Origin of the sequence: Arthrobacter sp. NPDC057013 (genome assembly GCF_042674585.1) — a bacterium.
Taxonomy (GTDB): Bacteria; Actinomycetota; Actinomycetes; order Actinomycetales; family Micrococcaceae; genus Arthrobacter.
The window spans coordinates 1-55,558 of record NZ_JBHUSE010000021.1 but is presented as its reverse complement, the minus strand read 5'-3'; the positions used below and the strand labels follow the sequence as shown (position 1 = coordinate 55,558).

General features: G+C 67.9%; 54 protein-coding genes, 1 pseudogene and 1 riboswitch (1 of these 56 cut by a window edge). Of the genes and pseudogenes, 25 read left to right on the top strand and 30 right to left on the bottom strand.

Translation table 11 applies throughout. From position 1 onward, the window contains the following. On the bottom strand, window positions 1–649 hold the 5' portion of the coding sequence (locus tag ACFTSA_RS20470) for an alpha/beta fold hydrolase (protein WP_377953638.1). Its footprint begins 194 nt before the window's first position; 649 of the gene's 843 nt are visible here — the first part of the coding sequence; it begins with the start codon at window positions 647–649; its stop codon lies beyond the left edge, outside the window. 48 nt (window positions 650–697) lie between these two features. Here ACFTSA_RS20470 and ACFTSA_RS20465 point away from each other — a divergent pair, with 48 nt between their 5' ends. After that, window positions 698–1,141, top strand: a complete 444-nt coding sequence (locus tag ACFTSA_RS20465; RefSeq protein ID WP_377953636.1) for a helix-turn-helix domain-containing protein — start codon at window positions 698–700, stop codon at window positions 1,139–1,141. A gap of 365 nt (window positions 1,142–1,506) precedes the next feature. Beyond that, entirely contained in the window at window positions 1,507–1,818 is a 312-nt protein-coding gene (locus ACFTSA_RS20460) for a hypothetical protein (protein ID WP_377953634.1), read from the top strand. 7 nt (window positions 1,819–1,825) lie between these two features. Here the strand turns inward: ACFTSA_RS20460 and ACFTSA_RS20455 are convergent, their stop codons facing one another. After that, window positions 1,826–3,043: a helix-turn-helix domain-containing protein gene (locus ACFTSA_RS20455; RefSeq protein WP_331573334.1), complete on the bottom strand. Its 1,218-nt coding sequence runs from the start codon at window positions 3,041–3,043 to the stop codon at window positions 1,826–1,828. 234 nt (window positions 3,044–3,277) lie between these two features. On the opposite strand from ACFTSA_RS20455, the gene ald reads away from it, so the two are divergent. Continuing rightward, window positions 3,278–4,396, top strand: coding sequence for an alanine dehydrogenase (gene ald / locus ACFTSA_RS20450; protein ID WP_377953633.1), 1,119 nt, complete (start codon window positions 3,278–3,280; stop codon window positions 4,394–4,396). A gap of 78 nt (window positions 4,397–4,474) precedes the next feature. Here the strand turns inward: ald and ACFTSA_RS20445 are convergent, their stop codons facing one another. Together ACFTSA_RS20445 and ACFTSA_RS20440 are read right to left on the bottom strand one after the other, a co-directional pair. Beyond that, window positions 4,475–5,536, bottom strand: a complete 1,062-nt coding sequence (locus ACFTSA_RS20445) for a Gfo/Idh/MocA family oxidoreductase (RefSeq protein ID WP_377953632.1) — start codon at window positions 5,534–5,536, stop codon at window positions 4,475–4,477. Continuing rightward, window positions 5,533–6,210 (bottom strand): TetR/AcrR family transcriptional regulator, encoded by a 678-nt coding sequence (locus ACFTSA_RS20440; protein ID WP_377953631.1) that lies wholly within the window; start codon window positions 6,208–6,210, stop codon window positions 5,533–5,535. Before ACFTSA_RS20440 ends, ACFTSA_RS20445 begins: the two co-directional genes overlap by 4 nt. Before the next feature lie 124 nt (window positions 6,211–6,334). Between ACFTSA_RS20440 and ACFTSA_RS20435 the strand changes: the two genes are divergently transcribed. Both ACFTSA_RS20435 and ACFTSA_RS20430 read left to right on the top strand, forming a co-directional pair. Continuing rightward, entirely contained in the window at window positions 6,335–6,901 is a 567-nt protein-coding gene (locus tag ACFTSA_RS20435; protein WP_354263144.1) for an NAD(P)H-dependent oxidoreductase, read from the top strand. A 370-nt stretch (window positions 6,902–7,271) separates the two neighbouring features. Then, on the top strand, window positions 7,272–8,072 hold the full coding sequence (locus ACFTSA_RS20430) for a GerMN domain-containing protein (protein WP_377953630.1): 801 nt from the start codon (window positions 7,272–7,274) through the stop codon (window positions 8,070–8,072). Between the two features lie 68 nt (window positions 8,073–8,140). Here ACFTSA_RS20430 and ACFTSA_RS20425 read toward each other — a convergent pair whose 3' ends face one another. Continuing rightward, window positions 8,141–9,061 carry an isocitrate lyase/phosphoenolpyruvate mutase family protein gene (locus ACFTSA_RS20425; protein WP_377953629.1) on the bottom strand — a complete coding sequence of 307 codons (921 nt, stop codon included), beginning with the start codon at window positions 9,059–9,061 and terminating at the stop codon, window positions 8,141–8,143. Window positions 9,062–9,185: 124 nt separating this feature from the next. Between ACFTSA_RS20425 and ACFTSA_RS20420 the strand changes: the two genes are divergently transcribed. From ACFTSA_RS20420 to ACFTSA_RS20410, 3 genes are all read left to right on the top strand, one after another. Continuing rightward, complete coding sequence (locus tag ACFTSA_RS20420; protein WP_377953627.1) at window positions 9,186–10,481, top strand: PLP-dependent aminotransferase family protein; 1,296 nt, start codon at window positions 9,186–9,188, stop codon at window positions 10,479–10,481. A 56-nt stretch (window positions 10,482–10,537) separates the two neighbouring features. Then, window positions 10,538–10,969 (top strand): universal stress protein, encoded by a 432-nt coding sequence (locus tag ACFTSA_RS20415; protein WP_377953626.1) that lies wholly within the window; start codon window positions 10,538–10,540, stop codon window positions 10,967–10,969. Window positions 10,970–11,116: 147 nt separating this feature from the next. Next, window positions 11,117–11,458 carry a hypothetical protein gene (locus ACFTSA_RS20410; protein ID WP_377953625.1) on the top strand — a complete coding sequence of 114 codons (342 nt, stop codon included), beginning with the start codon at window positions 11,117–11,119 and terminating at the stop codon, window positions 11,456–11,458. A 36-nt stretch (window positions 11,459–11,494) separates the two neighbouring features. On the opposite strand, the gene ACFTSA_RS20405 is transcribed toward ACFTSA_RS20410, so the two are convergent. The 5 genes from ACFTSA_RS20405 to hisC form a co-directional block, all read right to left on the bottom strand. Then, entirely contained in the window at window positions 11,495–12,124 is a 630-nt protein-coding gene (locus ACFTSA_RS20405) for a phosphatase PAP2 family protein (protein WP_377953623.1), read from the bottom strand. A gap of 89 nt (window positions 12,125–12,213) precedes the next feature. Next, window positions 12,214–13,740, bottom strand: a complete 1,527-nt coding sequence (locus ACFTSA_RS20400; protein WP_377953621.1) for a 2-oxo acid dehydrogenase subunit E2 — start codon at window positions 13,738–13,740, stop codon at window positions 12,214–12,216. 86 nt (window positions 13,741–13,826) lie between these two features. Continuing rightward, on the bottom strand, window positions 13,827–14,807 hold the full coding sequence (locus ACFTSA_RS20395) for an alpha-ketoacid dehydrogenase subunit beta (protein ID WP_377953620.1): 981 nt from the start codon (window positions 14,805–14,807) through the stop codon (window positions 13,827–13,829). After that, window positions 14,807–16,051, bottom strand: a complete 1,245-nt coding sequence (pdhA, locus tag ACFTSA_RS20390; RefSeq protein ID WP_377953619.1) for a pyruvate dehydrogenase (acetyl-transferring) E1 component subunit alpha — start codon at window positions 16,049–16,051, stop codon at window positions 14,807–14,809. Before pdhA ends, ACFTSA_RS20395 begins: the two co-directional genes overlap by 1 nt. Window positions 16,052–16,199: 148 nt before the next feature. Next, complete coding sequence (hisC, locus tag ACFTSA_RS20385; RefSeq protein WP_377953618.1) at window positions 16,200–17,318, bottom strand: histidinol-phosphate transaminase; 1,119 nt, start codon at window positions 17,316–17,318, stop codon at window positions 16,200–16,202. Window positions 17,319–17,377: 59 nt separating this feature from the next. On the opposite strand from hisC, the gene ACFTSA_RS20380 reads away from it, so the two are divergent. Next, window positions 17,378–17,806: a phage holin family protein gene (locus tag ACFTSA_RS20380; protein ID WP_377953616.1), complete on the top strand. Its 429-nt coding sequence runs from the start codon at window positions 17,378–17,380 to the stop codon at window positions 17,804–17,806. Here the strand turns inward: ACFTSA_RS20380 and ACFTSA_RS20375 are convergent. Beyond that, window positions 17,760–19,307: a hypothetical protein gene (locus ACFTSA_RS20375; protein WP_377953615.1), complete on the bottom strand. Its 1,548-nt coding sequence runs from the start codon at window positions 19,305–19,307 to the stop codon at window positions 17,760–17,762. The genes ACFTSA_RS20380 and ACFTSA_RS20375 overlap by 47 nt on opposite strands. Continuing rightward, window positions 19,307–19,630, bottom strand: a complete 324-nt coding sequence (locus ACFTSA_RS20370; protein ID WP_377953614.1) for a hypothetical protein — start codon at window positions 19,628–19,630, stop codon at window positions 19,307–19,309. The genes ACFTSA_RS20375 and ACFTSA_RS20370 overlap by 1 nt, the downstream gene beginning before the upstream one ends. Before the next feature lie 205 nt (window positions 19,631–19,835). On the opposite strand from ACFTSA_RS20370, the gene purB reads away from it, so the two are divergent. The 4 genes from purB to ACFTSA_RS20350 all read left to right on the top strand — a co-directional run bounded on the left by purB (window position 19,836) and on the right by ACFTSA_RS20350 (window position 23,188). After that, window positions 19,836–21,278, top strand: a complete 1,443-nt coding sequence (gene purB, locus ACFTSA_RS20365; RefSeq protein WP_377953612.1) for an adenylosuccinate lyase — start codon at window positions 19,836–19,838, stop codon at window positions 21,276–21,278. 129 nt (window positions 21,279–21,407) lie between these two features. Continuing rightward, entirely contained in the window at window positions 21,408–22,073 is a 666-nt protein-coding gene (locus ACFTSA_RS20360) for a histidine phosphatase family protein (RefSeq protein WP_377953611.1), read from the top strand. Window positions 22,074–22,182: 109 nt separating this feature from the next. Continuing rightward, a complete protein-coding gene (locus ACFTSA_RS20355) occupies window positions 22,183–22,686 on the top strand; it encodes a GNAT family N-acetyltransferase (protein ID WP_377953609.1) in 504 nt (167 codons plus the stop codon). 67 nt (window positions 22,687–22,753) lie between these two features. After that, entirely contained in the window at window positions 22,754–23,188 is a 435-nt protein-coding gene (locus ACFTSA_RS20350) for an acyl-CoA thioesterase (RefSeq protein ID WP_214852015.1), read from the top strand. Between the two features lie 31 nt (window positions 23,189–23,219). Here ACFTSA_RS20350 and ACFTSA_RS20345 read toward each other — a convergent pair whose 3' ends face one another. From ACFTSA_RS20345 to ACFTSA_RS20335, 3 genes are all read right to left on the bottom strand, one after another. Further along, window positions 23,220–24,251, bottom strand: a complete 1,032-nt coding sequence (locus ACFTSA_RS20345; protein ID WP_377953608.1) for an FAD-dependent monooxygenase — start codon at window positions 24,249–24,251, stop codon at window positions 23,220–23,222. Window positions 24,252–24,416: 165 nt separating this feature from the next. After that, window positions 24,417–25,601, bottom strand: a complete 1,185-nt coding sequence (locus ACFTSA_RS20340) for a 4-hydroxybenzoate 3-monooxygenase (protein WP_377953607.1) — start codon at window positions 25,599–25,601, stop codon at window positions 24,417–24,419. A gap of 131 nt (window positions 25,602–25,732) precedes the next feature. Next, the gene (locus ACFTSA_RS20335) at window positions 25,733–26,482 is read right to left on the bottom strand and encodes an IclR family transcriptional regulator (RefSeq protein WP_377953605.1); all 750 of its coding nucleotides are present in this window, start codon (window positions 26,480–26,482) and stop codon (window positions 25,733–25,735) included. Window positions 26,483–26,627: 145 nt separating this feature from the next. Between ACFTSA_RS20335 and ACFTSA_RS20330 the strand changes: the two genes are divergently transcribed. The 3 genes from ACFTSA_RS20330 to ACFTSA_RS20320 all read left to right on the top strand — a co-directional run bounded on the left by ACFTSA_RS20330 (window position 26,628) and on the right by ACFTSA_RS20320 (window position 30,917). Further along, window positions 26,628–27,929, top strand: a complete 1,302-nt coding sequence (locus tag ACFTSA_RS20330; protein ID WP_377953604.1) for an MFS transporter — start codon at window positions 26,628–26,630, stop codon at window positions 27,927–27,929. A gap of 91 nt (window positions 27,930–28,020) precedes the next feature. Beyond that, entirely contained in the window at window positions 28,021–30,459 is a 2,439-nt protein-coding gene (locus ACFTSA_RS20325; protein WP_377953603.1) for a molybdopterin oxidoreductase family protein, read from the top strand. Continuing rightward, the gene (locus tag ACFTSA_RS20320) at window positions 30,456–30,917 is read left to right on the top strand and encodes a hypothetical protein (protein ID WP_377953602.1); all 462 of its coding nucleotides are present in this window, start codon (window positions 30,456–30,458) and stop codon (window positions 30,915–30,917) included. The genes ACFTSA_RS20325 and ACFTSA_RS20320 overlap by 4 nt, the downstream gene beginning before the upstream one ends. Before the next feature lie 4 nt (window positions 30,918–30,921). Here ACFTSA_RS20320 and ACFTSA_RS20315 read toward each other — a convergent pair whose 3' ends face one another. Both ACFTSA_RS20315 and ACFTSA_RS20310 read right to left on the bottom strand, forming a co-directional pair. After that, entirely contained in the window at window positions 30,922–31,998 is a 1,077-nt protein-coding gene (locus ACFTSA_RS20315; protein WP_377953600.1) for an FUSC family protein, read from the bottom strand. A 170-nt stretch (window positions 31,999–32,168) separates the two neighbouring features. Beyond that, on the bottom strand, window positions 32,169–33,146 hold the full coding sequence (locus ACFTSA_RS20310; protein ID WP_377953599.1) for a hypothetical protein: 978 nt from the start codon (window positions 33,144–33,146) through the stop codon (window positions 32,169–32,171). Between the two features lie 247 nt (window positions 33,147–33,393). On the opposite strand from ACFTSA_RS20310, the gene ACFTSA_RS20305 reads away from it, so the two are divergent. Further along, on the top strand, window positions 33,394–34,341 hold the full coding sequence (locus ACFTSA_RS20305; RefSeq protein ID WP_377953597.1) for an amino acid-binding protein: 948 nt from the start codon (window positions 33,394–33,396) through the stop codon (window positions 34,339–34,341). Here ACFTSA_RS20305 and ACFTSA_RS20300 read toward each other — a convergent pair. Next, window positions 34,289–34,822 (bottom strand): HPP family protein, encoded by a 534-nt coding sequence (locus ACFTSA_RS20300; RefSeq protein ID WP_377953596.1) that lies wholly within the window; start codon window positions 34,820–34,822, stop codon window positions 34,289–34,291. The two genes, ACFTSA_RS20305 and ACFTSA_RS20300, sit on opposite strands and share 53 nt — an antisense overlap. A 102-nt stretch (window positions 34,823–34,924) precedes the next feature. Then, a complete protein-coding gene (locus tag ACFTSA_RS20295; protein ID WP_377953594.1) occupies window positions 34,925–35,908 on the bottom strand; it encodes an aldo/keto reductase in 984 nt (327 codons plus the stop codon). Between the two features lie 289 nt (window positions 35,909–36,197). Between ACFTSA_RS20295 and ACFTSA_RS20290 the strand changes: the two genes are divergently transcribed. The 5 genes from ACFTSA_RS20290 to ACFTSA_RS20270 all read left to right on the top strand — a co-directional run bounded on the left by ACFTSA_RS20290 (window position 36,198) and on the right by ACFTSA_RS20270 (window position 41,250). After that, entirely contained in the window at window positions 36,198–37,532 is a 1,335-nt protein-coding gene (locus ACFTSA_RS20290) for an MFS transporter (protein ID WP_377953592.1), read from the top strand. A 68-nt stretch (window positions 37,533–37,600) separates the two neighbouring features. Next, on the top strand, window positions 37,601–38,284 hold the full coding sequence (locus tag ACFTSA_RS20285; protein ID WP_377953590.1) for a GntR family transcriptional regulator: 684 nt from the start codon (window positions 37,601–37,603) through the stop codon (window positions 38,282–38,284). Further along, entirely contained in the window at window positions 38,281–39,054 is a 774-nt protein-coding gene (locus ACFTSA_RS20280; RefSeq protein ID WP_377953588.1) for an aspartate/glutamate racemase family protein, read from the top strand. Before ACFTSA_RS20285 ends, ACFTSA_RS20280 begins: the two co-directional genes overlap by 4 nt. A 36-nt stretch (window positions 39,055–39,090) precedes the next feature. Next, the gene (locus ACFTSA_RS20275; RefSeq protein WP_377953586.1) at window positions 39,091–40,512 is read left to right on the top strand and encodes an amidohydrolase family protein; all 1,422 of its coding nucleotides are present in this window, start codon (window positions 39,091–39,093) and stop codon (window positions 40,510–40,512) included. A 9-nt stretch (window positions 40,513–40,521) separates the two neighbouring features. Beyond that, complete coding sequence (locus ACFTSA_RS20270; protein WP_377953585.1) at window positions 40,522–41,250, top strand: aspartate/glutamate racemase family protein; 729 nt, start codon at window positions 40,522–40,524, stop codon at window positions 41,248–41,250. 81 nt (window positions 41,251–41,331) lie between these two features. On the opposite strand, the gene ACFTSA_RS20265 is transcribed toward ACFTSA_RS20270, so the two are convergent. The 3 genes from ACFTSA_RS20265 to ACFTSA_RS20255 all read right to left on the bottom strand — a co-directional run bounded on the left by ACFTSA_RS20265 (window position 41,332) and on the right by ACFTSA_RS20255 (window position 44,548). Continuing rightward, the gene (locus ACFTSA_RS20265; protein WP_377953583.1) at window positions 41,332–42,249 is read right to left on the bottom strand and encodes a diacylglycerol/lipid kinase family protein; all 918 of its coding nucleotides are present in this window, start codon (window positions 42,247–42,249) and stop codon (window positions 41,332–41,334) included. Between the two features lie 110 nt (window positions 42,250–42,359). Further along, window positions 42,360–43,631 carry an MFS transporter gene (locus tag ACFTSA_RS20260; protein ID WP_377953581.1) on the bottom strand — a complete coding sequence of 424 codons (1,272 nt, stop codon included), beginning with the start codon at window positions 43,629–43,631 and terminating at the stop codon, window positions 42,360–42,362. Between the two features lie 11 nt (window positions 43,632–43,642). Further along, window positions 43,643–44,548, bottom strand: coding sequence for a dihydrodipicolinate synthase family protein (locus ACFTSA_RS20255; protein ID WP_377953579.1), 906 nt, complete (start codon window positions 44,546–44,548; stop codon window positions 43,643–43,645). A 100-nt stretch (window positions 44,549–44,648) separates the two neighbouring features. On the opposite strand from ACFTSA_RS20255, the gene ACFTSA_RS20250 reads away from it, so the two are divergent. Continuing rightward, the gene (locus ACFTSA_RS20250; RefSeq protein WP_377953680.1) at window positions 44,649–46,058 is read left to right on the top strand and encodes a PLP-dependent aminotransferase family protein; all 1,410 of its coding nucleotides are present in this window, start codon (window positions 44,649–44,651) and stop codon (window positions 46,056–46,058) included. A gap of 54 nt (window positions 46,059–46,112) precedes the next feature. Here ACFTSA_RS20250 and ACFTSA_RS20245 read toward each other — a convergent pair whose 3' ends face one another. Next, window positions 46,113–46,718 (bottom strand): LysE/ArgO family amino acid transporter, encoded by a 606-nt coding sequence (locus tag ACFTSA_RS20245; RefSeq protein ID WP_377953578.1) that lies wholly within the window; start codon window positions 46,716–46,718, stop codon window positions 46,113–46,115. 69 nt (window positions 46,719–46,787) lie between these two features. On the opposite strand from ACFTSA_RS20245, the gene ACFTSA_RS20240 reads away from it, so the two are divergent. Further along, window positions 46,788–47,693: an ArgP/LysG family DNA-binding transcriptional regulator gene (locus tag ACFTSA_RS20240; RefSeq protein ID WP_377953576.1), complete on the top strand. Its 906-nt coding sequence runs from the start codon at window positions 46,788–46,790 to the stop codon at window positions 47,691–47,693. A gap of 20 nt (window positions 47,694–47,713) precedes the next feature. On the opposite strand, the gene ACFTSA_RS20235 is transcribed toward ACFTSA_RS20240, so the two are convergent. The 7 genes from ACFTSA_RS20235 to ACFTSA_RS20205 form a co-directional block, all read right to left on the bottom strand. Continuing rightward, window positions 47,714–49,261 (bottom strand): purine-cytosine permease family protein, encoded by a 1,548-nt coding sequence (locus tag ACFTSA_RS20235; protein WP_377953575.1) that lies wholly within the window; start codon window positions 49,259–49,261, stop codon window positions 47,714–47,716. Continuing rightward, on the bottom strand, window positions 49,258–49,683 hold the full coding sequence (locus tag ACFTSA_RS20230; protein WP_377953573.1) for a YybH family protein: 426 nt from the start codon (window positions 49,681–49,683) through the stop codon (window positions 49,258–49,260). Before ACFTSA_RS20230 ends, ACFTSA_RS20235 begins: the two co-directional genes overlap by 4 nt. Before the next feature lie 236 nt (window positions 49,684–49,919). Beyond that, window positions 49,920–50,891, bottom strand: a complete 972-nt coding sequence (locus ACFTSA_RS20225; protein ID WP_377953572.1) for a LysM peptidoglycan-binding domain-containing protein — start codon at window positions 50,889–50,891, stop codon at window positions 49,920–49,922. 3 nt (window positions 50,892–50,894) lie between these two features. Further along, a riboswitch (cyclic di-AMP (ydaO/yuaA leader) is annotated at window positions 50,895–51,094 on the bottom strand. A gap of 108 nt (window positions 51,095–51,202) precedes the next feature. Beyond that, window positions 51,203–52,576, bottom strand: a complete 1,374-nt coding sequence (locus ACFTSA_RS20220) for an NAD(P)(+) transhydrogenase (Re/Si-specific) subunit beta (RefSeq protein WP_377953571.1) — start codon at window positions 52,574–52,576, stop codon at window positions 51,203–51,205. After that, window positions 52,573–52,923 (bottom strand): NAD(P) transhydrogenase subunit alpha, encoded by a 351-nt coding sequence (locus ACFTSA_RS20215; protein ID WP_377953569.1) that lies wholly within the window; start codon window positions 52,921–52,923, stop codon window positions 52,573–52,575. The genes ACFTSA_RS20220 and ACFTSA_RS20215 overlap by 4 nt, the downstream gene beginning before the upstream one ends. Continuing rightward, a complete protein-coding gene (locus ACFTSA_RS20210; protein WP_377953567.1) occupies window positions 52,923–54,194 on the bottom strand; it encodes a Re/Si-specific NAD(P)(+) transhydrogenase subunit alpha in 1,272 nt (423 codons plus the stop codon). The genes ACFTSA_RS20215 and ACFTSA_RS20210 overlap by 1 nt, the downstream gene beginning before the upstream one ends. A 161-nt stretch (window positions 54,195–54,355) precedes the next feature. Next, complete coding sequence (locus tag ACFTSA_RS20205; protein WP_377953566.1) at window positions 54,356–54,529, bottom strand: hypothetical protein; 174 nt, start codon at window positions 54,527–54,529, stop codon at window positions 54,356–54,358. On the opposite strand from ACFTSA_RS20205, the pseudogene ACFTSA_RS20200 reads away from it, so the two are divergent. Then, window positions 54,498–55,427: pseudogene (locus ACFTSA_RS20200) on the top strand (ArgE/DapE family deacylase); the annotation flags it as partial. The gene ACFTSA_RS20205 and the pseudogene ACFTSA_RS20200 sit on opposite strands and share 32 nt — an antisense overlap. Window positions 55,428–55,558: the final 131 nt, after the last annotated feature.

The following is a 55,558-nucleotide window of genomic DNA, read 5'->3' as shown; positions in this document are numbered from 1 at the left end:
CGCCGCGGAGCACGAGCACCGGCTGTGCCACGCCCCGGATCCGGGTGTCGAGCGGGTAGTCCATCATCACGGGAAGTTCGGTCAGATACCACCGCATGCCGGTCCGGAAGTAGTCGGTAAAAACCACGGCGTTGGCGCTGGGCGGCTCGCTGAACAGGGCATCCCGGGTGAGCGCCAGCGCGTGCCAGGCGGCACTCCTGCGGGCGGGATCCACCACAGGACCCATAAGCACTGTCCGGGTCACCAGCCCGGGCGCCTGAAGTGCCAGCTCCACCGCAAACTGCGCGCCCATGGAATGGCCCACCACAATGCAGGACGCCACGCCACGCTCCGCCAGTACCGCGGCGACGAAGGCTGCATATTCGCCGACGGTCACCTGACGCCGCGGCCGCGGCGTGCCGCCGAAACCCGGCAGGTCGAAGGAGTAGACCGCAGCGCCCTCCGCCTGCCGGTACTGTTCTTCCGGCGGCTGGTTCTGTCCTTCCGGGCGGGCCAGCTCCAGGTGCAATCGGGCGAGGTAGCGGTGGGAGACACCGATGCCGTGGAGCAGCACGTAGGCCTGCTGCCCCGTGGCCGAGGGCGCGTTTGAGGAATACAGGCGCCCCGTCAGGCCGTTCGCCGTCACTTCTGTTCCACCGGCAAGTCTCATCCGCCGAGCATATCCAACCCAGCGTTCTGCAGCGGTTAGGCTTCTGCCATGGCTCTGATTGCTCCCAGGGTGGCGCCCGCCCTTCCTGCCGACGACGCGCTGGCGCTGCAGCGTGCGCTCGACGGCGGCACTGACATCACCGTCTTCGTGGACGGCACCGTCCACCGCCTCCCGCCCCAGGCGAGGGACGCCGTCGTCGACCTTCTGGCACGGTTCAGCCGCGGCGAGGCGGTGACCGTAAGCAGCGTGGAGGAAATGCTGACCACCTCGCAGGCGGCCGAACTGGCCGGGATCTCCCACACCTACCTGCGGAACATGACGGACCGGGGCGAGATCCCCGTGGAGTACCGTGGCACGCATCGCCGCATCCGGCTGGCTGCCATCATGAGCTGGCTGGAAGGGCAGAAAAAGAAGCAGGCGGCTGCTGACGCGGCCGGCGGAGTTGCCGGAACTTCCGACGGCGGGACCCCCGACGGCGAAAACCGAAAATAACGCCGGGTCCGGCACTGGCCCAAAACGTCAACCGGCCCGGGGGCCGCCATCGCATCAATGTCCGCGCGGCTTGCCGCGGCCGTGCCGCCCCAAAAAATGTGGAGCACCTTGAAGATCTGGCCCGCCGCCACCGGGATTCGGCCGACGACCGGGACCTGGCCCTCGCGAACCTGGAGGCAATCTTCCTCCGCGCCCTTCAGCTCCGCGGGCCGGTGACGTTTCGCCGGCCAACCCCACCCGCCTGCCCTGGAAGCTGATGACCCTCCGGTATTAGTCTTCCCGCGAAAATGACGGGGTGATAAGGATCAAGCAACGATCCACGGGAACCCGGGCTTCCCGCTGGCGCACAGGGTTACTCTTTATTCGTGGTGAGATTCAGGGGGTTGCACATCGTGGCGGGCATCGTCGCAATGGCTGTGGCGGCTGCCCTCGGAACCGTCATGGGCCTGAACAACACCGCCGTCTTTACCTCCAGCTGTGTGGTCTTCGTAGCCGTAGCCCTGTGGGTCCAGAGCCGCCTGGCCAAGTTCCGCACCCAGCTCCAGGGGCTCCCGCAGCACCTTCCCGAGGGTGTCACGCTGGAACGGGCCGCAGAGCGGACCTCCGAGCGGCCTGCCGGGCGGGCCTCCGAACTGGCTGCCGACCAGCTGCCCAGCGGCGAGGGCACCGCCGCGTAGCCGCTTACTAAATTCTTGGCCTTGATGCCCAGCGCCGCGCTTTCAGGGCAGCATGCAGCTCCAGCCGCACCATCCCCTTGAGCGGATCGACGCCCAGCAGCTGGCGGATGCGGCCCAGCCGGTTGTAGATGCTGCTGCGGTGCAAGTGCAGTTTTTCGGCAACGTCCTGGACGGAACCGTCATTGTCGTACAGAAGTTCCAGTACGGGCAGCAGCTCCCCGTTCCGGTCATGGTCCTCAAGGGCCCGGAAATTCACCGAACTTGCATCGCTCCAGACCCCCGCGCCGCCGCCGGCCGATGCCAGGAGCTGGTAAACGCCTGTGGCGCGGCAGTCCACGAGCTCGCCGAGCCGCGGATCAACCGCAGCTGCCAGGGCCGCAACCTTGGACTGCCGGTACGCCTCGGCCAGGTCTTTGATCCGGCCGAATCCCTCGCTGGTCCCCAGGATGATCCGCTCCACGGACCTGCCGGAACGCTTGGCGAGCTCCAGCTGGTAGTGCACCAGGACCTGGGCCTGGCTGGCACGCCCCGTGGACTCCCGGAAGAGAACCACCGAATGGGTCTCCGCGCCCGCGCTGAACAGGACAGCGTCCACGCCGATCGTGGCCTGCAGTGCCGCGGCGCGGTGAATGAGCGTCGAGGCGATCGGATCCGGACCGGCCATCCAGCCATCAGCGTCGAGGACCGTCACCAGCTGCCAGGGTCCGCGGTCCTGCACTTCCTTCCAACCCGCCACGGCGGCCACCGCGTTGGCTTCCCCTGCACAGGCTGCCAGGAACTCCCGTTCGCGGCTGCGCCGGAACTCGGACTCTGCCGTGTTGGAGTCCAGCAGCAGCCCGGAGAGCACATCCAGATCGTCCCGAACGCCGGGCAGTTCGGCGAGGATCGCCGTCGCACTTTGGTCCTCGACGTCCAGTTGCACCCAAAGGTAGCCCACCCGGAACCCCCGGACCAGCAGCGGGACGCAGACGCGCCCGAGCATCCCCAGTTCATCGTTGGCGGGCACCACCACGGGCCGCACCGCGGTGGCGATGCCGTGCGAGAGCTGCCAGTTTTTGACGTCCAGCGGCACCCGCTTGCTCAGCAGGAAGTTCACCCGGACCCGGTCCGCGTGCGACTGGTTGGAGCTGTAGGCGAGCAAAAGGCCGTCAAGGTCTTCCAGCGAAAGGCCGCGGCCCAGCTTGAGCGCCACCCGTTCCACGAGCTGTTCCACATCCTGCTGCATGCTGCCAGACTACGTCCCCCCGGGCGCCTTGGGCGAACGGACAGCAGGCGACACCTGACGCCCCGGCGGTCGACATCAGTCGAGTCGATGCGTCGAAAAACCGCGGAAACAGGCGGTTTCACTCCGGCAGAGGCGGCCTATTGCTGTAGTGCGCCTCACAGCCGGATCTATTCTGGAATCACAACTTCCCCCACACATTCCGGCCTTGCAGCCATCGAATCTGGAGCCCAAAAAATGATCATCGGTGTCCCCAAAGAGATCAAGAACAACGAATTCCGCGTCGCCATCACGGCCGCCGGCGTTCACGAATTCCGCACCCACGGCCACACCGTCCTGGTGGAGCGCGGCGCGGGCCTGGGTTCCGGCATCACCGACGAGGAATACGCCATCGCGGGGGCCGAGATCGTCGCCGACACCGATGAGGTCTGGTCCCGCGCGGACATGGTGATGAAGGTCAAGGAACCCATCAAGGCCGAGTACCACCGCTTCCGCAAGGGCCTGATCCTCTTCACCTACCTGCACCTGGCCGCCGAGCCCGAACTGACCCAGGAGCTCATCAACTCCGGCGTCACCGCCATCGCCTACGAAACCGTGCAGGAAGGCCGCACCCTGCCCCTGCTCGCCCCCATGTCCGAGGTGGCCGGCCGGCTCTCCGTCCAGGTCGGTGCGACCTCGCTGATGGCGCCCGCCGGCGGCAAGGGCGTACTGCTCGGCGGCGTTCCCGGCGTCCGCCCCGCCAAGGTTGTGGTCCTGGGCGCAGGCGTCGCGGGCACCAACGCCGCCGCCATGGCCCTGGGCCTCGGCGCCGACGTCACCATCCTTGACATCAACATCAACCGGCTGCGCGAACTCGACGCCCAGTACCAGGGCCGGCTCAAGACCGTGGCGTCCAACAAGTACGAGATCGAGAAGTCCGTGGTGGACGCCGACCTCGTGATCGGCTCCGTCCTGATCCCCGGCGCCAAGGCCCCCAAGCTGGTGACCAACGAACTCGTGGCCCGCATGAAGCCCGGTTCGGTGCTCGTGGACATCGCCGTGGACCAGGGCGGCTGCTTCGAGGACACCCATCCCACCACGCACCAGGAACCCACGTACAAGGTCCACAACACGATCTTCTACTGCGTGGCCAACATGCCCGGCGCGGTCCCCAACACCTCCACCTATGCGCTGACCAACGTCACGCTCCGCTACGGCGTTGCCCTGGCCAACCTTGGCGTCAAGGCCGCCTTCGAGAAGTTCCCCGCACTCGCCGCCGGCCTGAACATCGCCGCCGGCCACGTGGCGCACCACTCCGTCTCCGAGGCACACGACCTGCCCCTCGTGGCGGACTGGCACGAACTGGTTTCGGCGTAAGGTTTTTCCACCGTCGGCTGCTCCGTAACCGCCGTTTTGGACCCCCAACACGGCAGTTACGGAGCAGTCGATTGGTGTTTAAAGCGCCCGCGCCTGCTCGATCAACTTCAGCACTTCGACGGGGCCGGCCGGGTCCACCGGGACTGGCAGACCCGAAGCGGTGCCGCCGTCGGAGATCTTGGCGGCGAGGATGCGGTAGAACTCCGGGTAGTTGCCACGTTCGGTCGGCAGCCTGTCAAGGTGCCCGTCGCGGCCCAGCTGCCCGGCCCATTCGGCGGCCTCCACGCCGTACTCCGCATCCAGCGGACTCCCGCCGGCGACGATGTACGGCTCCTGCGGGTCCACGCCGTGCTTGGTGTAGCCTCCCCCGGAGCCGAGAACCCGGTACCGCGGTCCCTGCTGAGCGCAGAGCATATTCATCCAGTGGTGGCTGAGCACGCCGTTCTCATGCCGCAGGACCACGAAGCAGTCGTCGTCTGTCTTTTCGCCCGGGCGCCGGGCCCGGAGCTCGGCGTGCACCACCGTTGCCGCGCCGAAGAGCTGCAGCGCCTGGTCCAGGAGGTGGGTGCCGAGGTCGAACAGGACACCGCCGCCGTCGGCCGCCGTGGCCTCCGCCTTCCAGGCCTTGGAAACCTCGGGCGACCAGCGTTCAAAGCGTGACTCGAACCGTGTCACCTCCCCCAGCACCCCGCCGTCCAGCAGGGCCTTGACGGTGAGGTAGTCCCCGTCCCAGCGGCGGTTCTGGAACACCGTCAGGACCCGGCCCAGCCGCTCTGCGAGCGCGATCAGCTCCTGCCCCTGGCCGCTGGTGACGGCGAACGGCTTGTCGACGACGACGTCTAGCCCGGCCTCCAGCGCGGCTTTGGCCAGCGGATAATGGGTGGCCGGCGGAGTCCCCAGCACCACAAGGTCAAGGTCAGCGGCCAGCGCAAGGACGGCGTCGCCGTCGGGCACTGTTTTCACACCCGGGTACTGCTCAAGGGCGGCAGCCTGCCGCCCGGTGTTCTTGGTGGCGATGACGTCCAGCGAGTAGCTGGGGTCCGCCGCGATCAGCGGCGCATGGAAAACCCGGCCGGACAGGCCGAAGCCCACCACGGCGGTGCGGATGGGAGTAGAGGGAGTGGAGGAATCGGTGCTCATGGTGCCACGCTACCTCCTGGTCCGGCGCCACTGCCCGGAACACCCCCGACGACCCGGCTGACCAGCTCCCGCCAGGATTCCTCCAGCCGTTCCGGCGAAACGTGCTGCACGCGGACGGCGTGCAGCAGCCGTTCGGGATCGAGGGTTGCGCTGAGGGACATGGCCATCAGCCAGGGGTCCGCGTCGAACCCGGCAGAGCGCAACAGGTGCTCAATGTGCCGGTGCCACAGCACCGCCGGGGGCGCCTCGAACCTGTTGTGCAGCGACGCCTGGGCGGCCCTGGCGAGCTCGCCGTATTCCAGGACGTAGCGGATGCGTTCGGCACCGAAGGCGATCAGCCGTTCCCCCGGGGGCGCCCCTGGACCAAGCGGCGGCGGCCCGAACATGAAGCGGCCCTGGAATTCGGCCTCGGCGTCGCTGAGCAGGGTCATCATGAGCCCGGCGCGGCTGCCGAATCGGCGGAACACCGTCCCCTTTCCCACGCCCGCGCGCTCCGCCAGCTTATCCATGGTCAAGCCGTCGGCCCCGCACTCCTCCACGAGCTGCCGGGCAGCACACAGGAGCAGCTCCCGGTTCCGGGCAGCATCGCTGCGTTCCGCTCCGGCGCTGGCGGAGGACCCCGGCGGGGAGCCGGAGCCAGACGATGAACCGGAGCGGATTGGGATGAGGCTCACACCAAGCATTCTAGACCCGGGAATAATATCCGGACCGTAGTCCGTTTACTCTGGATGAAGGCACCAAACGCCTCCAAGAACCACTCGCCACGGAGCGTTCCGCGGCAAGACCTAAGGAGTTCACATGTCCAAGAGCACCGTACTCGCCCTAGTGGGAAGCCTGCGCGCCGACTCCCACAACCGCAAGCTTGCCGAAGCCATCCAGCTGAACGCCCCCGAAGGCATCGAGATCGTGATCCACGAGAGCCTGGGCAACATCCCGTTCTACAACGAGGACATCGACGTCGAAGGCCAGGTCCCGGCAGCCGCCACCGCCCTGCGCGAAGCCGCCGGCCAGGCTGACGCCCTGCTGCTGGTCACCCCGGAGCACAACGGCACCATGCCCGCCTCGCTGAAGAACGCCATCGACTGGCTGTCCCGCCCGTTCGGCGCCGGCGCCCTCGCCGGAAAGCCCACCGCCGTCGTCGGCACCGCCTTTGGCCAGTTCGGCGGCGTCTGGGCCCAGGACGAGGCCCGCAAGGCTGCCGGCATCGCCGGCGCCCGCGTCCTGGAGGACGCCAAGCTCGCCGTCCCCGGCTCCATGGTCCGCTTCGCCGAGACCCACCCGAAGGACGACGCCGAGGTCGTTGAGCAGATCAAGGAACTTTTCGGCGCCCTTGCCGCCGTCGAGCCCGCTGGCGCAGCCGCCTAAGCGGCTCCTCCCCCCTCGCACGCCCCCGGCCCTCCAGCGGCCGGGGGCGTGCGCCATTTCCAGGCTCTCCGCCCCGCCGGACGGTCGGGAAAGGCTGCAACCAATCCGTGACTGAGCTGCGGCCAAACTGACACCCGGGCGCCGTTCCGCGGCCCGCCGCCCCGCCGTAACGTTGATGTACCGGACGTGCCGGGGCAGGGAGTGCGGTGCAGTCATGAAGTCGAGCTGGGGAGCCAGACCGCTGACGACGGCGGTCGCCGCGTTCTGCCTGGCGCTCCCCTTGTGGCTCACATCCTGCACTCCCGTCCAAAATGCTTACGACGCCGGGCCCGCGCCTGCGGCGGCGCCCGAACCCCGACCGGCACCTCCCGTGAGCCCGCCCGAGGAGGCGGGCGCGCCCGCCTCCTCCGGATCCGGCCTGGGTTCCTCCGGCCAGGGCCCCACAGGTACGGGAGCCACTGGCACGGGCACAGCAGGCGGGGTTTCCGAACCCGCTCCTGCCACCGGTCCGGCGCTTCCGTCCGCAGGCGCAGGCAACAACGGCCCGGCCACCGGCATCTGGGCCACCGGCGGACCCGGCCCCGGCGTTGCCGGCCCGGACACCCAGGCACAGCTGCCGGGCGGGACCGTGCAGCAGCCAGCGACCGCTTCGGGAGCCGCGGCGGGCCGGGCTTCGGCCGCCCCTAGACCGGGTTACACGGCACCGGGTTCCACGGGAGCCGGCTCCGCGTTGCCGGGCGCAGGTACAGGCGGAGCGTCCGGCGCTGCCAGCGCCGGCACCGCGGTTTATTACGTGGCGATCGACGACGGCGGCCGGTCCGGCGTGCGCTTCGGGTGCAACGACAGCCTGGTGGCCGTGCACAATACCGACTCCAGCATCACTGAGCCGCTGCAGGCCGCGATGAGCAGGCTGCTGTCAGGTCCGGGCGCACCGCCCGCGAGCGGCCTCTACAACGCGCTGGCAGCTTCCTCACTGCAGTACGTGTCCGGCTACCTGGACGGCACTACCGTGGTGGTGAACCTGGCAGGCGCAGTCCAGCCGGGTGGCGTCTGCGATCTTCCGCGGATCGAGGCCCAACTCACTCATACAGCCGTCACGGCCGCGAATGCCGTCCGGGCGGAAATCTACGTCAGCGGCGTGCCGCTGGACGAGGTTCTCAGCCTCCGCTAGCGCGCTTGTGAAGGCCGGCCCTCAGGAACGTGAAGACCAGCCCTCAGGAGCGTTGGGCGCCATGACCCTCAGGCGCCCGCACGCCCGGGAGAACCCGCCTCGCGGGAGAATAGCGCGTCCATCTCGGCATGGCTCGGCGAACCGGCAAGTTCCGACCAGTTGCCGTCGCCCAGGACTTCGGCGGCGACGCGGGAAACCGTTGCGTACGCCGCCTTTGCCGCATTACCGCCGATGCTAACCCGCCGCACACCGGCGTCGTGCAGTTCGCCCACTGACGGCGATCCGATGCCGGCAAGGGCGTTCAACGGCGCCTCTATCCGCCTGCTCAGCTCATGGAGGATGTGGAGGTCCGTCACGCCGGGCACGAAAATCCCGTCGGCCCCCGCGGCGAGATAGCCCTCGGCCCGAGCCAGCGTCTCATCAAAGGCGGAGTTCCCGAGCTGCCCGGAAAGGTACGTGTCCGTCCGGGCATTGATGAAAAGGTGCACCCCCGCCTCCGCGGCGATGCTGCGGACCAGGCTGATCCTGCGGGCCTGCTCGTCCATGGCCGTGAGGGACGCGCCGCCTGAGTCCTCGATATTGACGCCCACGGCGCCGGCCGCCAGCACCGCCGCCACAGCCTGCCGGAGCAGGCCGTCGTCGAAAGTGCCGTCCGCGCCCGCATACCCGGCTTCGATATCCGCCGTGACCGGGACACTCGTGGCCGCGGCAATCCTGCCGAGCGCGTCAAACGCCAGGCCCGGGGGAACGTGGCTGCCGTCCGGAAATCCGAGGCTCCACGAGATGGCCGAACTCGAGGTGGCAATGGCCCGCGCCCCGGCCTTCTCCACCAACCGGGCCGATGCGGCATCCCACACGTTCACCAGCACCAGCGGAACAGGGCCGCCAGCGTGCATCTGGCGGAAGGCGTCGGCCTGGGCAGACTGGGACTCCGCGGACTGGTACTCCGCGAGTTGGGACAGTGCGGGGGTAGGCTCGAGTGACGTCATGGCTCCATTCCATGCCTTGCCCTGCCGAAGGTAAAGGCGTCCGGAGCCATCAGTTCAGAATCGGGATCACCATTTGGTCAACAAGTGTTGCCTGATCAGCAACCTATGGCTGTACTCTGGGACTGTGACCCACGAGACACTCGACGCCGCCGCAGCCGTCCTCCCCGCCGAAGCCATCGACGCCATCGAGCGGGCCGCGACCTCAGCCCACCGCCACGACGAACTCTTCTCCGAACGCGCCGCGAACATCAAGCAGTCGGCGGTCCGGGACGTTTTCGACATCTCCATGAGGCCCGGCCTGGTCTCGCTGGCCGGCGGCAGCCCCTATCTCCAGTCGCTGCCCCTCGACAAGCTCGCCCAGACGGCCGCCCGGATCATCGCCGAGGACGGCCTCACCGCGCTCCAGTACGGCGGCGGCCAGGGCACGGAGGAACTGCGCACCCAGATCTGCGAAGTCATGGCCACCGAGGGGATCCTGGACGCCCGGCCCGAGAACGTGGTGATCACGGCAGGCTCGCAGTCCGCGCAGGATGTGGCCACCAAGGTGTTCTGCAACCCAGGCGACGTGGTGCTGGTGGAGGAGCCCACCTACGTGGGCGCGCTGAACACGTTCGAGGCCTACCAGGTCCAGGTGGAGGCAGTTCCCCTGGACGACGACGGGCTGGTGCCGGAGCTTCTCGAAGCCCGGATCGCGGCGCTCCAGACCGTCGGGAAAAACATCAAGTTCCTCTACACGATCCCCAACTTCAACAACCCGTCCGGCATCACGCTGGCACAGGAGCGGCGGCAGCAGGTCGTGGACATCTGCCGCCGCGCCAACATTCTGGTGCTGGAGGACAACCCGTACGGCCTGCTGCGGTTCGACGGCGAGCCGCTGGCGCCGCTGCGCACAGGCAACCCCGACGACGTCATCTACATGGGCTCGTTCTCGAAGATCTTTGCACCGGGCCTGCGCATCGGCTGGGCCCTGGTTCCGGCCCACCTGCAGCGCCGCTACTACCTGGCCTCGGAGGCGGTGACACTCTGCCCGCCCACGCTGAATCAGATGCTCGTCTCCGCCTATCTCCGGGACTACGACTGGAAGGGCCAGATCGAGACGTACCGCGGGCTGTATGCCGAACGCTGCCACGCGATGCTGGCGGCGCTGGAGGAGCACATGCCGGAGGGGCTTAGCTGGACGAGGCCGCAGGGCGGGTTCTTCGTCTGGGTGACGCTGCCCAAGGGCGTGGACACGTATCCCCTGCTCCAAAAGGCGATTGATGCCGGCGTCGTCTTCATTCCCGGTGCCGCGTTCACGCATTCGAACGAGCCGTCCAACAAGCTCCGCCTGGCGTTCAGCGCGGTCCCTCCGGAGGCCATAGCCGAGGGCGTGCGGCGCCTGGCGCCGGTGCTGCAGGAGGCCATCGACGCATTGCCCTAAGCTGGGCGGCGGACTGACCATCAAACGTAGTCACGACATTCAAAGGAGATTGGGCCATGGCGGAAACCATCATTGTGGGTGTTGACGGAAGCGGGACTGCACGCAAGGCGGCTGAGGTGGCGCGGGATTTGGCTGCCGCGCTGGGCGCCAGGCTCCACGTCGTGTCCGCGTTCGATACCGACCGGACCGAAGTCTTCGGCAGCGGCAGCGACCGGTGGATCGTCTCGGACGCCGGGGAAGCAGAAAAGGTGGCCCGGGACGTGGCGGCCGGCCTGGCCGCCGGTGAACTGGACATCACCTATTCCTCCGCGCGGGGCAAGCCGGCCGAAGCCCTGGTCAGGGAGGCAGACCGACTCGAGGCAAGGATGATCGTTGTGGGAAACCGGCGCATGCAGGGCCTGGGGCGGGTGCTGGGCAGTGTGGCGAACAGCGTGGCCCACAGCGCTTCCTGCGACGTCTACATCGCGAATACGTACGGCGCCGACTAGCCACAGCGGGCCTGACTTGACGCGGATCACCGGGGCTGGTGGGCAGTCTCACCCCGTTTTCCGGCGACCAGGCATGCCCGGAAAGATAAAATTGGAGTTGCCCCCGATGGTGCGGACAAACCCAAATCTACCTTTCAGGGGAACACTGTGCTTACTCTCCAGCGTCGCCACCTCGTCGGCCACGACATCCTTCTTGCACGCCACGGCAACCACATCAGCGCCATGCGCGTGGACCGTTCCGCCGGCCGCGTGATTGCCCTCCTCGACGACGGCTCCGTGGACAGCGCCCCGAACCTCATCTCCCCCGACCTGCAGTTGCCGGACACGCTGAAGAGCGTTATCCGCGAAGACTGGAAGTTCCTCACGCTCGTGAGCACCGGCATCGCCGCCGTTTGCGGCGTTATGCTGGCCGCCGCGGTGAGCATGGCCGGCATGTCCGGCGATCCGGCCATGGCCCAGCTGCTGGCCAACTCCTACTCCGCGTACTGAGCCGGCCAGGCGTCTGCCTGGGGTCTGTCTCCGGCGTCAGCCGAGCCGGACCAGCACCTCACGCAGCAGCCACCACAGGCCGGCGGTGACTCCGCCGCCCACCAGGGCACCCGCAACAACCTGCGCCACCGTATGGGCGCGCAGCACCACCCGGGACCAGCCGACAGCAGGAATCAGCAGCAGCAGCGGCAACCACTGGACACCCAGGATCAGCACCGAGATGACCGTCGTCAGCGCGATGGACCCGGCGTGGCCGCTGATCTTCCAAAACAGGCTGATAGCAGCGAGCACCACCACACCGCCAACTATCGCGAGCACCACCACAATGACGCTGTACGGTGCGTTGATGGCCAGGAGCACTCCCAGCCCCGCGAGCAGCGATACCACTGTCATGGCGAGCACCGGTGCGCGCTGCTTACGGTCGCTGACGTGGTGGTCCGTCACCTTGCCCATCCGGACCAGAAGGATGACGGCGGCCAGCGGCAGCACGCACACAAACAGCACCGCTACTGCGCCGAACCAGACGGTGCCCGGAAAGCCGGGTTCCATGGCCGGGCTGAGGAGCAGCAGCAGCGCCACGGTGATGGGCGGCTGAAGGGCTTCCGTAATGACCCGGGCCACGCGGTTCTTCACGCGGATCCTGGCGATCCCGCGATCCTCACCCATGGGAACCCCGTCCCTGCCTGTCCGGTCCATCCCCCTTTCCCCGGAGAGTACCCCTCCGGGGCCAGCCAGTCGAGCAGCCGCCTGGGCAATCAGTCGAGCAGCAGGGCCGGCTCTTCCAGGATGGCGGCGACGTCGGCCATGAAGCGGGCGGAGAGGTCGCCGTCCACGACGCGGTGATCGAAGGATCCGCCGAGCGTGGTGATCCACCGAGGAATGACCTCACCGTCCAGGACCCACGGCTTCTGCTTGATGGTCCCGAATGCCACGATGGCCACTTCACCGGGGTTGATGATGGGGGTACCGGTGTCGATGCCCAGGGCGCCGATGTTGGTGACGGTCAGCGTGCCGCCCTGCATCTGCGCCGGCTGGGTCTTGCCGGCACGAGCGGTGGTGGCGAGCTCGTTGAGGGCCAGCGCCAGTTCCTTGAGGGTCAGGTCCTGGGCGTTCTTGATATTCGGAACCATCAGCCCGCGTGGCGTGGCCGCGGCGATGCCCAGGTTCATGAAGTGCTTGACGTGGATCTCGGCGGCGTCGCTGCCGTCCGGGTTGTCCACCCAGGTGGCGTTCACGCTCGGGTTCCGTGCCGCCGCCCAGATGACGGCCTTGGCAAGGATCAGCAGCGGGGAGACCTTGATGCCCTCGAAGTCGCGGGAAGCCTTGAGCCGCTTGACGAATTCCATGGTGCGGCTGGCATCCACGTCCACGAAGATGCTCACGTGCGGCGCGGAGAACGCCGACTCCACCATGGCCTTCGCGGTGGCCTTCCGGACGCCCTTGACCGGGATGCGCTCGACCCGCTGCTCCTGCGGACTGCCGGACGTGCCCCAGAAGGTGTCCGCCTTGTCCACTTCCGCGTCGCGCTGCGCCTGGTAGCTGACCAGATCCTCGCGCGTCACCTCGCCACGCGCGCCGGTGGCCACGACGTCGGCCAGGTCGATGCCGAGGTCGCGGGCGATCTTGCGCACCGGCGGCTTGGCCAGGACCCTGTTCATGAGCCCGGAAATGGCCCCGCCAATGGTCGGCTTGTCGGACTCGAGCGCCGGAGTCCACTCAGGCCGCCTTGCCGGAACCGGCCCGGCCAACGGCCCTGGGCTGGCAGGAACGTCCAAAAGCACGTCCTCCACGGAGTGGGGCTGGACAGGCTCCACTTCCGGAGCACCGTGGACTGTATCTGCCGGTATCGCGGGCCGCGTCAGGCGCGGGCGCCGTTTCACGGCGTCGGCCTTCGGACCCGAACCCACCAGCGGACCGGCGGCAAGGCCGCCGGCGGCAGCTCCGCCGTCGGACTTTTCACTGCCGGCGCCGGAACCGCCGTCCGCCGGGAGCTTTCCGTACATCGGCGCGGGCGCGTCGGCCGGGGTGGGGTCGCCGTGCATCGTGTCAGAGACGCTGATAATGGCGGTCCCGACGTCGACCGTTGCCCCTTCCGCGACCAGCAGTTCGGCGACGGTGCCGGCGTACGGCGACGGGAGCTCCACGAGGGACTTGGCCGTTTCGATCTCGCACAGGACGTCGTTAATGGCCACCTCGTCGCCGGGCTTGACCTTCCACGAAACGATCTCTGCCTCGGTCAGGCCCTCACCGACGTCGGGGAGGTTGAACTTGTTAAGCGTCATGGGATCCTCGGGTTCGAAAGCTCGGGCGCTCCGGAGCTGCGGAGGCGGTGGGCGAAAGAGTCATCTGGCGCTGGTGCGCCATGGCATCAGTACGCGAAGGCGCGGTCCAGTGCCTCAAGGATGCGGTCGATGTCCGGCAGGTAGTCCTCTTCGATCTTGGCCACGGGGTACGGCATATGGAAGCCCCCGACCCGGATGACCGGAGCCTCCAGCGACAGGAAGGCCCGTTCGCTGATGCGGGCAGCGATTTCGCCGCCGATGCCGCCGAAGGTGGGTGCCTCGTGCGCCACGACCAGCCGGCCCGTTTTCTTGACGGAGGCTTCGATGGCGTCGAAATCGATCGGTGAGATGGAGCGCAGGTCGATCACTTCGATGCTTCGGCCGTCCTCGGCCGCGGCGTTGGCGGCGGCGAGGGCCACGGGGACGAGCGGGCCGTAGACCACCACGGTGGCATCGGTTCCCTCCCGGACCACATGGGCCTTGAACGGGTCTTCAGCCGGGCCTGCCGATTCTGTGTCCACGTCGCCCTTGAGCCAGTAGCGGCGCTTCGGCTCGAAGACGATCACCGGGTCCTGGCAGTTCACGGCCTGCTGGATCATCCAGTAGGCGTCGTGGGGGTTGGACGGCGTGATGATGCGCAGGCCGGGGGTGTGCGCGAACAGTGCCTCGGGCGATTCCGAGTGGTGCTCGATGGAGCCGATGCCGCCGCCGTAGGGAATGCGGATGACCACGGGCACGGTGAGGTTGCCGTTGCTGCGCGAGTGGATCTTCGCCAACTGGGTGGTGATCTGGTTGAAGCCGGGGAAGACAAAGCCGTCGAACTGGATTTCGGCAACGGGCAGGTAGCCGCGCAGCGCCAGGCCGATCGCGGTTCCGATGATGCCGGATTCTGCCAGCGGGGTGTCCACCACGCGGTCGGCGCCGAATTCACCGATCAGGCCGTCGGTCACGCGGTAAACGCCGCCGAGGGGTCCGATGTCCTCGCCCATGAGGAGGGATTTGGGGTTGTTGCTGAGCGTGGCGCGCAGGCCTTCATTGATGGCCTTTGCAATGGTCATGGTGGTCATCAGCGGCCTGCCCCTTCTCCCTCGTCCTCGCCGGCAAAGCCCGCGCTGTACTCTTCGAACCACGCCAGTTCCTCGGCCACGAGCGGATGCGCCTCGACGTAGGTGTTGGCGAAGGCGGTCCTGATGTCCGGGGCGTCCGACGCGTAGGTGGACTTCCGGATGTAGGCGGCGAGTTCGTCGCCCTCGGCAGCAACCTTGGCGAAAAAGGCGTCATCGGCCATGCCCTCGGCCCGGAGGTACTTCTCCAGGCGGTCCAGCGGGTCCTTTTCGCGCCACAGGGCCTCTTCCGAGGACTCGCGGTACTTCGTGGGATCGTCGGCCGTGGTGTGGGCACCCACGCGGTAGGTGAAGGCCTCGATCAGGACGGGGCCGTTGCCCTGGCGTGCGTGCTCGAGCGCCCATTCGGTGACGGCGTGGACAGCTATGACGTCGTTACCGTCCACCCGGATGCCCGGGAAGCCGTAGCCCTTGGCGCGGTTGGAGAGCGGGATGCGGGTCTGCACAGCGGTGGGCACGGAGATGGCCCAGTGGTTGTTCTGGCAGAAGAAGACCACGGGGGCGTTGTACGAGGAGGCAAAGACCATGGACTCGTGGACGTCGCCCTCGGAGCTCGCACCGTCACCGAAGTAGACCATGACGGCGGCCTTCGGCTCTGCAGAGCCTTCCACATCCTGGGCGCCTTCCAGCCTCTGCGCTTCGGCGAGCTTCTGGTCGCGCTGGATGCCCATGGCGTACCCGACGGCGTGCGGGGTCTGCGCAGCCAGGACCAGCGTGTACAGGTGGAAGTTGGTGTCTTTGGGGTTCCAGCCGCCGTTGGATACGCCGCGGAACTGCTTTAGCAGTTCGGCCAGGTCCACGTTGCGGGTCAGGGCAACGCCGTGCTCGCGGTAGGTGGGGAAGATGTAGTCCTGCGGCTGGCTGGCCCGTCCGGATCCGATCTGGGCGGCTTCCTGGCCGGTCAGCGGCACCCACAGTGCCAGCTGGCCCTGCCGCTGCAGGGCGGTGGCTTCCTGGTCAAAGCGGCGGATGGCCGCCATGTCCGCGTAGAAACCCCGGAGCTTTTCGGCGTCGAGACGCCCTGCGTACTCGGAGAACACGGAGTCTGTTCCGAGCGTTCCGTCGGGGCCCAGCAGCTGGACCATCTCAGCCGAGGGCACACCCAGGGCAGCCTCGGCCTGCGCCTCGAGCTGGTCGTCCAGTTCCGTTCCATCGAACTCGGTGGAGGGCAGATGTGTTGCGCCCATACCGTCTCCTTGCCTGCCGCATCCGGATGCGTTGCAATGTCGCTGGGATATATGCCTCGCGGGGAATGCATTACCGGCGCGGCATATATATTTGGCTTACTGTTCCTTACTTTATCCGGCGTAGGTAGCGCCGGCTGTTTGTTAAGCGCTAGGAACGGCGTGGCGGTTTTGTGTAGACCGCACAGATTTCCAGGAATCGTGTATTCGCTTCCGCTTCGCCGATGCTGACCCGGACGCCTTCGTTTCCGAAGGCCCGCACAGACAGCGCCCGCTCCCCGGCGAGCTGGGCAAACTCCGCGCTGTTCTCGCCCAGATCGAGCCAGACAAAGTTCCCCTGGGCGTCCGGAACGAACCAGCCGAGGTCCCGGAGGCCTGCTGTCACGCGGTCCCGCTCCTCCACCAGGCTTTGTACCCTTTCTACAACCTGGTCAAAATTCTGCAGCGACACAACGGCGGCCCGTTCGGCGATCTGCGAGACGGCGAAGGGGGTAGCGGCAACGCGCAGGTGCTGGGTGAGCTGTGGCTGGGAAACGCTGTAGCCGACGCGGAGCCCGGCGAGGCCGTGCGCCTTCGAGAACGTCCTGAGCACCACCACGTTGGGGTACTTGCGGTACATTCGGATGCCGTCCACGGCGTCCTCTGCCCGAACGAACTCCTGGTAGGCCTCGTCGATGACCACCACTACGTCCGAGGGGATGGCGTTGATGAAGCGCTCAGTTTCCTCGGCGGTGAGAGCGGGGCCTGTGGGGTTGTTGGGGGTGCACAGCAGGATCACCTTGGTTCGGGCAGTCACGGCTGCGGCCATGGCGTCGAGGTCATGGCGCCCGTCGGCCGTCACGGGGATCCGGACGCTCTCCGCCCCGGCCAGCCCGACGCAGATGGGGTAGGCCTCGAAGGACCGCCACGCGTAGATGACTTCGTCAGGTTTGCCGTCGTCGTTCTGGCCGGCGAACGTGCTCAGCAGCTGGGTGAGGGCGCCGAGGCTGCCGGCACCGGTGACGATGTCCTCGGCCGGCACGTCGAGGAACCCGGCGAGCGCGGTGCGCAGCTTGGTGCTAAGCGGGTCGGGGTAGCGGTTGAAATCTGTCTGCGCGGCAATGGCCTCCACCACGGCCGGGATGGGCGGCAGCGGGTTCTCGTTGGACGACAGTTTGTAGCTTGCAAGGCCGTCGACGGCGACGGGCGGCTTGCCTGCAGCGTAGCGGGGCAGCCGGTCAACCACCGGTCGGGGCCTCAGGCCCCCCGCCATAGTCTCTGATGAAGTCATGCCACCTAGCCTATGCCCCTGGCTGCCAGCTTGACCTTGCGGTGTGACAGCATGGGCGCATGCGGTCTTTCATCATGCGCGTGATCATTAACGGACTGGCGCTGTGGATTGCCAGCTGGCTTCTGCCCGGCTTGGATATCTCCACCACAGCCACCACGGAAGCTGTCGCCAAGACCGGAGTGAACCAGGGAACCGACGCCGCCGGCATTGTCCTCGCGTACCTGTTCATCGGGCTGATTTTTGGCCTGGTCAATGCGTTTGTGCGGCCCGTGGTCAGCTTCCTCTCCCTGCCCATCACGATCCTGACGCTGGGGCTGTTCACGGTGGTGATCAACGCAGCGATGCTGTACCTCACCTCGTGGATCAGCGGCTACACGCCGGTGCACTTCACGATCGATTCGTTCTTCTGGACCGCGGTGCTGGCTGCCATCATCATCACCATCATTTCCCTGGTGGCTGACCGGCTTCCCGGCGCCCGCCACCGCTGACGCCACCACTGCCCGGCCGCGGGCCGGCACCACCGCCCGCGCCGCCGCCACCGCTGATGGGAAGGATGGTCCTGCCCAGATCGAGCAGGGGCAGTTGCCGCACAGGTGCAGGCGCCTTCGGTGCACGGACCAGCTGGAACCGGGTGGCCCTGGCCGTTCCTCCCGCCCCCACCACTGCGGCCAGCGCGCCGGTGGACGCCACCAGCGAAGGGTCGGAGCTCGCCGAGACAGCCCTGGCCCCGGCCTCGTAGTTGGTGAGCCTGTGCCCGGGGCCGAGGCCGGCGTCCTCACCAGGCGGGGTCCTGACCAGACCGTTGAGCGTTACTGTCACCCGGTCCCTGGTGTCAGGATTGGGAAGTCCTTCACTGCCCGGAACCCAGTCCTGCCGGTGCTCCAGATGCAGGCTGCTGACGCCCGGCGCCGGGTTTATCGCCCCCACCGGTGATCCCGCGGTCAGGACGTACTTGAGGTTGTACTCGGCCAGGAAGGCCTTGTCCTGGCTGAGGTTCATCGCATGGATGCCGCCCTGGCTGTAGCCCACGGCCACTACCTGGTCCCCGGCTTCGGCCCCGGCCTGCTGCAGGGCCGCCCGGACGGCGGCGGCGGTGTACTCGGATCCGTATCCGAAGGCCTCACCGACGCCGGCCTCATCGAACGGGTTGGGGCCGCCCATGTTGCCGGGCTGCGTTCCGGGAATGATCACGATGAATGCGTCCCGTCCCCCGCTGGTTGTCTGGATGACCTCGATCTGGCCGGGTCCGGCGTCATCCACCGTCCCGGCCCGGGCAAGAAGACCCGCCGGGGACGCCTCCAGGTCGATGTCCGTGGACCCCTGCTTCAGTGCTGTGACGGGCCGGGGCCTGAGTTCCGGCAGGACGCGGTCCAGCAGCATCCGAGCCAGGGTGGGGACACTCGACCCCGTCATGCCGGACGCGAGCGCCGTCTTCACGGCCGCGTCCATGGCACTCAGCCGCACTCCCAGGAGCGCCGCCAGAATCGTGCCGGCCACCACGGGGTCACTTGATGTGATCGCCTCGGTGCTGGCCGTATTCAGGCGCAAGTCCCCGGCCAGGCCAAAGTCAAGCAGTTGCCGTCCCCACAACCACGATGCGTCCCAGTGGAGGTACGCAATGAGCTTATTCGCCGTCTCGGCAGCGCTGTACTCGAGCCGGCAGGCATGCACACCGGCGGCCAGCCGCTCCAGCTCCTCCCGCACCACCGCCACAGCACGCCGCCCCTCCCAGACAGCGGCCAGCGCCTCGGCACCGCTGGCCGGATCGTCCCGCTGGTAGCTTCCCAGCGACTCCCAGACCCGGTAGACGCCCAGCTCTACAGCCGCCAAATCCCGGGCGAGGGTGTCCAGTTCCCGCGCTCCCGCATCCAGCTCCTCGAGCTGGAAGGAGATCCCGCCCACTCCGCCGCGCACGGAAAGGACACCGTTGGAGGCTGGCTCAACCGGGCGGAGCTGCCCGCCGTTGCCGCCCGGCGGCGCCTCGGCCATCAGTAGCCGCCGGGGGCAGGAGGGGCGGACTGTGCGACGTGGAGGGAGTGCCGCCGCAGCGCCAGGGCGGCGGCAAGCACCCCTTCCCGTGCCCCGGCGAGGGCAATGGCCTGCACCCGGAGGCTGGACCGGTAGGCCTGGCCGGCAGGCGATTGCCAGTGCATGAGCTGGAGCTGCGAGAGCCTGGCCCGCACGGCATCGAGCTGTTCCACGCAGGTCTCGACCTGTCCGGCCAACAGCTGCACTTCAAAGCTGCGCGACGAACATGCCGCGGCATCAGCCGCCGTGATGCCCGCGCTCGTCGCCGTCATGCTGGCGCTCATGCGTTTACCCCCATCCCCAGTGGGCCGGCGCTCCGGCGCCCGGCTTTTCCCTCGGTTCCTGCCCACGACGCTAAGGTGCCGCAGCCGCCGGCGGAACGGCCGGCGTCGTCCATGTGGAGAAGTGGCCGGGAGCGGGGCTATGGAGGGGAAGTCACACGCAATCCCGTGCTTCAGCGGGCACAGAACTTCATGAAAGAATCAGGTCATGCCTGAAACTGCCGCCACAGCTGACACCCGTACGCCCTCCGGACGCCTCGCCCTCGCCGCGTCAGGGGAACAAATCGCGCTCGGCCCGCTGGACGGCCGCTACAAGTCCGCCGTCGCTCCCCTCGTTGACTACCTGTCCGAGGCAGCCCTCAACCGCGACCGCGTCGCCGTCGAGGTTGAATGGCTTATCCACCTGACCGGGGACAACGTCCTCCCGGGCGCCGGCCCGCTGACCGAGGACCAGCAGCAGCAGCTGCGCGCCATCGTCACCGAATTCGATGCCGCCTCCGTCACCGAGCTGGCCGAAATCGAAGCCGTCACCGTCCACGACGTGAAGGCCGTGGAGTACTACATCGGCCGCCGCCTGCCCGCCATCGGCATCGAAAACCTGACCGCCATGGTGCACTTCGGCTGCACCTCCGAGGACATCAACAACCTGTCCTACGCCCTGGGCGTGAAGGGTGCTGTGGAGGACGTGTGGCTGCCCGCCGCCCGTGCCCTCGTGGCCCAGATCAGCAAGATGGCCGAGGACAACCGCGCCGTTCCGATGCTGTCCCGCACGCACGGCCAGCCCGCCACGCCCACCACCCTGGGCAAGGAACTCGCCGTCATCGCGCACCGCCTGAACCGGCAGCTGGACCGCGTCGCCAGGACCGAATACCTCGGCAAGATCAACGGCGCCACCGGCACGTACGCCGCGCACGTGGCTTCCGTCCCCGGCGCCGACTGGCAGCAGGTCGCGAAGTCGTTCGTGGAGAAGCTGGGCCTGACCTGGAACCCGCTGACCACCCAGATCGAAAGCCACGACTGGCAGGCCGAGCTGTACGCCGACGTCGCCCGCTTCAACCGGATCCTGCACAACGTCTGCACGGACATCTGGAGCTACATCTCGATCGGCTACTTCGCGCAGATTCCCGTGGCAGGCGCCACCGGCTCGTCCACGATGCCGCACAAGGTCAACCCCATCCGCTTCGAAAACGCCGAGGCCAACCTCGAGATCTCCTCCGGTCTCCTGGATGTGCTGGGCTCCACCCTGGTCACCTCCCGCTGGCAGCGCGACCTCACGGACTCCTCCAGCCAGCGCAACATCGGCGTCGCCTTCGGCCACTCCCTGCTGGCCATCTCCAATGTGGCCAAGGGCCTGGAGCGGCTCGACGTCGCGGAGAGCGTGCTCGCCGAGGACCTCGACACGAACTGGGAAGTCCTGGGTGAAGCCATCCAGATGGTGATGCGCGCGGAGGCGATTGCCGGCGTCGAAGGCATGGAGAACCCGTATGAGCGGCTCAAGGACCTCACCCGCGGCCAGCGCGTGGACGCCGCCCGGATGCAGGAGTTCGTCCAGAGCCTGGGCCTCTCCGCAGAGGCCGAGGCCCGGCTGCTCGCCCTGACGCCGGGCAAGTACACCGGCATCGCAGACCAGCTGGTGGACCATCTCAAATAAGTACGACGGCGGTGTCGGGCTTTGGTGCCCGGCACCGCAGCTGTTTCCGGCGGATTCCGCAAGAAGTAGCCGGACCCGAGGCGGCCGTGCCGTCTACCTTTCGACGACGATGACAAGGAACGCGACACCATGAGGCTGCTGCTCATCCGCCACGGCGAGACTCCCGGGAACGTGCTGGGGCAGCTGGACACCGCCCACCCTGGCCCGGGCCTCACCGAGCTGGGCGAGCGCCAGGCGGAGGCGCTGCCGCGGGCCTTGGTAAACGAGCCGATCAGCGCCCTGTATGCCTCCACACTGGTCCGCACCCAGATCACCGCCAAGCCGCTGAGCCGGGAGCTCGGCCTTGACGTGAAGATCCTGGAGGGCATCCACGAGATCGAGGCGGGTGCCTTGGAAAAGCTGACGGACCACGAGTCCCACCGGCGGTACATGAGCACCGTCTTCGCCTGGGCCGACGGCGATTTTGACCGCCGGATGCCTGCCGGACCCGACGGCCACGAGTTCTTTGAGCGCTATGACGCCGCGATTGCCAAGGTGGCCGCGGAGGCCGCCGACACGGGCGCAGTCGCCCTGGTGAGCCATGGCGCCGCGATCCGTGTCTGGGCGGGCCACCGGGCGGACAACAGCGACATGGAATTCGCCGCCCGGCACGTCCTCGCCAACACGGGCATCGTGGCTCTGGAAGGCGATCCCGACGCCGGCTGGAACCTGATCCACTGGGACGCCAGCCCTGTCGGCGGCCTTGCCCTGGCCGACCCCACCGCCGAGGACCCGATGGGAAAGACCACGGGCTAGATCCGCTGTTGCGCCAAGTGTTCCCACGGCGCTTACCGGCAGGAAACACCGCGGTAACGGCGCGCTCCTAGCCTTGATTCGCATAACCCTTCGGCGAATCGAGGCACAGATGCAGACCAATCCAAGGCTCAACATCCGGAAAGTCAGCTGGTCTAACCCTGTGGGCGCCGACCTGCGCGCGGCGCAGCAGGCTGAACTGGACGCCCGCTTCGGATGTGCCGACCATGAGCCGGGACCCAAGCCGTCCGAAGTGGATACCGCCGTGTTCCTCGTGGCCTACGACAAGGGGTCGGGCCAGCCGGTGGGCTGCGGCGGCCTGCGGCTGCTCGACTCCGAGACGGCGGAGGTCAAGCGCCTCTACGTTCTCCCCTACACCCGCGGCTCCGGCGTGGCCAGCTCCATCCTTGCGGCCCTCGAGGCGGAGGCTTTTGCGCGGGGGATCACCCGGATCACGGCGGAGGCCGGCTCGGCGCAGACTGACGGCCGCAACTTCTACGCGAACTCCGGCTTCGATCCGGTTCCGAATTTCGGTCCCTACATTGGCGTCGAGCACTCGTACTGCTTCGCCAAGCGGCTCAATTCCCGCAGCGCAGCGCACACCGCCATGGCCTGAGCGTTCCCGCAGCGACGGCGGCCGTCACACTCCGATGGGTCGGGCCGCCGTCGGCTAATCTCGCGCTATGGAAACCAAAGACATTACGTTCCGCACCCGCAAGTGGGTGCGGCCCGAGGACCTCAACGCCAACGGAACACTGTTCGGTGGCAGCCTGCTGAAATGGATCGACGAGGAAGCCGCCATCTACGCCATCCTCCAGCTCGGCAACGGCCGCGCCGTCACCAAATACATCTCCGAAATCAACTTCGTCAGCTCCGCGGTCCAGGGCGACCTGATCGAGATGGGCCTGACCGCCACGCGCTTCGGCCGCACGTCGCTGACCATGCGCGCCGAGGTCCGCAACATGATTACCCGGCAGAGCATCCTCACCATCGAGGAGATCGTGTTCGTGAACCTCAGCTCCACCGGCAAGCCGGAGCCCCATGGCTACACGGAGATCACCTACGACCGCGACCGCATTCCCACGCATCACCTCACGGAAACGCTGCAGCAGGACTAGCGCGCCGCCGTCGTCCGCGTTTCCCGAAAACCTACCGGGACGCCAGCCTCAGCAACCCGTCGCGCAGCGGCTGGGACCGTTCGGCCAGGGCCACGCCCGCCATGGCGGAGGAGGCAAGCCGCAGCAGCTGGGTTTTCAGGGCGCGCTGCCGATTGTAGGCCTTAAGAGCGTATTCCACCGGATGGGCGTTGAGGAGTTCGGCCAGCGTGACGGCGTCCACCAGCGCTTCACAGGCGCCGCGGCCAAGGTTGGGCGTCATGCCGTGGGCGGCGTCGCCCGCCAGGACGGCGCCCGGCCGCACGAAGCTGCCGAGGTTCGGCGTGGTCCAGATGCGCTGCGCCAGTGTGGCGTCGGGCGTCGCCTGCTCCAGCACCGTGCGGACGGCCGGTGTACCTCCCGCGAAGCGCTCCTTGGCCTGCTGCAGCGCGCTGGCGGCATCAACGCCTGCCGGGCGCAGGTTGGAGCGGAACGAAGCGTACCAGTAAGTCCTGCCGCCGGACGCGGGCGTAATGCCGAACAGCTGTCCCCGGCCCCAGTATTCCCCGCCGGACTCGGCCCGGACGGGCACGGGCAGGACGCCGCGCAAGGCAAGGTACGGCGTCAGCCTGGCCTGCGACCTGGCGCCCCAGAAGGAGCGGCGCACCACGCTGTGGACGCCGTCGGCCCCCACCAGCAGGCCTGATGCCAGCGGCCCGGTAACGGGTACCTCGTCCACCCTGCCCTTGACGCGGCGCACGGAGGCGGGCACGGCGGCGTCGAGGATCCGGATGATGTCCGCCCGTGAGACGCCGAGAACCCCGCGAACCTCCGGTGCCACCAAGACTGTCCCAGCCGCATCGCGCAGGGCCATTCCGCCAAAGGCCGTGCCCGCCTCCCTGATCTGCGGCAGCACCCCCAGCACAGCCAGCGCCGCCTGCGCCTCCGGCCACATGGCCAGCGACGTCTCCACCGCCGGCACGCCGGGCCGCTGCTCGTGGATGGTCACGTCGAAGCGGTCCTGGTCCAGGCCCGCCCCGAGCGCGAGGCCGGCAATGCCGCCGCCGATGATCGTTATGGCTTCCATGGACCCGATCTTAGGCCCGACGGCGGAACGCTGGCTTGGGCTGCCTGCCTCGCGTAACCGGCCGTCCCCCGCACGCGCGGCCGGGGCCCTGGCCGGTCATGAGGGGCAAGGCCGGTCATGAGGGGCAAGGCCGGTCATGAGGGGTTGGCCGGTCGGCCGCAGGGTTTAGCGGGACGGCCACCCGGTGTAGGCCTCGGCAAGGTACGCCTGGCCGTGGTGCGAGGACACGACCGAGTTCAGCTCGCCGAGCTGGCGGGCCCGGGCGAAGTCACCGGCGTCGGCGGGGGTGTGGAGCATGGTGGTCATCCAGTAGGAGAACTGCTGGGCTTTCCATACGCGGTCCAAAGCGCGGTCGCTGTAGGAATCCAGGAGCGACGTGGAGCCGCTGTTGTAGTAGCTGTCCAGTCCTTCGAACAGCACCTTCACGTCGTGGATCGCCAGATTCAGGCCCTTGGCGCCCGTAGGCGGCACCGTGTGCGCTGCGTCGCCGGCCAGGAACAGCTTGCCGTGCCGCATGGGCGTGTGCACGAAGCTGCGGAACGGCAGGACCATCTTGTCGATGACCGGGCCCTCCTTCAGCTCGAAGCCGTTGCCGTTGACCCGGCTGCGGAACTCCGCCCAGATCCGCTCATCGTTCCAGTCGGCCACGTTTTCCTTGGGGTCGCACTGGAAGTACATCCGCTGCACGGTTTCGGTGCGCTGGCTGATGAGGGCGAAGCCGTTCTCGGAGTTGGCGTAGATCAGCTCGTCGGAACTGCGCGGCGCTTCGGCGAGGATGCCGAACCAGGCGAAGGGGTACTCGTGGAAGTACCACTTGCGGTTTGCCTCGGGAATCTGGAAGCGGCAGTGGCTGCGTGAGCCGTCGGCACCGGTGATGAAGTCGGCCTGGAGCTCATACTCCACACCGTCGGCATCCGTGAACCAGACCTTGGGCTTGTCCTCGATGTCGTGGATGGTGGTGTCGGTAACGCTGTAGCGCACGTCGCCGCCGTCAGCCTCACGGCGTGCGGCGAGGTCCATGAAGACGTCGGTCTGCGGGTAGAGCCAGACCGACTCCCCCACGAGTTCCTTGAAGTCGATGCGGTGGCTTTCGCCGTTGAACCGGAGCTCAATGCCGTCGTGCCGGTCGCCTTCGCGCAGCACGCGGTCGGACACGCCGCCGTCGACGAGCATGTTTACCGTGCCGTGCTCCAGGATGCCGGCGCGGACCGTCTCCGAGATTTCCTGGCGGCTGCGGATTTCTATCACGGTGGATTCGATGCCGGCCTTGGCCAGCAGGTGGGACAGCATGAGTCCAGCCGGGCCTGCGCCCAGGATGGCCACCTGGGTGGTGATGATCTGTCGTGCCATGGTGTTCCTCGCTTCATTGCGGGGCCCGGGAGTCCGGGCGGAAGGTGGTTGCTGGCTAACAGTGTGCGCCGGAAGGTGCGGCGGGCGTTACAGAAATTCCGCTGAATGGAATCCGTTACGAGCCGGGAAGATTAACCAGCACCCTCGCCGAGGCGCCGCGCTATGCCGCGCGCCGCGGTCTGGAGCGCCGGGACCAGCGCCTGCATGCGCATCTCGCGGAGGGGAACCACGACGCCGATCGCCGCCACCGCGCGCTTCTGGCCGTCCAGCACGGGAACAGCAATACCCCAGGTGTCGGGATCGATCACGCCCGCCAGTTCGGCGAAGCCCTGGTTCGCAGCCTCGGCCAGCAGGGCGCGCACTTCGTCGCTCCCCACCTTGCCGGCCGGATCGGCAAACTGGTCCAGGTATTCGGCCTGGACCGGCTTGGGCTGGTGCGACATCAGGGCCAGTCCGGCCGAAGACACGTGCACTGCCATCCGGCCCGCGATTTGGGCCCTGTTGGCGACGGATCCGCGGCGGGACAACCGCTCCACGAACAGCGCTTCCCAGCCCTCGAGCACGGCGAGGTTCACATTCTGATTCAGCACATGCTGGATGTCCTCCATGAACGGCATGGCTGCCTGGCGCAAGGCCAGCGTGGGCGAGTTGCGGTTCACCAGCTCCCAGAGCCGGAGGCCCAGCCGGACCGAGCCGCCGGGACCCGTTTCCAGGAGCCCGTGCGTGGCCAGCTGGCGAACCAGGCGGTGGGCGGTGGTGAGGGGAAGGTCCGCGCGCTCCGCGAGCTCGGACAGCTGCAGGACGGTGACGCCGGCCGGGAACGCCGCGATGACGCGCACCACGCGGTCCACCACCGAATCCCCGGACTCTGAATTGGCCACCGCGCCCCGCTTCCATTGAATGGTTTGAGTTGTCCCAGATTACACCCGGCGGTGATACAAATCTCATGTCGAATATGGCAGCGGCAACCTTCGATCCCGCACCTTCGATTCCATAAAAGTTTCTACCCGGACGATGAGGTTCCCCATGTCAACGCTCCCTGTTGCCCGCCGCTCTCAGTGGCCTGTCTGGCTTTGCTGGCTGGCCATGGTGCTGGACGGCTTCGACCTGGTGGTGCTGGGCACCGTCATACCTACCCTTATCAAGACCCACGAGCTCGGCTTCGACGCCATCGGCGCCACCTACGCGGCCACCATTTCGCTGGTGGGCGTGGGCATCGGGGCGCTCTTCATCGCTCCGCTTTCCGACCGGCTGGGACGGCGCCGCCTCCTCGTGGCCTGCGTCGCGTGGTTTTCGCTCTTCACCATCGCGGTGGTTTTTGCACCCAACGTGGCCGTTTTCGGTATCTTCCGTCTGCTGGCCGGCCTGGGCCTGGGCGCCTGTCTTCCGGCGGCCCTGGCCTACATGAATGACTACGCCCCGGCCGGCACCGCCGGCAAGTCCACCACCAGGACCATGACCGGCTACCACGTGGGCGCCGTCGCCACCGCGTTCCTGGCCATTCTGGTAGTGCCGGACTGGCGCATCATGTTCGTCGTCGGCGGACTGGCCGGCTTCGCCCTGGTGCCGCTCCTCTGGTTCCGGCTGCCGGAGACCCTGCCGCCGGCGCGCGCAGCGGCACCCGCCGCGGCGCAGGCGGGAGGGGCGAGCAGCCAGAGCCGCGAGCCACAGGCCGTTGGGGCTGCGCCTGCAGAAGCAGCCCAGGCCAGCTTCCGCGACCTCACCCGCAAGCCCTACCCCTTCGTCGCCCTCGGCATCGCGGTGGCTTCCTTCATGGGCCTCCTGCTGGTGTACGGCCTGAACACGTGGCTGCCGCAGCTCATGGCCTCCGCCGGATACACCGTGAGTGCGGGCCTCGTGCTGCTGCTGGTCCTTAACGTGGGCGCCGTCGTGGGCCTCGTGGTGGCCGGCATCCTGGCGGACAAGCACGGCACCAAGAAGATCGTCCTGCTGTGGTTCGGCCTTTCCGCAGTCTTCCTCGCCGTCCTCAGCATCAAGGTCCAAAGCGAACTGCTGCTCAACGCGGCCGTCTTCGTGACCGGCGTCTTCGTCTTCAGCTCCCAGGTCCTCGTCTATGCCTGGGTCAGCCAGCTGTTTCCGGCCCGGCTCCGCGGCACCGCCCTCGGCTTCGCAGCGGGCGTCGGCCGGTTCGGTGCCATCATGGGACCGGCCGTCACCGGAACACTGGTAGCTGCCGGCATCGCCTACCCGTGGGGCTTCTACGTGTTCGCGGCTGCAGCCGTCCTGGCGGTGGTTGCGTTGGTGGCCGTCCCCCATGCGGTCGCCGCGGTGCCCGGCCAGGAGGCCGCCGTCGTCGAACGGTCGTGAGGAACGCTCAAAAGTAAGCCCCTGGCGCGAATGACGGCGGCGGGTAACCTTGGGGCAGTAAGTTCACTTACCATCCCTGGAGGCTGACCCCATGACGGACCGGATCGCAGACATCTGGGGTGAACGGACACCCCACGGAAGCGGGCAGCCGTGGCCCGAGCGCGTGGACCAGGTCCTGGCCGAGGGGCTGAGTGACAACGACGTGGACCGCTGGGTGCAGTCGGCATGCGTCCTGTGCAGCAACGGCTGCGGCTGCGACATCGCCGTCAAGGACGGCAGGATGGTGGGCATCCGCGGCCGCGCGGCAGACCGGGTGAACCGTGGTCGGCTGGGACCCAAGGGCCTCTACGGCAGCTGGCAGGGCGAGGAGCACCGGGACCGCCTGACCCGCCCGCTGATCAGGGTGGACGGCAAGCTGGTGGAAGCGGACTGGGACACCGCCATGGGCCGCATCGTGGAGCGCAGCAAAGAGCTCCTGGCCAGCAAGGGCCCGCTCAGCCACGGCTTCTACACCAGCGGGCAGCTGTTCCTCGAGGAGTATTACGCGCTGGCCATCCTCGGCAAAGCCGGCATCGGCACGCCGCACATGGACGGCAACACGCGCCTGTGCACGGCCACGGCCGCGGCTTCGCTGAAGGAGTCCTTCGGCGCCGACGGCCAGCCGGGCAGCTACGCGGACGTCGACGAGTGCAGCGCCGTCTTCCTGTATGGCCACAACATGGCCGAGACGCAGACGGTGCTGTGGTCGCGCGTGCTGGACCGGCTGGACGGGCCGAACCCGCCGAAGCTTGTGTGCGTGGACCCGCGCGACACTGAAGTGGCCCGCCGGGCCGATGTGCACCTGGCCGTTCATCCGGGCACCAACCTGGCGCTCATGAACGGCCTGGTCCGGGAGCTCTTCGCCAACGGCTGGATCGACGAGGCCTACATCGCCGAGCACACCGCCAACGTGGACCAGCTGCGCAGTGTGGTGGAGCCGTGGACCCCGGAGAAGGTGGCGGAAACCTGCGGCGTGGACGCCGCCGACGTGCGGCGCGCGGCGGAGATCTTCGGCACCGAAGGCAGGGTGCTTTCCACGGTCCTGCAGGGCTTCTACCAGTCGGCCCACGCCACGGCGTCCGCGTGCCAAGTCAACAACCTGCACCTGCTCCGCGGCATGCTGGGCAAGCCAGGCTGCGGGCTGCTGCAGATGAACGGCCAGCCCACCGCCCAGAACAACAGGGAATGCGGGGCCGACGGCGACCTGCCGGGCTTCCGTAACTGGGAGAACCCGCAGCACGTGGAGGACCTGGCCCGGCTGTGGAACGTGGACCCCGGCATCATCCCGGACTGGGCCCCGCCGACGCACGCCCTGCAGATCTTCCGCTACGTCGAACAGGGCTCCATCGAACTGCTCTGGATCTCCGCCACGAACCCGGCCGTGTCCATGCCGCAGCTCGAACGGATCCGGCACATCCTGGACAAGGACAGCCTGTTCCTGGTGGTCCAGGACATCTACCTCACCGAGACGGCACAACATGCCGACGTCGTCCTCCCCTGCGCCGCGTGGGGCGAGAAGACCGGCACCTTCACCAACGTGGACCGGACAGTCCACCTGTCCGAGAAGGCCGTCGATCCGCCCGGCGAGGCACGGAGTGACCTCGACGTCTTCCTCGACTACGCCCGCCGGATGGGGTTCACGGACAAGGACGGCCAACCGCTGCTGGACTGGTCGGGCCCCGAGGACGGCTTCGAGGCCTGGAAGGAATGCTCGCGTGGCCGCCCCTGCGACTACACCGGCCTCAGCTACGACAAGCTCCGCGGCGGCAGCGGCATCCAATGGCCCTGCACCGGGGAGAAGCCGGCAGGCACCGAACGGCTGTACACCGACGCCGAATTCCCCACCGCGCCAGAGTACTGCGAGTCCTTCGGCCACGACCTCCTCACCGGCGCCACCATCGGCGAAACCCGGTACAAGGCAACGGTGCAGCCCGGGAAGGCCTGGCTCAAGGCCCTCGACTACACCCCGCCGCATGAGGAACCGGACGCCGAGTACCCGCTGCGCTACACCACCGGCCGGACGGCGTACCACTTCCACACCCGGACCAAGACCGGCCGCAGCCGCCGCCTCAACGCCGCCGCACCCGAGCCCTGGATCGAGATGTCCGTCGAGGACGCCGCGCGCGCCGGGTGCCAGGAGGGGGACATCGCCCGGGTGACCTCCCGCCGCGGCAGCCTCGAGGTTCCGGTCCGGGTCGGCGACATCCGGCCGGGCACCGTCTTCGCGCCGTTCCACTACGGATACTGGGACACGTCCCACGGCGGTGCTGCCGCCGGCAGCGGGACCGGGGATCCCGCCGTCGTCCTCAAGCCCGACGGCGGCCGGCACCGTGCCGCGAACGAACTCACCATCACCGAATGGGACCCGGTGTCCAAGCAGCCGCTGTTCAAGAACGCGGCCGTCCGGGTGGAAAGGCTGCGCAGCGGCGACGGCCCGTCGAAGGCCCCGGACACCACCGCATCCCGCCGCGCCACAGGAGCCCAGCGATGAAACTTCCTGTCTACATCGGCCTGCTGGACGAGGCGGAAGCCACGCTGGCGTCGTCGTTCCGCGTGGTGGCGGACGGCCACGGCGACGAGCCCGACGTGCACTTCATCCTGCAGACGTTCGCCAAGAAGTGCGACGCGCACCGGGAGGCGCTGAAGCCGGTCATCGACCGCTATGGTGAGGACGTCGAGGGCGAGGAGGAGCACCGGCTGACAGCCAACGGCGTGAGGGAGGTCCGCTCCGGTCCGCTGGCTCTGATGCTGGACCTGCAGGACCTGTACGTGCTGGTCAGCCACATCGACGTCACCTGGATGATGGTGGGACAGGCCGCCAAGGGTGACCGGGACAAGGAGCTTCAGGGCGTGGTCAAGCAGTGCGAGGGAGACTCCGCGCTGGAGATCCGCTGGCTGCAGACGAGGATGAAGCAGGCCGCGCCGCAGGCGCTCCTGGTTGCCGAATAGGGACCTACCGCGCCGCGACCCGCGCCGGCGCCCGCCGCGAAAGCCGGGACCACGCGGCGGGGGCCAGCACCACGGCGATTCCGACGGCGGCGCCGATCACCGTCTCCACGATCCGGTCCCGGAGCAGGATGCCGGGCGCGGCCGGCGAGACCAGCAGCGTGGAGATCAGCGCCAGCGGCGTCACAAAAACCTGGGCCAGCACGTAATTGCGGGCAATGAAGAGCTCGGCGCCGAACTGGCAGATGGCGATCACCAGGACCGTCTGCCACGGTACGGGCTGCAGCAGCAGGATGCCGGCCAGCAGGATGAGGCCCAGCACGGTGCCGATGATCCTCTGGACGCCACGGGCGATGCGGTGCCGCGTGGTGCGTCCCACCAGCGGAACCACCGCCGCCACCATGGCCCAGTAGTTGTGCCCGAAGCCGAGCTGCTGGCCCACGAGGGTGGCGAGTGTGCCGGCCAGCCCCGCCGCCACGAGGTAGCCCACGGCCTCCTGCCCGGCTGCGCGCTTCTCATCCGCGGTCAGCCGGACGGGCGCAGGCATCTCCCACGGCGTCCGGTGGCTCCGCAGCACCCGGGATGACAGACCGACGGCCAGGCAGAAAAGCGTGGTCGCGGCTGACACCAGCAGACACTGCCACAGCGGCGGCTGGCTGGGGATGGACGCGATGGCTGCGAACGCGAAGATGTGGAACAGCGACCCGGCCGGCCGGTGCCGCCACCGGGCGATCACCCATGAGCAGCCGCCGGCCACCAGGGTGGTGGCCAGCACCTGCAGCCAGATGCTCATCTCCGGGGACAGTCCGCCGGCGTGCACCATGCGGGCGGTCAGCGTGGCCAGGAGGATCACCAGGAGCATGAGCGCACCGGCCCGGACCTGGATGAAGAACCGCTTGCGGTGCAGTTCGCCACGGCCGTAGATGCCGGTGAACGCGCCGAACGAGGCGAAGATGGCCAGGTCCAGGCGGCCCAGCAGCAGCAGGGTGATCAGCGGTACGAAGACGCCCACGGCGCACCGCACGGCGACGTGATGATCCTTGTTTGCCGGGGCAAGGGTGAACATCTCGGCCAGCAGCTTCACGGGGAATCGCGCCTTTCGTTGCAGTTTGGACCTGACGACGGCGGCACTGGCGTCCGCTTACCAGCTTAACGGGGGCGGCCCCCGCCTTTCCCGTGGAGGCCGCCTGCTGCGCTGTTGCGTTCGTCTCCCCAGCCGTTCGTGTTTCCCGTCCCGGGGTTTATGTGCCGGGTCTACTTGGTGGCGTTGGTGCGCGCGTCCACGGTCACCACTTCGAAGGTCTTGGCGTTCGGCACATTAAACTTGGCATTCACCACGGCGAGGTTTTCATCGAAGAGGGCGGCCGTCGTCGGGACGTTGAAGTGGGCGCTCTTGATGACCTCGCGCAGCTTTGAGGTGGATTCATGGAAGTTCACCCGGAGCCGGCTGATCTGGTTGGAAAAGTTCTGCACGGCCCAGACGGTGTCGCCCTCGGCCAGGATGCCGTCGACGTTGGGCACCTTCACGCCGGTGATCTCGGTGCTGTTGCCGGTCCGCGGGCTGACCGTGTATAAGGCCGCGTTGCCCGAGTGGGCGACGACCAGCCGGCGGGCGTCGCGGGAGTAGGCGATGCCGTTGAGGTTGAACTGCTTGCTGGTGTCTGCCGCGGGTCCCTTCAAGGCCAGCGTGCGGACGTTGCCGAGGTCGCCGTCGTCGTCCACCGGAATGAAGTACAGCTCAGCCTGCCGGGAGTTCGTGAACCATGCTCCGTGGTCGGTGAGCGCCACGTCGTTGATGAAGGCTTCCTTCTTGGTCAGCTGGTAGGTCTTGACCGTCTTGCCCGTGTCGGTGTCGTACACGTAGGCCTGGCCCGTGGGCCCGCCGGCGACGAACAGCAGGTCGTTGTGCCGGTCCGCCTTCATGCCCACGGCCACCCTGCCGGCGGGTGCATCGATGAATCTGGTCGCCTTGTCCTTACGGATGTCGCCGCGGTAGATGTCCCCGGTGGCCAGGTCGCCGGCGAAGAATTTGGTGCTTCCGGCGGCGGCGATGCCTTCGGCACCCTTGGCGCCGTCCAGCAGGATGACCGGCGCAACGTCGTCGGAGCGGTCGTCTCCGGCGGAAGCGATCGGTGCGGGGACCAGGAGCGCGGCGAGGGCGAGGAACCCTACGGCGGCACGGCGGCGTGTATGGCCTGAACTGATGCTGATGGACATGACGGTGCTCTCCACGAGTGGACTCTTCCGTGCGAGCAGGCCGTTGTACGGGAGCTCCGCACGCTGGTCCCTTCAGTGTAGGGAGGGGGCCGGTGGCTGGCCATAGCCCGTCAACACCCCCGAGTTTTTGTCCAGATAATGGCCGCAAAAGTCCCATCAGAGGCCATTATCTGGACAAAAACTCCATGCATCCGGGGGAGGTTTCGCGGGATCGGAACGTCGGGGCAATCCCGCTGTAACAGCGGCCGGGCAGGCTGGAACCATGAATCCCCGTGCAAGTGCCCCGTCCCCTGCCGAACTGAGCTGCGAGGTCTGCGGGCAGATGCCCGAGCCCCCCAAGACACGCCTCACGCTGGCCAATGTCGCCGTCATGCTCCCGATCGAACTGCTGGTGCACGCGCTCGTGGTGCAGACGCATCTGCCCTACCTCGCCAAGGTGCTGGTCCTGACGCTGACGGCCACCGTCCTGGTGATCTGGGTGGCCGAGCCGTCCGCAGCGCGGATCCTGCGCCGGTGGCTCCACGCGCCCGCGCTGCGCCACCGCCGTCGGCTTGGCACGGCGCCCGCGCTGTGGCGTGCCCGGACCGTGCTCCGCGACGAGCCCGGCTCCCTGAAGCGGATCACGAGGTCCCTGGCGCTGCTGGAGACCAACATCCTGGGCATCCACGTCCATCCCGTCCGGGGCGGCGTGATGGACGAATTCGTGCTGTCCGCCCCGGGCGAAGTCAGCGAGCGCCAGCTGCTGGAGGCCCTGGCCGACGGCGGCGGACGGAGCACGCAGGTTTGGCCCACCACCGCCCTGGCCATGGCCGACGGCCAGACCAAGGCCCTGAGCCTGGCCGCCCGGGTAGCCGCCACTCCGGCGGAGCTTCCGCTGGCCGTGGCGGAGCTGCTGTCCGCCCGGATCCTTGACACCGGCACCGAGTCAGCCCGCCAGGCCTCACGGGACGGCGGGGAAACGAACGACGCCGGCACCCTCCTGAAGATTCCCACCGCCTGGCACGGACCCATCACCTTTTTCCGTCCCGGCGAGCCGTTCACACCGGCGGAGTCAGCCCGCGCCCACCGGCTCGCCGAGCTCGCCGAAATCCTGGCACACCGGGAGGCCCACAGTCACGGGGAGGCGCAGGGATCCGGAGCCACCCAGAAATCCGGGCTTACTTCCGGGCCGGGCGCGTCCCCAGCAGCATGTTCAGCCCCCAGCCCATAAGGGTGGTGACCACAACAGCGGCAGCAACGGACAGCAGCTGCGGGGGCGTGGTGAGGATGCCGAGGCTGATAATCAGCGTGGTCGCGCCGGCAGGCGGATGCGGCAATCCGATCCACGTCAGCACGAGCGTGGTCAGCGCCACCGACAGGGCACCGCTAACCACGTGCAGCGGGGTCAGTCCGCCCACCGGCGCCGAAGGTTGGCCCTGCAACCCAAACGCGTAGAGGCACAGGGCACCCGCCACCAGCCCGATGCCGTGCCCCACGAGGGCGTTGATCGGCCTCGACGCCTCCTGCTCAGGGGATTCGAAAAACAGCATCACCGTGGGACCGAGGCTTGGGAAAAGCCACGGGAGACGGAGGACAACGCCGGCAACACCGCAGAGCCCCAGCACCACGATCACCAGGGCAGCCGCATATGCACCGGCCCCAAGCCCGTCCCACTGGCTTTTCATTCTTTCCAGCAAAGAAGCCTCTGCCATCGCCGATCCTCCTGAGTCCTTCAACACCTGCATCCGGCGTTGTGGTGACCCGTACCCACACAGCGGCACCCTCACCCGCTGCCGGCAGGAACCCCTGCCCGGTCAGAACCCGGACGGGTAGCGGGGCGTGTAGCTCTCTTCGAGACGCCGGATCTCGGACTCGGTCAGGTCAAGCTCGACGGCGGCTGCGGCGTCGTCGATATGGCGCTCCTTCGTCGCACCAATAATGGGCGCGGTGACTGCGGACTTGCCCGCGCTCCACGCCAGCGCGACCTGCGCCATCGGCACGCCGCGTTCGTCCGCCACGGCGGCGACGGCGTCGACGATCGCTTTGTTCGCCTCCTCGTCCTGCTTGTACAGGCTTTTGCCGAACTCGTCCGTGTCTTTCCGCGCTCCGGATCCGGCTGCACCCCACGGCCGGGTCAGGTTGCCGCGTGCCAGCGGGCTCCAGGGGATGACGCCCACGCCGGTTGCCTGGCAGAACGGGTGCATTTCCCGCTCCTCTTCGCGCTCAAGGAGGTTGTACTGGTCCTGCATGGACACGAACCTGGTCCAGCCGTGCAGTTCCGCCACGTGCTGCATCTGGGCGAACTGCCAGGCCCACATGCTCGACGCGCCGATGTACCGCGCCTTGCCCGCCTTGACGACGTCGTGCAGTGCCTCCATGGTCTCCTCGACGGGAGTCACTGGATCATAGCGGTGGATCTGGTAGAGGTCGACGTAGTCGGTTCCCAGCCGGGTGAGGGACGCGTCAATCTCGTGCATGATCGCGGCCCGGCTGAGGCCGGCCCCGTTACGGGCCTGGCGCATCCGGCCGTGAACCTTGGTGGCAATCTGGATCTCCTCCCGGGGCGCCAGTTCCTTGAGCAGGGTGCCGGTGATCTCTTCACTCGAGCCGGCCGAGTACACATTGGCGGTGTCGAAGGTGGTGATGCCGGCCTCGTAGGCGCGCCGCACAAAAGGCCGGGCTTCGTCGAGACCCACGCTCCACCCGTGCGACCCCTTGCCCGGGTCGCCGTAGCTCATCATGCCCAGGACAACGGCGCTGATTTCCAGCCCGGAGCCTCCTAGTCGGACCGTCTTCATCGGGTTCTCCCTTCCCTGTCTGCCGTTCCCCGCCTGCAGTCACAATTCGTTTTTTCGCGGGCCACGGCCATCTTCCCCGAAAACCCTTGACAGTGTCCCACGCCACACCTATCTTGAATTTGGGATCCCAAAACGGGATCCCAAATGGCGGGACCGTTCCGCCGGCGTAAACCCAACACAGCCGGCCCAAAGATTCCCGCCGAACCGCGGCCGCACCGCCCCACTACATCCCCCCAGTCCGCACCCTTCCCGCAAAGGAGAAGCTGTGTCTCTCCCAGATACTGAAGCAGTGACAACCCAGGTCCCATCCTCTGAGTCCCGCGGCATCAGGCCCGGCAAGGACGGCGTGCAACGGCGCACCAACGTCCGCTGGAAGCTGTTCCTGTTGCTGCTCGTCCTGGTTTCCGTCAACTACATCGACCGCGGTTCCATCTCCGTGGCGCTGCCCATCATCCAAAAGGAGTTCAACCTTGCCCCGGAGCTCGTGGGCCTGCTGCTCTCCGCCTTCTTCTGGACCTACGCCCTGATGCAGATCCCGGTCGGCCTGCTGATCGACAAGTTCGGTCCCCGCAAGGTCATGACCGCCTCCTGCGTGGGCTGGGGCGCTGCAACCGCCGCCTCAGGCATGGCCGGAGGCTTCCTCAGCATGTTCATCGCCCGGCTGGGCATCGGCGTCACCGAGGCAGGCGTCATGCCGGCCGGCGGCAAGCTGAACGCCATCTGGATGCACAGGTCGGAGCGTGGCCGCGGTGCCACCATCCTGGACGCCGGCGCTCCCCTCGGCGCCGGCCTGGGCGGCATCCTGATCGCCGGCCTCATCGCCGCCACAGGCAGCTGGCGCAGTTCATTCGTCATCGCCGGCGCCGCCACCGTCCTCATGGGCCTTGCCGTCTGGTGGTACGTCCGCGACAACCCCCGGCAGCACCGGGGCGTCAACTCGGCCGAGGCCGACTACATCGAGGCCTCCCACGCCGAGGAGGATGCCGAGGCGGCGCGGGAGGGCAGCAAGGGCAAGCGCGCCCTGCTCCCCTACCTGAGGTTCCGCTCCTTCTGGGCCATGTGCCTCGGCTGGCTGGGCTTCAACGGAGTGTTCTACGGCCTGCTCACCTGGGGCCCGCTGTACCTGGCCCAGGCCAAGGGCTTCGACCTGAAAACCATCGGCTGGTCCACCTTCGTGATCTTCGGCGCCGGCTTCGTCGGCGAGATCCTGGGCGGCACCATCGCGGACAAGTGGCGCGCATCCGGCGCGTCCGCCAACCGCGTCATGCGGACGCTGCTGGGCATCTCCAGCGTCGTCGTGGTGGGCGGCCTCGTGGGCGTGACCGTCGTAGCGGACCCAACCACCGCCGTCGTCCTTCTCTCCGTCGTGATGTTCTTCCTGCGCTGGGTGGGCCTGTTCTGGAGCATCCCGTCCATCCTGGGCGGCCGCACCAACGCCGGCGTCCTGGGCGGGGCCATGAACTTCAGCGGCAACATCTCCGGCTTCGTCACCCCGATCGCCGTCGGCCTGATCGTGGGCGCCACCGGCTCCTACACCTGGGCGCTGCTCTACTTCGTGGGATCCGCCCTCATCATGGGCGCCTCCGTGCTCACCCTGAATTACAACAAGCGGCTGCCTGTCTAAGCTGGGCAACAGGCCCCACCTCCCGCCGGCCGGGAACGCAAAGTCACCAAGAATCCGAATGGAGCACCATGCTTACCGCAGAACAGACCCAGGACAAGGAACGCCCCCTCCGCGAGGCTGTCCGGGATACGCTCCGCACCCGGATCTTTGAGGGGCACTACGTTCCCGGCACCAGGCTGGTGGAACGCGACCTCGCCGCTGAATTCAATGTTTCCCGGCTTCCCGTCCGGGAGGCGCTGAGGATGCTCCGCCAGGAAGGGCTCATCAGCGACCGCGGCGCCCGGGGCGCAGAGGTCAGCACCCTCAGCGCCAAGGACGTCGAGGACCTCTTCGACGTCCGGCAGTCCCTGGAGGTGCTGGCCTGCCGGCTCGCCGCCACCCGCGCCACGGCCGGGGACCTCGACCGTCTGAGGGGACTGCTGGATGAGGCCGACCGCTGCCTCGCCAAGGGAGCCGTCATGGAAGCCCACCGCGCCAACAGCGAATTCCACGACGCCATCACCGGCATCGCCGACAACAACTTCCTCAAATCCGCGCTGGAACCGCTGCAGGGCCGCATGCACTGGCTTTTCCGCCACGTCAGCGACCTGCCGGAACTGATCCAGGAACACCGGGACCTGTACGAGGCCATCGCCAGCGGCGACCCCGACCGGGCAGCCGCCCAGTCGGCTTCGCACATCGGCAAATACCGCGAACAGTTCCCGGACGACTTCCAGAAAACGGAACCCTCCCTTCACCGGAAGAAGAAATGAAACTCCTTGTCATCAACCCGAACATCAGCGACGACGTCACCGCGCTGATCGAGTCCGAGGCCCTGCGCTCCGCCTCACCCGGCACCAGCCTGGTGGTCAGCACGGCCGGGCACGGCGTCGAATACATTGAAACCCGCTTCGAATCCCTGATCGCCGCCGGTGCCGTCGCCGAGATCATCGCCGGGCATCACGGCCAGGTCGACGGCGTTGTGGTGGCGGCCTTCGGGGACCCGGGGATGCCGGCCCTGAAGGAACTCGCCGACGTGCCGGTCATCGGCATCACCGAGGCAGCCCTCTGCGCCGCCGCCCTGCAGGGACACAGGTTCTCCATCATCGCCATCTCGGACCGGATCCGCCCGTGGTACCTGGACTGCGTGGAGCGGTTTGGCCTCGGCGGGCGGCTCGCGTCCATCCGCTCCATCAACGAGACCCTGAACGCCATCGGCTCGGTGCAGCAGGATTTCAAGGAAACCCTCCTGGCACTCAGCCGGCAGGCCGTCGCGGAGGACGGGGCCGACGTCGTGATCCTCGCCGGAGCGCCCCTGGCGGGGCTGGCACGCGACCTCCGGGGGCAGATCCCCGTTCCCGTGGTGGACGGCATCTCCGCCGGCATCCGGATGGCCGAGGCCGTGGTCGGCCTCCAGTCCGGCGCGCACCGTACAGGGGCGTTCGCCCCGCCGCCGGTCAAGGCCCGCAAGGGCCTGTCGGAAAACCTCGACGCCGCCCTGACCGCCGCCCAGACGGCGTCGAACGCCGCAGCGCCCAACTAACCCCAACAACTTCCCTTCCCAGTCAGGAGGACAACGATGTCCCGCATCCCCGAACTCGTCATCGCCAACGGCACCGTGGTCAACAGTTTTGGCCGCCGGTCCGCCCACGTCGTGGTGGTGGACGGCAAGATCAGCCAGCTGGTCGACGCCACAGAACCCGCGCCCCATGCCGAACGCACCGTCGACGCCACCGGCCAGCTGGTGATCCCCGGCGGCGTGGACGGGCACTGCCACGTGGCCCAGGTGACCGGCCGTTTCCGCACCCTGGACGATTACCGGACCACCTCCACCGCGGCCCTGTGGGGCGGCACCACCACCATCATCGACTTCGGCATCCCCCGCGACGCCCGCGAAACCCCGCTCGCGGCCGTGCTCAACAAGAAGGAGCTGGCGAAGGAGTCCCGCTGCGACGTGGCACTGCACGGGTCCGTGATCAGCTGGGACGAGACCGTGCCATGGCAGCTCGAACAGCTCGCCGCCGAGGGTGTCCGCTCCGTGAAGATGTACACCACCAACCGCGGCACCACCATGGCGGACGGGGACACCATCCTGCAGGTGATGCGCGAAATGGTCCGGCTGGACGGGCTCACCTACATCCACGCCGAGCACGACCCCATCATCAGTGACTGCACCCAGCAGCACGCCGACGACGGCCGGATCGGCATCGAGCACCTGCACCGCACGCGCCCCGAGCTTGCCGAGGAAATCTCGGTCAAGGAAACCCTGGCCATGGCCCAGTACACGAAGGCCCCGGTGTACTTTGTCCACCAGTCCACGCCCGGCGCCGTCGACCTGGTCACCGAGGCCAGGGCCCGCGGCCAGGAGGCCTACTCGGAAACGTGCCCGCACTACCTCACACTCGATGACACCGTGTACGGCTCTGCCTTCCCGGAGTGGTACGCCTGCTGCCCGCCGATGCGCAGCCCGGAGACGGTCGCGGCGCTAAGAGAGCGGCTGGCCGGCGGTGCCATCCATACCGTGTCCTCGGACCACTCCTGCTACGACCTGACCCAGAAGCGGGAACGCACCGACGACGTCCGCGCCATGCCGCACGGCCTCCCGGGCGTGGAGACCCGCATGCCGGTCACGTTCACGGCGATGGCCGAAGCCGGAAGCAGCGTGGAGGACTTCGTGGAGGTCTTCTCCGCCGGGCCGGCGCGCATCAATGCCCTGCCCGGAAAGGGCAGCATCGCCGAGGGCTTCGACGCCGACCTGGTGCTCTTCGATCCCGCGGAACAGCGGACCGTGGACTGCGGCGCGCTGCACATGGGAACCGACTTCTCGCCCTTCGACGGCCGCACGCTGGCCGGCTGGCCCGCCGTCGTGGTGTCCGCAGGCCGCGTGGTGCTGGACCGGGAGGGCTTCCACGACCCCGGCGCCATGGGCCGCTTCGTGGCCCGGAACGGGTTCCACGAACACCTTGCCGCCGCTGCCGACCTGTCCGCCGCGACCCTCTAGGAGCACCCGATGACCTCACCCCTCCGCCCCACCAGGATCGGTATGATCGTGCCGTCCTCCAACACGTGCCTGGAACCGCAGAGCTACCGCATCCTGGGCGACCGCACCGATGTCACCATCCACTTCACCCGGATCCCGGTCACCCGGATCGCGCTGGACGATTCGTCCGACAGGCAGTTCGACCCCGCGGTTATGCGCGAAGCCGCACGGCTGCTGGCGACGGCGGACGTGGACGTGATCGCCTGGAACGGCACCTCGGGCTCGTGGCTGGGGTCCGAACACGACCGCGACCTGGTCCTGGCAATCACCGACGCCACCAACATCCCCGCCACGACGTCCACGCTTGCGTACCTCGAGGCGTTCCGGGCGTTCGGCACGGAACGGATCGGGCTGTTCACGCCCTACACGGAGGACGTCAACGAGGCCATCGTTCGGTCCTATGAGCGGGACGGCGTCAAAACCGTCAGCCACCGCTGCCTGGGACTGAGCGACAACGAGTCCTTCGGCCGGGTCACCGACGATGAGATGCGCCCCGGTTCCCTGGAGCTCGCGGCCGACGCTCCGGACGCGCTGATCTACCTCTGCACCAACCTCTACGGCGCCAACATCGCGGGTGAAATTGAGGCGGGCACGGGGGTCCCGGTGCTGGACTCGGTGGCCGTGACGCTGTGGCACTGCCTGAAACTTGCCGGCTCCCCCTTGCTCGCACCAAGGTGGGGCAGGCTCCTCGGGGACTGACGCGCCTGGCCACTCAGGCCTGGTCTGGGCACCCCCAGCCCCGGGTCGCTCATCCGGAGCGGATCTACACCCGGATCGGGTCTACATCCGGACTTTGAGCGCCCCGGGGTCCACCCGGATGGACAGGTGCTTGACGGCGCCCACGTGGTCGCCGTCAAGCTGGAACTCCTCCTCGTGCTCCAGGGTGACCTCGATTTTTTTGCCCTGGAAGTACTCGGCGGATTCCTTCTTGTTCTTCTTGCGGCCGAAGATACCCGCCGCGACGCCCAGCCAGCCGAAGTGCCCGCGGGGCGCCAGGATCAGCAGGTCCACGATGCCGTCGTCGATCTTCGCCTCGGGGAAAATCTCGATGCCGCCCATGATCCGGCCGCAATTGCCGGCCATGACACTGCGGATCCGCCGCTTGACCGGAGGCTTGTCGTCCACCTGGATGGTGGCCCTGACCGGCTTGCCCGGCAGCTTGCGGATGCCGGCCTCGACGTACGCGAGCCACCCCATGCGGTCCTTCAGGACGTCCACCGTATCCGCCATGATCGCGGCGTCATAGCCCACGCCGGCCATCACCAGGAAGACGTTCTCGTCGTCGGACCCGTCAAAGGTGGTTCGGGCGACGTCGACCGTGCGATCGGTACCGTTCAGGACGTCGTATGCGGCGGATACGGGGTCCGTGATGTCCACGCCCATGTTGCGGGCCAGCAGGTTGCCGGTCCCGAGCGGGACCATGCCCATCGGCGTATCGGTTCCGGCCAGCGCCTCAGCCACGCACCGCACCGTACCGTCGCCGCCGGCGGCGATAACGACGTCGACCCCCGCCTCCAGCGCTTCCCGCGCCTGGCCCACTCCCGGATCTTCAACAGTGGTTTCCAGCCACAGCGGCTCGGCCCAGCCCTGCGTGTCGCACAGCCGGACCAGCGAGGCGCGGAGGTCGGCGCCCACAGCCTTGGCGGGGTTGACCACCACGGCGGCCCGTGGCGGCGAGGAAGCATTCTGGGCTGTCATGGTGTCCTTCGGCTGCTGCGTGCGGGCCCGAAAGCCCCGGAACTCAAATCGTAACCGCGTTCCCCGGATATGGGCACGAACCTCGTTTGTTTCGACGCGCAGCCTGCTGATCATTCCGTCTCAAGCCCGGCGGCGCTGCGGCGATCCAGGACCGATGCGCCAGCAACCGCCAGGATGAGGGCGGCGGCAAGGAACAGGGGCAACTGCGGCTCCTCTGTAATCACGACGCCGGCCGCGGCAGTTCCGGCGGACCCGGCAGCGATCTTGAGGGCACCGACCCAGACAAACACCTGCCCGCGGACCTGCGGCGGGGCAAACTCGCTGCGGGCGGCGAGGGTCGCCGCGAAGAAGTACGAGTTCATGACCCCGGCCGCTGCGTATGCTGCGACGGCGGGCGCAAGGGACCCGGACAACGGGGCGACGGCGAGCGCCGCGGCGACCAGTCCTGCGAGCCGCGTCACCAGCCGGTCCGCGTCGCCCCGCAGCGGACGGCACATCACTCCGGCAGATCCGGCCAGCCCGCCCAGCCCGTACGCGGCCGTCAATACGCCGGCGGCGGCTGGCTGTACGTGGAACATGGCGGTGGAGGCGACGGCCGCGATGGGAAGCGCGGCAACGGCGAACGCCACCGTCACGGTCAGGTACAGCATCCTCCGGAGGCGGCCTGTGACTGCCATGAGCCGCAGGATCTGGGCCGGACGCGGAACCTCGGCTGCCACTGCCGCCGGAGGAACGTAGGGCAGCAGCCGAACGACGGCGGCGGCAACGAGGGTGCCTGCCGCCAGGATGAGCGCGGCTGCAGTGGGACCGGCCCAGGCAGAGACAGCGGCCACGACGCTCGGTCCGATCGTCCCGCCGATTCCGTACGAGGCCACATCCCAGCCCTGGGCCCGGCGCTGGCTGACCCGGTCCGGGCCGGCGATCGCGGGAAGGCGGCTGCTGATGCCGCCGGTCAGCAAGGGCCCGACCAGTCCCGAGGCCACCAGCAGAAGGCCGCTCACCGCAGGCCACGTCACCGGATAGAGCAGCACCGCTGCGGCAAGGGTGGCGCCATGGACGATGCACGCCCACGCGATCAGGACGCGGCCGTCCCGGCAGGAATCCAGGCTCCGTGCCACCAGCGGCCCCAGCAGGTGCGGGGCCGTGATGCAGGCGCCAAGCAAACCCGCAATCCAGCCCGGCGCCCCGCTGGCAGTGACCATGAGGACGATCGCCACGACGGCTCCGCCGTCCGCGGTGCGTGCAAGCGTGGCCGCCGCCACGTAGCGGGCCAATCCGCGGCCGGGACGGACCGGTGCCGGTTTTCGCGGTTCTTGCTGCAGGGGCGCCTCCAGCTGCGCCTGCGTTTCCTGCCGCGCCTCGCCGCGGCTTGGGCTACCCACGCTGCACCTGCTCAGGCACCCAGGCCGCTGAGCCGCAGGGCTTCCTCCACCCTGGCGCGGTCCTCGCCGGCCAGGCTTTTCAACGGACGGGGCAGGCACGGTGCCTCCACGAAACCAAGCAATTCGGCCATCATGGCAGCGACCCGCAGGCTCCCGTACGCGCGGAAGAGCTCCCACACGGGCTCCAGCGCGGCAGAGGCTTCCAGCGCCAAGTCGCCCTTGCCGGTCTGGCCGGCCTGGCCGGCCTGGGCGAGGTCAACGATCACCCTCGCGGCCTTGGGAAAAAGACCCGCGATGACCGAATACCACACGTCGCACCCTGCGGTCAGTGCCTCCGCCGCGGCCCAATCGCCGCTGATGCCCAGGGAAACACCCCCGGGAACGACCGTCCGGAGCCGGGCGATGCGGTCGGCGGCCTGGCCCGGTGCAGGGGGCGGGAACTTGATCGATGCGATGCCCGGAAGGTCCGCGATGCGGCCATGGAGTTCATCGGTGAAGGTGAACCCCGTGGTGGCCGGGTTGTCGTAGACGGCGATCTGCAGATCGGACGCCGCCGAGACCTCGCGGTAGAGCCCGTAGACCTCTTCCTCGGTCAGCCGCTGGTACGACACCGGCGCCAGCAGCAGACCCGAAGCGCCCGCCGCCTGGGCATCTTCCACGCACGCCAGCACATCACGGGTGCGCATCGCCCCCACGCCTGCCACCACTGGAGTTCCCTGCGCGGCTTCGACGGCGGCCTCCACCACCCTGCGGCGTTCCTCGCGCAGCAGATAGGTGTAGATGCCGGTCGAGCCAAGCACTCCGATTGAGTCGGCGCCGGCATCGACGCACCGCACGACCAGACGGACCAGTGCGGCTTCGTCGACGTCGTCCCCGGCGAGCGGAGTCAGGGGAAATGCACAAAGTCCGTTGAACACGACGGTGTCCTCTCTCAGTCCTGTTTGGTTTCTCCCTTCATGCTCACAGCCGGATTGGTCCTAGCATAGGTCCAAGAATCCACGATTCAGGAGGACCAAGATCGAAACCGAACTGCCGCTGGTCCTTGACTACCGGAGCCGCGTTCCGCTTGCCGCCCAGCTGGTCGGCCGGCTGCGGGCCGCCATCCTGGACGGGACCCTGAGGCCGGAGCACACGCTCCCGGCGTCGCGGCGCCTTGCCGCTGAACTGGGAGTCTCCCGCGGGGTTGTGGTCCGGGCCTATGAGCAGCTCGCGGGTGAAGGATATTTGGAAAGCCGGGGTTCCGGCGGCACCCGCGTGGCAGTGCGCTCCGATGGCCGGGGCATGGCGTCCGAAGGCATCCAGGCCGCATCCGGCATGGAGCAAACCGCAACGATCGACCTCACGCCGGGACGGCCATCCGCCGCCCCGTTCCGTGACCGCGACTGGCGGGCCGCCTGGCGCAGGGCCGTTGCCGAGCCGGTGGAGGTCGGGCTCCCGGCCGCTTTGGGCACTCCGGCCCTTCGCACCGCCGTTGCCGAGCACCTCGCTGCATCCCGCGGACTGACGGTGAGCGCCGACGACGTCGTCATCACGGCGGGCACCAGTGACGCCCTGCAGCTGATCGTTGCCGCACTCCGCGGAGAATCGGCCCCGCCCCTGGTGCTGATGGAGGACCCCGGTTATCCCACGGCCAGGCGCGTGCTTTCCGCGGCGGGAGCTACGGTACAAACCCTCCCGGTTGGCCATGACGGGCTGGAAGCGGCACAGCTTGCAGCTGTTGCCCTCCGTCCCGACGCCATCCTGGTGACGCCCAGCCACCAATACCCCCTCGGCGGCCGGATGCCGGTGAAGGAAAGAATGGCCCTGCTGGCCTGGGCCGAAACCAACGGAGTGATAATCCTCGAAGACGACTACGACAGCGAGTTCCGGCACCGCAGGATGCCCCTGCCCGCCCTTGCCTCACTGCCTTCCTCCGCCGAAGTCGTCCTGGTGGGCACCTTCTCAAAATCACTGAGCCCGTGGCTGCGCTGCGGCTACCTGGTGGTTCGCGGAACCTCCGGGCAGCGACTTAAGGATGCGCGGGTTGACCTCGGCACACCGGTTCCCGGAGTCATGCAGTCTGCCCTGTCCAACTACATCGCCGGCGGTGGCCTCGCACGCCACATCGCACGCGCACGGCGCCAGTACGCCCATCGCCGTGAACTGTTGCTTGACCGGCTTGGAGGACGGGAAGACGTCCGGTTGGCGGCCCTGGACGGCGGCCTGCACGCCGTGATCCGGCTTCGGCCAGACGTTCCTGCCGGGCGTCTGGCGGAGGAAGCACTCCCTCTGGGAGTTCGGGTAGTGACTCTGGCAAGCTACTTTGCAGGAGGGAAACCGGAGAACGGTCTGGTCATTGGGTACGGCGCCCCGACTGATCTGGAGCTTGCCCGCGCACTGGACATCATCGCCGGGCTACTCGACCGAATGGCCGGCGGCACCTCCTAGCAGCGCGGCTCAGGAAAGCCCGGCAGGGCGCCCTCCAGCGCCGGGTTACAGGCGTCAGGATCCGGTCGCGAGGACGGCGGCCAGGGTGAGCATCAGCAGGGCAACCCCGCCGTCGAGGATCCGCCACGAAGCCGGCCGCGCGAAAAAGCCACTGAGCCCGCGTGCTCCGTAGCCGATGAGGGGAAACCAGAGGGCGCTTCCGGCTGCGGCCCCCGCCCCGAAGAGCCATTTACCCGAATCACCATGGGTGTTGGCCAGCGAGCCCAGCAGCACCAGCGTGTCGAGGTAAACGTGGGGGTTCAGCCACGTGATGGCGGCGGCGGTCAGCACGGCAGACCAGACGCTTCCCCTGCCCAGAGACTCTGCTGCTTTGAGCACCCCGGGCCTCAATGCCCGCCGCGCGGCGAAAAACCCGTACGCCAGAAGGAAGGCGACGCCGAACCACCGCACTACGGCCAGTAGCACCGGCGCTCCTTGGATGAGCGCGCCGATGCCCGCGACGCCGGCCAAGATCAGGACCGCGTCACTGGCCAGGCAGACCATGACAACAGGAAGAACGGCCTCACGTTTTAGCCCCTGACGCAGGACAAACGCGTTCTGGGCTCCGATGGCAACGATGAGGCTGAGGCCGGCTCCGAGCCCCGTCAGAAAGGGAAGCATTCCTCGAAGGTACGACCGGACTATCTGAAAAGCAATTCACTTTTTCTGCAGTTCCATTAGAATATCTTCATGGAACTGGACCAGCTCAGGGCGCTTGCCGCCGTCGTCGACCACGAAACCTTCGACGCAGCGGCGGGTGAGCTAAGGCTCACACCCTCGGCTGTGAGCCAGCGGATCAAGGCACTCGAGCGCTCCGTGGGCAGCGTTCTCGTGCGGCGCCTAAAGCCGGTCAGGCCGACGCCGGCGGGCGAGCAGCTCCTCCGTTCCGCGCGGCAGCTCCTGCTCCTCGCCGACGAGGCGGTGATTGCCCTGCGCGGGCCGGAGCCCGAGAAGGGAGACGCCGGCGGGCGGCACAGTGCCGGGCGGCTGCGGGTTCCCGTCGTGGCCAACGCGGATTCGATCGCGACGTGGCTTCCGCCGGCCTACCGGGAGATTGCGCTCGGCGGCCGAGTGGCCCTTGAGCTGCTGCGGGACGATGAGCACGCCACGGCCGACCTGCTGCGCTCCGGCGACGCCGTCGCCGCCATCACTGCGGATCCCCGGCCCGTGCAGGGATGCACCATCCGGCCGCTGGGCACCATGGTGTACCGGGCCAAGGCGTCGCGCGAGTTTGCGGCGCGCTGGTTCCCCGACGGGCCCACCCCCGAGGCCCTTGCCGGCGCCCCCGTCATGCAGTACGACCGGAAGGACACGCACCAGCTGGCTGTCCTCGCACGCGTCGCACCCGACGCCACTCCGCCGCAGCATTTCATCCCCGATTCAGTCCAGTACGTTGAATCGGTCCACGCGGGCCTGGGCTGGGGCATGGTGCCGGACCAGCAGGACCCGGAGAACTCGCTCGTGGAACTCGACCCGGCGTGGAGCGAGGACCTGCGGCTCTACTGGCAGGTGTGGACGCTTGACTCGCCGGGCCTCGCGGAGGTGACGGACGCCGTCGTCCGCGCCGCCCAGACGCTGCCGCCGCACCGAAAATAATTTCTGCGCGGCGGGGTGAGTCAGGACAGCACGGGCTCCAGATCCTTCTTTTCGTCCACAATGGGGATGTTCTTCGGGGCGGCCGCCCTGACGAACCTTGGTCCGGCCGGGCCGTACGCGTCCGCCGGTTCCGGGAAGAGCCACAGCACCGCGGGGTAGAGAACGGCCACCAGGCCGATCGAAACGGGGATGCTCAGGTCCACTCCAGCGGCGAGATTGCCAAGAGCACCGACGAACTGGTTCGGAACGTTCACGAACATGATTCCCATGAGCGCAGAGAAGATCCAGACGCCCATCGCACGCCAGTTCCACCCGCGGTTGAACCAGTACCGGCCGCCCACCTGGCGGCGGTTGAAGACCTGGAGCGAGTCGGCGTCGTACCATCCGCGGCGTGTCACGTACCCGATCATCATCATGATCATCCACGGAGCAGTACAGGTGATGATGAGCACCGCGAAGGTGGAGATGCTCTGCACAACGTTGAAGGCAAAGCGGCCCACAAAGATGAAGACGATCGCGATGGACCCGATGAACAGCGTGGCCTGGACGCGGGAGAACCGGGGAAAGACGCTGGAGAAGTCGAGGCCTGTTCCGTAGAGCGCGGTGGTGCCGGTGGACATTCCGCCTACCAGGGCAATGAGGCATACCGGCAGGAAGTACCAGGCAGGGGAAACGGCCAGGAGGCCGCCCACGTAGTCAGAGTTTTCAAAGAACGACGGCGCCTCCGTGGCAATGATGGTGGCTGTGACCAGCCCGAAGCCAAACGGCACGAGAGTGGCGACCTGGGCGAGAAAGGCGGCAGCCATGACTTTTCGCTTTGGCGTCTCAGCCGGGATGTATCGGGACCAGTCGCCCAGGAAGGCGCCGAAGGAGATCGGGTTGGACATGACAATCAGTGTCGATCCTATGAAGGACGGCCAGAACAGCGCGTTGGTGGCAGCATCCGCCGCCTGCCCGAACGTCCCGGCGTAGGAAGCATCGAACGAACCCGCGAATGCAAAGATGCCGAGCAGGAAGAGCAGGGATGCGGCGACCACAGCGATCTTGTTGACCCAGAGCATGAAACGGAACCCATAGATGCACACGGTCAGGATCAGGACAGCAAAGACGCCGTAGGCGAGGCTTAGCGTCACGGCGTTTTGGGGCAGCCCGACCAGGCGGTTCGCGCCCCCTACCAGCGCGTCCCCTGAGCTCCACACGGAGATGGAGAAGAAAGCGAACGCGGTCAGGAGTGACAGGAAGGACCCCACGACACGGCCGTGCACGCCCAGGTGCCCGGAGGACGAGACGGCATTGTTCATCCCATTGGTCGGGCCAAAAACAGCCATCGGGCACAGAATCAGGCCGCCGACGACGACGCCCAGGACAGTGGCCAGCAGTGCGTCCTTGAAGGACAGCCCAAAGAGAATGGGAAATGAACCCAGGACCACCGTGGCGAATGTGTTTGCACCGCCGAACACCAGCCGGAAGAGGTCCAGCGGTTTCGCGGTCCTGTCGGCAGCGGGAATCGGTTCGATGCCGTGCTTTTCGACTTCGGTCACTGCGGGGGCTTTGGAACCGTTGGTCATGAGATCGCCTTCTGGCTGGCAGGCGCCGGAGAAAGATGCTCGTGGACGGCGAGCACGCTGCCTGACTTTGTCCTGGCGAAAATGATGGTCTCCCTCTCGCGAAGGGTCTCTTGGGTGCCGGCAACGTCGATCACGGTTTCGACATCGTGGCTGAACACGGCACTGTCGCCGGCCACCTGAATGTAGGCGTTGGAGCTGGCGCATCCTGCGACCCGCCAGCCGTCCTCCACCCAGTTCTGCCACAGGTCGCGGTATTCCCCGCGCGAGCTGAGGCGGTTCGGTTCGGAATGGAAGATGAAGGTCGCATCGGGCGCGAAACAGTCGAAGTAGCCGTCTGTATCGGTGGCCGCGAAGGCGGTCATCAGCCTCTTCGCTGCTGCCTCAACCTCGGCGGTGGTCATGGCGGTGGTGATCAGGTCCACGGGAACTCACTCTCGGCGGTGCTTGCAAATGCTTCAGCCGTCACGTGTCCCAACTCACATCCGGCCAGGGTGTCAGTAAACCCGACAGGGTATTCAGCAGTCAACAATTGTTGCTTGACAGTGACTTTTGTTTCGCGCGTCGGCAGCCGACAGCGGCAGAAACGCAGCAGCGGCGGGTGCCGATGCACCCGCCGCTGCCGCATGAACCGTTCCGCCTCTCAGGCGTTTACGTGCTGTTAGGCGTTCACCCGCACGTAAGTCGAGCCGGTGAGCCAGGAGGCCGGGTGCACGATGGTTTCGTTGACACCGTTCATGCCGCTGCTGATGGCCTGCCCGCCGCCGATGTAGACGCCGACGTGTCCGCCGCTGATCATCAGGTCGCCGGGTTGCGGAGCCGAAACGGGAGTGCCGTACTGGTAGAACTGCGCGGGTGCGAGGTCGCCGACGGATTTGCCGACGGACCGCAGGGCCTGTTCCACCAGGACGGTGCAGTCCTGGGTCGCACCGAGCTGTGCCCGGGCGGAGGCCACAATGGCTGCGCCCACGCCGCCGGCCGCCGGTGCGGTCGGTGCTGCCGGGGTTATCGACGCGGAGGCGTTGTAGATTCCCATGCCGGTGGGCTCCGGGACGGCCGGGGCCGCCGGTGCCGCCGGAACGGCAGGAGCGGCCGGAACCCCGGGCACTGCCGGAGCTGCCGGAGCGGCAGGGACCGCGGGGGCTGCAGCTGCGCCCGGACCCGGGATGAGGATCTGGTCGCCGGGGTAAATGATCGACGCCAGTGACAGGCCGTTCTCTGCCAGCAGCGCATCAAGGCTGACGCCGTGGCGTGCCGCAATAGCCCCGAGGGTATCGCCGGGCATTACAGTGTGCGATGCTCCGGCCACAGCAGATCCGGCGTCTGCCGGAGCAGGGACTGCCGGTGCAGCCTGGGCCGGTGCGGCGAGCGCCTGGCCGGCGACGGACTGCACGGCGGCAGCGGCCGGGGCCGCGGCGGACTGGGCTGCACCGCCGGCAGGAGTTTCGGGCGCGTAGGCACCGGCGTGGGCGGGTGCCCCGGCGCCGAAGAGGAGACCGGAAGCGACGGCGGCCGCGGCCGCCGGCTTGGCGACCGAGGCGGCGTTGGACTTGAGGGAATACTGCAGGCCCTGCAGGGCGATGGAGGTGGTCGGGGTGGCGCGATGGCGCGCGGCCGTGGACTTACGTGACATGGTGATGTGCCTCTCCCATGCCTGCGGGGTTAGCTGTCGGGTTCGGGTGGGAGTCACCCGGTCCTGCCCGCTGCTGGGCGGTGCGTCTGGACTTAACCCCAGGCCCTGATGCGCAAGGCCGGTACTAACGTGGTTCCCCCGTCCCTGCCAGTTGTCATAGCGAACGGATCCCGGTCAGTGGCAGGGCTCGGCATTCTGCCCGGGAATGCCCTGAGCGGAACCAGGGCACCGGCCGAGGCTATCGCATCTCCGCACCAAAAGTCACATTTCGGTAACGGCCGGGGATGTGCGGAAGTGCAGGTGCCAACACCCTACAGGGCCTTCACCGCACCCAGCACCTTGGTCAGGGAATCCTTGGCGTCGCCAAACAGCAGCGTGGTCTGCGGCTCGAACATGAGGTCGTTCTCGATCCCGGCGAACCCCGGTCGCATTGAGCGCTTGAGGAACACCACCTGGCGCGCGTCCGCCACCTCGAGGATCGGCATCCCGTAGATCGGTGAGCCGGCGGTGGTCTTCGCGGCGGGGTTCACGACGTCGTTCGCGCCGACCACCAGTGCGACGTCGGCGGTGCGGAATTCGGAGTTGATCTCGCCCATTTCCTTGAGCGATTCGTAGGGCACATTGGCCTCGGCGAGGAGCACGTTCATGTGCCCGGGCATGCGGCCGGCCACGGGATGGATGGCGAAGTCCACGCGGATTCCCCGGGTTTCCAAGGCCTGCGCCAGCTCTGCCGCGGTGTGCTGGCCCTGGGCCACAGCCAGCCCGTAGCCGGGAACGATGATGACCCGCTGAGCGTAGCCCAGCAGCACCGCCACGTCCTCCGCGCTCGACGAGCGGACCGGGCGGTCGCTCACGGCGGTGGATCCCGCCGTCGAGCCTCCCCGGAAGGCGCCGAACAGGATGCCGGCCACGCTACGGCCCATGGCCGCGGCCATCGCCCGGGTGAGGATGGTGCCCGACGCGCCCACGAGCGTACCGGCCACCACCAGGAGCACGTTCCCCAGCACCAGTCCGGACGCTGCAACCGCGAGGCCGGTGAACGCGTTGAGCAGGGAGATGACGATCGGCACGTCGGCGCCGCCCACCGGCAGCACCAGCAGCACGCCTGCCACCAGCCCCAGCAGCAGGAGCAGCAGCGCCAGGACGAGGGATCCGCCCGTCACGACGGCGACGGCGGCACCGACTGCGGCGAGCAGCACCGCCCCCATGAGCACCGCCAGCCCGGGGAACACCACGGGGCGGGTGGTCATGAGCTCCTGCAGTTTCGCGAACGTCACGGCTGAGCCGGCGAAGGAGACCGCTCCGACCAGCAGGGTGAAGACGACGGCGACGCGCACCCAGGCGTCCTCCGCATGCGGCAGTTCCAGCAGCGCCACGAGCGCTGCGGCGCCGCCGCCCACGCCGTTGAAGAGGGCGACGAGCTGCGGCATCTGGGTCATCTTGACCCGCCTGGCCACGGGGGCGGCCACCCCGGAACCGACGACGATGGCGCCCAGGATCAGGGGAACGTTGTCGAGCCGGGTTGAGAAAAAGACGGTCACGACGGCGACCAGCGCACCGAAGGCGCCGATGAGGTTGCCGCGGCGGGCGGTGCGCGGCGAATTCAGTCCCTTCAGGGCAAGGATGAAGAAGACGGCGGCCGCGAGGTAGAGCAGGGCGGTGACGTTGGGGTCGAGGAGGGTCACCGCGTGGCCTCCGTGTTCTCCCTGGTTTCGCCCTGCGTCTCACTCGGGGCGGGCTTGGCCGGTTTATCCGGCTTGCGGCCACGGAACATCTCGAGCATGCGGTCGGTTACCACGAAGCCGCCCACCAGGTTCGCGGTGGCAAGAACGACGGCGAGCAGCGCCACCGCGAGGACCCAGGGGTGCGTGGCCTGGCCGGCGACGATGATGGCGCCCACCAGGATGATCCCGTGGATCGCGTTCGCGCCGGACATCAGGGGCGTATGCAGCGTGCTGGAAACCTTGGACACCACTTCGAAGCCGACAAACACCGCAAGCACGGTGATGGTCAGCAGGCTGATGCCGTCCATCAGACCACCCCTTCGTTTTCCGACGCCTTCACTGGGTCTTCCGCCATCTCGTCCGCGAGGTCGCTGTCTGTCCCGTCTGCAATGTCCCCCGGCGCGTCGGCTGATACATCTGCCGGCGCGTGCTCGCCGGAGAGTGCAGCGAGAGCCTCGGCTGTCGGCGAATGGCGCACCACGCCGTCGTGCGTCAGGCAGGCACCTGCGATCACGTCGTCGTCGAAGTCCGGGACCACCGTCCCGCCCCTGGTCATCAGGGCCAGCAGGTTGGCCACGTTTTTCGCGTAGAGCCGGGAGGCGTCCGTGGGCATGGCGGACGGCGCGTCCTTGAGGCCGACGACGGCGGTGGTCCCCTTGCCGTCGGCGGTGGGGACGTGGATGTCCCGGCCGGCGACGGACCCCTCGACGTTGCCGCCGGATTCCGCGGCGAGGTCGACGACGACCGACCCCGGGCGCATGCCCTGCACCATTTCGCGGGTCACCAGGAGCGGTGCATGCCTGCCGGGGACCGCCGCCGTGGTGATCAATACGTCGGCATCGGCGACGTGCGGCGCCAGCAGCTGCCGCTGCAGCGCGCCGCGGTCTGCGCTCAGTTCGCGGGCGTACCCGCCGGCTGCCTCGGCCGTCTCCAGGTCCAGTTTGATGAAGGTGCCACCCATGGACGTGACTTCTTCCGCCGAGGACGGCCGGATGTCGTTGGCGGAGACGCGGGCGCCGAGCCGCTTCGCGGTTCCGATCGCCTGCAGCCCGGCCACGCCGACGCCGAGCACCAGCACCCGGGCGGGCGGGACGGTTCCGGCGGCGGTCATGTAGAGCGGGAAGAAGCGGGGTAGGCGGATGGCGGCTTCGAGGACGCAGCGGTAGCCGGCCACGAGGGCCTGCGAGGAGAGGGCGTCCATGGACTGGGCCCGGGAGATGCGCGGCACGAGCTCGAGCGCGAAGGACGTGACCCCGCCTTCGGCGAGCGCCCTCACGGTGGCGAGTTCGGACGACGGTGAGGCCAGACCCACGGTAACGGCGCCCCGTTTCAGGGCTGCCGCCGTCGGAAGTTCCAGCGGACGGACGTGCGCAAGGATATCCAGCCCGGCGGGATCGAGGTCGGCAACGATCTGGGCGCCTGCCTGGCGGTATTCGTCATCGGCGTGGCCGGCGGAGACGCCCGCCCGGGATTCGACCAGCACCTCCAGGCCCAGTCCGGCCAGCTGCTTTACGGTTTCCGGGGTCGCAGCGACCCGCCGTTCGCCCTCCCGGCGCTCCCGCGCTATGCCCAGCTTCACCCGCCACGTCCTTCCAACGGGTGCAGCGGCGCCTTACTCCCGGAGTCCCGGAAACTACCGGGTTCCCGGACCTTGGGGCCCGGACGGACGGAGCGGCCCTGCTGCACGTAGTTGGCTAGAGTCTATGGCCCAAGGCGGCGTGGCGGGAGGGTGACGGCCGTTTAGTCGTCGTTGATCCCGGCGGCCTCGAGTTCACCGCGGACCAGCCGGCGCACCACCTCGGTGAGAAGCTCTGTGCCGCGAACGGCGTCCTCGTCACGCGTGAATTCGGCTTCGTTGTGGGAAATGCCTTCCTCGCTGGCCTGGTCCCGTTCGCCGTGGCATGCGCCGATCATCGACGGCTGGCTTTACGGCCGGGGCGCGGGAGACATGAAGGCCGGCCTTGCCGCGAATCTGTTTGCTTTCGACGCCGTCCGCTCAGCCGGCCTGGAACCGGCGGCCCGGATCCACTTCCAGTCAGTCGTTGAGGAGGAGTGCACCGGTAACGGCTCGCTGGCCGCTCATTTGCGCGGCTACCGGGCAGACGCCGTCATCATCCCGGAACCCGAGGAGGACATGCTGGTGCGCGCCAACGTTGGCGTCCTCTGGTTCAAGGTGCGCGTCACCGGGAATCCTACGCACCCGCGAGAGATGGGCTCCGGCTTCAACGCCATCGACGCCGCGTACACAGCTATGACCGCGCTTCGCGAGGTTGAAGAGAAGTGGAATGCAGACCGGGGCAGCCACCAGTATTTCGAGAACCTTGACCATCCCATCAACTTCAACTTCGGCGGCATTTCCGGCGGCGACTGGCCATCGAGCGTGCCTGCCTGGTGCGAATTCGATGTGCGTGCCGCCATCTACCCGGGCATCAGCGCCGACACGGCCTGGGCCGAACTGAAGGAGTGCCTTGCCGGGCTCTCCCGGGGACCTGAGCCCATCAACGCTGTCCCCACGAAGACCGGCTTCTACTCGGAGGGCTACGTCCTCGAGCCCGGCAGCGATGCCGAAAACCTGCTGGAGCAGACGCACCGCCGGGTCTTCGACGGGGACCTTCAAAGCTTCACGACGCCGGGATATTTGGATGGGCGCGTTTTCGCCCTCTACGCGGACACCCCGGCTCTGGTCTACGGGCCCGTTTCCGAAGCGATCCACGGGTTCGATGAGCGTGTGTCCGTGGAATCGGTACGCCGCATCACCAAGAGCATTGCCCTGTTCATCGCTAACTGGTGTGGGGTCAAGGAACACCGCTAACAGTGCCGGTGTGCCGTTCCTTCCGGCCGCCGCTAATAATGATGCTCCTATTGGTGTCAACCGTTCGGCGCCGCACGTCGTGACAGGGTGACCGGGGAACTGCTTAGTGGCGTCAAGGGTCTGTCGATCGC

Bases quoted from the DNA above. Each gene is read 5' to 3' on its own strand.
- ACFTSA_RS20415 (WP_377953626.1), top strand. From the start codon at position 10,538: ATGGCGGAAACCATCATTGTGGGTGTTGACGGAAGCGGGACTGCACGC.
- ACFTSA_RS20355 (WP_377953609.1), top strand. From the start codon at position 22,183: ATGCAGACCAATCCAAGGCTCAACATCCGGAAAGTCAGCTGGTCTAAC.
- ACFTSA_RS20295 (WP_377953594.1), bottom strand. From the start codon at position 35,908: ATGAAGACGGTCCGACTAGGAGGCTCCGGGCTGGAAATCAGCGCCGTT.
- pdhA (WP_377953619.1), bottom strand. From the start codon at position 16,051: ATGGGCGCAACACATCTGCCCTCCACCGAGTTCGATGGAACGGAACTG.
- hisC (WP_377953618.1), bottom strand. From the start codon at position 17,318: ATGACTTCATCAGAGACTATGGCGGGGGGCCTGAGGCCCCGACCGGTG.
- ACFTSA_RS20235 (WP_377953575.1), bottom strand. From the start codon at position 49,261: ATGACCAACGGTTCCAAAGCCCCCGCAGTGACCGAAGTCGAAAAGCAC.
- ACFTSA_RS20245 (WP_377953578.1), bottom strand. From the start codon at position 46,718: ATGCTTCCCTTTCTGACGGGGCTCGGAGCCGGCCTCAGCCTCATCGTT.
- ACFTSA_RS20325 (WP_377953603.1), top strand. From the start codon at position 28,021: ATGACGGACCGGATCGCAGACATCTGGGGTGAACGGACACCCCACGGA.
- ACFTSA_RS20405 (WP_377953623.1), bottom strand. From the start codon at position 12,124: ATGGGTGAGGATCGCGGGATCGCCAGGATCCGCGTGAAGAACCGCGTG.
- ACFTSA_RS20425 (WP_377953629.1), bottom strand. From the start codon at position 9,061: ATGACGTCACTCGAGCCTACCCCCGCACTGTCCCAACTCGCGGAGTAC.
- ACFTSA_RS20370 (WP_377953614.1), bottom strand. From the start codon at position 19,630: ATGAGCGCCAGCATGACGGCGACGAGCGCGGGCATCACGGCGGCTGAT.
- ACFTSA_RS20270 (WP_377953585.1), top strand. From the start codon at position 40,522: ATGACCTCACCCCTCCGCCCCACCAGGATCGGTATGATCGTGCCGTCC.
- ACFTSA_RS20215 (WP_377953569.1), bottom strand. From the start codon at position 52,923: ATGGACGGCATCAGCCTGCTGACCATCACCGTGCTTGCGGTGTTTGTC.
- ACFTSA_RS20205 (WP_377953566.1), bottom strand. From the start codon at position 54,529: ATGATCGGCGCATGCCACGGCGAACGGGACCAGGCCAGCGAGGAAGGC.
- ACFTSA_RS20225 (WP_377953572.1), bottom strand. From the start codon at position 50,891: ATGTCACGTAAGTCCACGGCCGCGCGCCATCGCGCCACCCCGACCACC.
- ACFTSA_RS20345 (WP_377953608.1), bottom strand. From the start codon at position 24,251: ATGGAAGCCATAACGATCATCGGCGGCGGCATTGCCGGCCTCGCGCTC.
- ACFTSA_RS20375 (WP_377953615.1), bottom strand. From the start codon at position 19,307: ATGGCCGAGGCGCCGCCGGGCGGCAACGGCGGGCAGCTCCGCCCGGTT.
- ACFTSA_RS20330 (WP_377953604.1), top strand. From the start codon at position 26,628: ATGTCAACGCTCCCTGTTGCCCGCCGCTCTCAGTGGCCTGTCTGGCTT.
- ACFTSA_RS20395 (WP_377953620.1), bottom strand. From the start codon at position 14,807: ATGACCACCATGACCATTGCAAAGGCCATCAATGAAGGCCTGCGCGCC.
- ACFTSA_RS20380 (WP_377953616.1), top strand. From the start codon at position 17,378: ATGCGGTCTTTCATCATGCGCGTGATCATTAACGGACTGGCGCTGTGG.
- ACFTSA_RS20465 (WP_377953636.1), top strand. From the start codon at position 698: ATGGCTCTGATTGCTCCCAGGGTGGCGCCCGCCCTTCCTGCCGACGAC.
- ACFTSA_RS20280 (WP_377953588.1), top strand. From the start codon at position 38,281: ATGAAACTCCTTGTCATCAACCCGAACATCAGCGACGACGTCACCGCG.
- ACFTSA_RS20455 (WP_331573334.1), bottom strand. From the start codon at position 3,043: ATGCAGCAGGATGTGGAACAGCTCGTGGAACGGGTGGCGCTCAAGCTG.
- ACFTSA_RS20445 (WP_377953632.1), bottom strand. From the start codon at position 5,536: ATGAGCACCGATTCCTCCACTCCCTCTACTCCCATCCGCACCGCCGTG.
- ACFTSA_RS20265 (WP_377953583.1), bottom strand. From the start codon at position 42,249: ATGACAGCCCAGAATGCTTCCTCGCCGCCACGGGCCGCCGTGGTGGTC.
- ACFTSA_RS20275 (WP_377953586.1), top strand. From the start codon at position 39,091: ATGTCCCGCATCCCCGAACTCGTCATCGCCAACGGCACCGTGGTCAAC.
- ACFTSA_RS20305 (WP_377953597.1), top strand. From the start codon at position 33,394: ATGAATCCCCGTGCAAGTGCCCCGTCCCCTGCCGAACTGAGCTGCGAG.
- ACFTSA_RS20240 (WP_377953576.1), top strand. From the start codon at position 46,788: ATGGAACTGGACCAGCTCAGGGCGCTTGCCGCCGTCGTCGACCACGAA.
- ACFTSA_RS20400 (WP_377953621.1), bottom strand. From the start codon at position 13,740: ATGACGCTTAACAAGTTCAACCTCCCCGACGTCGGTGAGGGCCTGACC.
- purB (WP_377953612.1), top strand. From the start codon at position 19,836: ATGCCTGAAACTGCCGCCACAGCTGACACCCGTACGCCCTCCGGACGC.
- ACFTSA_RS20435 (WP_354263144.1), top strand. From the start codon at position 6,335: ATGTCCAAGAGCACCGTACTCGCCCTAGTGGGAAGCCTGCGCGCCGAC.
- ACFTSA_RS20360 (WP_377953611.1), top strand. From the start codon at position 21,408: ATGAGGCTGCTGCTCATCCGCCACGGCGAGACTCCCGGGAACGTGCTG.
- ACFTSA_RS20300 (WP_377953596.1), bottom strand. From the start codon at position 34,822: ATGGCAGAGGCTTCTTTGCTGGAAAGAATGAAAAGCCAGTGGGACGGG.
- ACFTSA_RS20285 (WP_377953590.1), top strand. From the start codon at position 37,601: ATGCTTACCGCAGAACAGACCCAGGACAAGGAACGCCCCCTCCGCGAG.
- ACFTSA_RS20320 (WP_377953602.1), top strand. From the start codon at position 30,456: ATGAAACTTCCTGTCTACATCGGCCTGCTGGACGAGGCGGAAGCCACG.
- ACFTSA_RS20340 (WP_377953607.1), bottom strand. From the start codon at position 25,601: ATGGCACGACAGATCATCACCACCCAGGTGGCCATCCTGGGCGCAGGC.
- ACFTSA_RS20350 (WP_214852015.1), top strand. From the start codon at position 22,754: ATGGAAACCAAAGACATTACGTTCCGCACCCGCAAGTGGGTGCGGCCC.
- ald (WP_377953633.1), top strand. From the start codon at position 3,278: ATGATCATCGGTGTCCCCAAAGAGATCAAGAACAACGAATTCCGCGTC.